Here is a 57,671-nt window from a genome sequence, read left to right on the forward strand (position 1 = left end):
CGTCGCTTAAGTACTACATCTTCGGCGTTTGAGCTGGCGTTTGAACTAGAAGGCGTAACCTTACCCATGAGCACATCTTCAAAAGCTTCAAGTGGTGTATCTACTTTTAACCGTAGTGCACAGTCCTGTGTATCTATGCTCAACAACTTGTCTCGGCAATTACCGTTATAGATACCGCCCATAGCTTTAATTTGCTTACGTGTACAGGTACAACGATAAGCTCGCTCTTGAGCAAGTAAATCATCTAGTATCGCTTGATAACGAGGATGTTGCTGACTTTGGTAAATGACATCGCCATCCCAATACAAACCATGGGCTTCTAGCGTGGTAAGAATGTCCTTGTCGACGCCCGCTATGCAGCGTGGTTCGTCGATGTCTTCCATGCGAAGCAACCACTTGCCGTTATGGCTTTTCGCGTCTAGGTAGCTGGCAACAGCAGTAACGAGTGAACCGAAATGTAATTGGCCGGAGGGTGAGGGAGCAAAGCGCCCTACATAGTGGTTATGCATAATTAAGGTTTAACAAAAAGCCCCATCTTTTTGGGATGAGGCTTTCTATATCAACATACTCGCGGTTATTAGCTTAACCTTGAAGTTGTTTTTCTTTGATTTCAGCCATGGTCTTACAGTCGATACACAAATCAGCTGTAGGACGTGCTTCTAAGCGACGGATACCAATTTCAATACCACAAGAATCGCAGAAGCCGAAATCGTCTTCTTCAATGCGCTTAAGCGTTTTTTCAATTTTCTTTATTAGCTTACGCTCACGGTCACGTGTACGTAACTCAAGGCTGAACTCTTCTTCTTGAGCTGCACGGTCTACAGGATCAGGGAAGTTTGCTGCTTCATCCTTCATGTGCGTTACCGTACGGTCAACCTCTTCACGAAGTTGATTGCGCCACGCTTTAAGCAATAGACGAAAATGCTCAAGTTGGGGCTCGCCCATATACTCTTCGTCAGCTTTTGGCTCGTACGGCTGCAAACCTGCCAGCGCTAATAGTCCTAGGGATTTTGTTTCTTTTCCTGTTGGCATCTGCCACATCTCCTACACTACGACATCCATCTTGTCCTGATTGGACCGATATCTATATCAGACTCGACAGCTTCAGGCAATCGATCGTGTCTATGTAATTATTATGCTGGTGTGTTGTTTCTAACATTTGCCAGATGTTTAATCATTTATACGACTGGCTACCAGCAAACGCATTAGTGCGTTCTACCACTAAAACAAGGCGCAAATATGAAGACGAAATGAAAAAAATCAACCTATTTTTTATAAAATCACAGGGAGTGATTGATTTAATAGGATTTTTTGTTCATCAATTATACAGCCTGCGGCAAGTACAGTTACGCCTGCATTAGCGGCAATCTGTACGCTTTCGGCATAAGTTGGATCAATATGCTTGGCAACTTGAACACTTTCAATAGCGGTATGTTGCACGCAGAATAACAAGCTGGTCTTTATACCGCCTTGTGCTAGGCGAGCCAGTTCCAAGCAGTGTTTTGCACCTCGCTGGGTTACCGCATCGGGAAAGTAGCCTTTATTATTTTCCGCTAAAGTGACGGATTTTACTTCCATGTATTCTGTAAGTTCTTGACGCTGCGCGTTTTCCCTTGTTAACGCGAAGTCGAATCGGCTGTTGGCAGTTGGCGGTGTTACTTCTGCTTTCCAACCGCCGATATCGGAAAATTCACCTAGCACCTTGTTATCTAGTGCTTCTGCCACCAACTTATTAGCATTGTGTGTGTTAATGCCGATGAAGTGACCATCAAACGTTTGGGCTAGTTCCCATGTATACTTAAGCTTTCGCTTTGGGTTTGTCGACTCACTTAAGAAAACCGTGTACCCCGGTTCAGCGCAGCCGGTCATTGCACCTGTATTTGGACAATGAGCAGTAACGATTGAACCGTCGTCTAGCTCGACGTCGGCAAGAAACCGCTTGTACCTTTTAATCAAGGTGCCACGTAGTAACGAAGGTGAAAACTTCATGTATCGCCTTTTTTATGAAAATTAGGTTCACCGCGTAGACGCTCCCTGCCAGTACTCGTGTGCTATGGCATAGGGTTTATAGGGAACGCACAACATGTTCGCGGTATGCAGGAAAAAGAGAGTAACAAAGATTTGAGCAAGCGCAAAAAGCGCTTATCGAAAATATAACGATGTATAAGGAATAAAATGCGATGGCAGAATTTACCGTAAGCCTTTCAACCAATAGTGCTGAAGCTGTATGGGGCGAAAGCGCTAAGCTTTCTTTCACTGAATCAGGCGCAGTTATTCACCTGCCAGATGACAAGCTTAACGAGCGATTAATTCAGCAAGCAGCGAGAAAGTTAGATGGTCTAGGGTTGCCTGCCGTTGCGCTTAAGGGTAGTTGGCATAAAGAGCAACAGTGGGCTTTTGCACTTAGCTTTACACGTGCACTTAAGCCTGCCTCTATCCAATGGGCGGATACGGCTGACAAAGCCGCCTTAGAGCAGGAGTATGCGGCATTATTATTTACCCGACAGCTGGTAAACGAAACGCCTGAAGACCTTAGCCCTGAAACCCTAGCGACACGTGCTGCGCAGTGGCTTAAATCGCTGGGTGGAGACAAAGTCTCTTATTCAATGACAGTAGGTGAAGACCTTAAAGAACAAGGCTGGATAGGTATTTATAACGTAGGTCGTGGTAGTGAACGCCCGCCTGCAATGCTGGTCCTTGATTACAATCCTACAGGCAACGCAGATGCTCCCGTCGATGCCGTGCTAGTAGGGAAAGGTATCACGTTCGACAGCGGCGGTTACAGCATTAAATCTAGCGAAGGCATGCTAGACATGAAATGTGACATGGGTGGCGCAGCGACTGTTACAGGTGCATTAGGGCTATCTATTTCTCAAGGCAGCGAAAAGCGTATTCAGCTTATTTTGTGCTGTGCAGAAAACCTAATTAGCGGTCACGCTTATAAGTTGGGTGATGTACTTACCTACAAAAATGGGGTAACCGTTGAAGTTGTTAATACCGATGCTGAAGGACGTTTAGTATTGGCTGATGGTTTGATGGCCGCCACGGAAACTGGCGCACCGCTTATTATCGATGCAGCAACGTTAACCGGTGCAGCAGTGGTTGCCTTGGGCTCTGATTATCATGGCGTATTCTCGCTGGATGATAATGCGCGTGATCAAATGCTTAAAGCCGCAAAAGCAGAAAATGAACGCTTTTGGCCATTACCCCTTGAAGGCTTTCACGCAGACCGTTGCCCTTCAGCGTTTGCTGATACGGCAAATAGCCGACCGATGAAAGGTGGTGGTGGCGGTGGTGCGTCAAACGCTGCGGGCTTCTTATCGCGCTTTGTTAAGCCTGAAGGCTGGGTGCATTTAGATTTGGCTGCGGCCTATCACGGTGGTGCAACCGCTGAAATGCCGGTAGGTGCTACAGCAAAAGGCATTCGTTCAATTGCCAGAATGCTGAAAGATTTCACTGCATAAATAAAAAAACAGGGGGGCTTCACAGGGTGTCGCCCCTTTTCGTTAACTAGATCCCGCCCAAGCGTTCAGCTAGTTTCTTATAACGTTCAACGTCACCGCTATCAAAAAGTGGGTTACCGTCGGTATCTTTGTCTTTTGATACTAAAAGGCTTTCGCGCTCTAGACGCTCTACGCGTACTTCTTGCACACCCAGAAATGCCGCCACTTCTTTTACCGTCATCAAACTCATTACAATTTTTCCTATTGTGGTTGTTTTTGTTAGGTTTTAACCAGGCCTCTACTTTGGTCAAGGCTGTGTGATCTTGTCATTACATCAGAAGCGCTTTGTACAAGACATTACCTAAAAGGCGAACAAAAAAATAAACATCCAGCTATGTTGAGCGTGCCTTTCTACGCATTGCATAAACCAAAGGCTAGATAAGGTCATCGTTGCTCCGCCTGTTACATACTGCTTCCTATTGTTTTAGTTAAGCCCATTTTTGTTATTTTTCGAGTCTTTTTTACCGATTCTTTTAATGTTCGCCAATGATAGGCACGTGCTTTTTATTTAAAAAATCGGCGTTAGATAGATATAAAGTGCAGCAGTCGGGTGTTAAAAGGTGTTTTTTACTCACTCTGCTTGGTTTACCATTGCGCGCCATAACCACCTATCTGCATGAATCTTGAGTTATACTTTACGATTCACGCTATAAATTGGGCTTACGCTCTCAACCGGAGACAATAAAAAAATGGATACCTGGTCCGCTGCCGTTATGCTTTTTTTGATCATGGATCCGCTCGGTAATCTGCCGGTTTTTATGTCGGTACTTAAATCCATTGAACCTAAAAGACGTCAATTTATTCTTATACGAGAACTATTGTTTGCGCTTGGTATTTTATTCTTATTTCTGTTCAGCGGTCAGTCGGTACTCAATTTTTTAAATGTAGAGCAAGAAACTGTAAGTATTGCCGGTGGCATTATTCTATTTCTTATCGCGCTTAAGATGATATTTCCGTCGTCTGGCAACCCAAGTGGTCTTGCTGTGGGTGAAGAGCCTTTCTTGGTGCCTCTTGCTATTCCTATGATCGCAGGTCCATCGACGTTAGCTGCGTTAATTCTACTTGCTAATCAAGCACCGGATAGAATGGTGGATTGGTCACTAGCGCTTGCTGCTTCTTGGTCGATTAGCGCTGTCATCTTATTATTTTCAAACGTATTTCATAAAATTTTAGGGGAACGTGGCCTAGTTGCGATGGAGCGATTAATGGGTATGATCCTCGTTATGATCGCTATCCAAATGTTGTTAGATGGCGTTACCAAATATTTCATGCATGCCACTGGAGCCCTTTAAATGGCAAAGCAAAAACTTAATACCTTTGGGCGTGTTCGCGCCTTGGAAGGCTGGAAAGCCGTTGCATTCGGCGCTGCGTTACTTGAACGTATGTTGCCTAACTACACGCTGTTTTGTGAGCTTACAGAAAGTGGTGATGCGAATGCCTTACGCAACTGCTTAAACTTGGTCTGGGAGACACTTAAGTCTCCTAAAAGTAAATTTAATATTGCGGTACAGCTTGAAAAAGTAGAAGTTGCCACCCCGGATACCAGCGAACACGATAACTATGGCGTGTACCCTGCTATTGATGCAGCCATCGGATTAGCTGGCCTACTTAATCTAATAGCAGGTGACGATCCCCAAGGCGCTGTGGTAATCAGCAAACTATCTCAAGGTAGCGTTGAAGCTTATTTATTAGAAAGCGAAGAAGCTGATGATGAGACCGTGAAAGGTCATCCACTTATGGAATTTGAAGTAGAGGTACAAAACGAACTGCTCGATTACGTTGAGCAGGCTAAGTATCCTGCAAAGGCAGCAGACGAAATGAAAGCCCTCGCGCTGGAAGCGGGTATCTCAAACATAGGCCTTGAACTTTAAAGTAGCTAGGCCGTGCACTCTAGGTAAGTTCACGGCTTTGCGCTACGCTAAGCGTACGTTCTATTAGCTCACTTCTATTAACATGTAGCGCAGTGCGCTGGTGTGTTTTTCCTTAATAACTTGCCAGTGGGTAGGTAACGTTGGTGTTGTGAGCGTACTCTCATGCTCTAAGTAAACTACGCTGCCGCTTTGCACTAGGTTATTTTCTGCAAGCGATATAAGCGAAGGTGCTACTAAATCTTTGCCGAACGGCGGATCAACGAATACTACATCGTAGGGTGATCCGTTGAGCCCCTTCAAGATGTTTAGCGCATTACCTTTATGGACATTGGCTGAACTTACTTTAAGTAAAGAAAGGTTACTTTCTAGCTGCGAAGCAGCCTGATTATCTAATTCAATAAAATCGCAATGCGCTGCATAGCGCGATAATGCTTCTAAGCCCAGTCCACCTGAGCCCGCAAATACATCTAGACAGCGTGCGTCGTTAACATAAGGCATTAGCCAGTTAAATAAGGTCTCTTTATTCCTGTCGGTAGTGGGCCTTAACCCTTCTGCGTTCAATACAGGTAGCTTTCTACCGCGCCATTGACCACCAATAATACGTATTTGACCCGTGCTATTTGCACGTTGGGCTCTTCCATTTTTTGGTGAATGAGGTTTTTTTGCAGAAGATGGTGCCCGAGTAGGGCGAGAAACTCGCTTCATAGTGGCTGACAATGGTATCATGCGTTCATACATTAGGCGGCAAGTGTAGCCGAAATTGCTAAGAATTTATAAGGATTTGTCCTAACGATGTCGAAACTTTTTGGCTGGTTCAGTAAGAACAAAAAAGCAGAGAAACAAAAAGCCCAAGCGGAAGAAGAAGCTCGCTTAAAGGCAGAGGCTGAAGCACAGGCTAAAGCCCAAGCGGAAGAAGAAGCTCGCTTAAAGGCAGAAGCCGAAGCGCAGACGAAAGCGCAAGCGGAAGAAGAGGCTCGCGCAAAGGCAGAAGCCGAAGCGCAGGCGAAAGCGCAAGCGGAAGAAGAGGCTCGCGCAAAGGCAGAAGCCGAAGCACAGGCGAAAGCGCAAGCGGAAGAAGAGGCTCGCGCAAAGGCAGAAGCCGAAGCACAGGCGAAAGCCCAAGCTGAAGAAGAGGCTCGCGTAAAGGCGGAAGCTGAAGCACAGGCGAAAGTCCAAGCGGAAGAAGAGGCTCGCGTAAAGGCGGAAGCTGAAGCACAGGCGAAAGTCCAAGCGGAAGAAGAGGCTCGCGCGAAAGCAGAAGCCGAAGCACAGGCGAAAGCGCAAGCGGAAGAAGAGGCTCGCGTAAAGGCGGAAGCTGAAGCACAGGCGAAAGTCCAAGCGGAAGAAGAGGCTCGCGCGAAAGCAGAAGCCGAAGCACAGGCTAAAGCCCAAGCGGAAGAAGAGGCGCGCACAAAGGCAGAAGCTGAAGCACAGGCTAAAGCCCAAGCGGAAGAAGAGGCTCGCCTACAGGCAGAAGCTGAAGCACAGGCCAAAGCCCAAGCGGAAGAAGAGGCGCGCGCAAAGGCAGAAGCTGAAGCACAGGCCAAAGCCCAAGCGGAAGAAGAGGCTCGCGTAAAGGCAGAAGCCGAAGCACAGGCTAAAGCGCAAGCGGAAGAAAAGCCAAAAGAGAAAAAGTCGCTATTCGCACGCTTAAAAGCAAGCCTATCTCGCACAAAAGAGAATTTGGGCAGCGGCATCGTTAGCCTATTTAAAGGCAAAACCATTGACGATGAGCTGTACGAGGATCTTGAAACACAGCTTTTAGTGGCCGACGTGGGCATGGATACCACTCAGAAAATTATTGACCACTTGACTGATAGTGCGTCTCGTAAAGATCTTAAAGACGCGGAAGCCTTGCTGGAGATCATGAAGCAGCAAATGTCGGGCATGTTGTCTCAAGTGAATCAGCCTCTTTCTGAAGTCATGAAAGCGCACGATTCAAGTGAAGGCCCGTTTGTTATCCTAATGGTTGGCGTAAATGGTGTAGGTAAAACCACCACTATTGGTAAGTTGGCTAAGCAGTTCCAGCAAGAAGGTAAGAAAGTGATGCTTGCTGCGGGTGATACCTTCAGAGCGGCGGCGGTTGAACAGCTTCAAGTATGGGGCGAACGCAATGACATTCCCGTTATCGCACAGCACACAGGCGCGGACAGTGCCTCGGTACTTTACGATGCGCTAGAAGCGGCCAAATCGCGGGGCACAGATATTCTTATTGCTGACACCGCAGGGCGTTTGCAAAACAAGAACAACTTGATGGAAGAGCTTAAGAAAGTGGTTCGTGTAATGAAAAAGATTAACCCGAACGCGCCTCACGAAGTCATGCTTACATTAGACGCTGGAACTGGGCAAAACGCTATTAGCCAAGCTAAGTTATTTAACGAAGCCGTAGGCTTAACGGGTATTACCCTTACCAAATTAGACGGTACGGCAAAAGGCGGTGTTATATTCTCTATTGCCGATAAGTTTAAAATTCCTATAAGGTATATAGGTGTTGGCGAAAGTATCGATGATTTACGCCAGTTCGACGGACAAGAATTTATTGATGCGTTGTTTAGCGAAATGGACACACCTGAAAGCTAAAACCAGCAAAGCGGTAGGGAAAAATAATGATAAAGTTTGAGCAGGTAAGCAAAACCTATCCGGGCGGACAACGTGCGCTTAGTAAGGTTAATTTTCATATTGCCCCGGGTGAAATGGCCTTTTTAACAGGGCACTCGGGTGCAGGAAAAAGTACGCTACTTAAACTTATCAGCCTAATGGAGCGCCCTACAGTAGGGCGCGTTCTTATTAATGGCCACGACCTTAACGCTATTACCCGTCGAGATATTGCATATATACGCCGCGATATCGGCATGATCTTCCAAAGTCACCAGCTGTTAATGGATAAATCGGTTTTTGACAACGTGGCGTTACCTCTTGTCATTGAAGGGTACACCCATAAAGAAATTCGCAAGCGTGTAGAAGCCGCCCTTGAAATGGTGGGGCTTAGAGACAAAGCCCGTTGCTTACCCATTACGTTATCTGGTGGTGAGCAACAACGGGTGGGTATTGCGCGAGCAGTGGTAAATAAACCTCCCTTACTGCTAGCCGATGAGCCAACCGGTAACCTCGACCCCAAACTTTCAATGGAAATTATCCGCTTGTTCGAAGATTTTAACCAAGCGGGAGTATCGGTGCTTATAGCAACTCACGACTTAGGGTTAATCGCTCGTATGCGCTATCGTACGCTCACTCTTAAAAACGGACAAATGATTACTGATGGTTTAACCGACGATATAGATGGTGCGAGCTCAGGTAATGGCGAAGGAGAGTGGTCGTGAGCATTTTATTTAAAGGACGCGCCCAAGGCGCATCTTCAGCAAAAGTAGGCATGGTACAAACTATTATCATGTTCTTTGTTAGCCATGTGAGACAAGCCTTGTCTAGCCTTGGTGAGCTTTGGCGGCAGCCCCTAGCCTCGTTAATGACAATTGGCGTACTGGGTTTGAGTATAACGTTGCCAAGTACGCTTTATATCATGGTAAAAAACACAGAGAAAATTACCGCGGGCTGGGACCAGGCATCAGAAATTTCTCTTTTTCTCAAGCCTAATATCAATGCTGCAAGCTCACAACAGCTGGTCGCAAGACTGAATACTTGGTCTGAAATAGACAGTGTGGTTTACATTCCTGCCGATGATGCGCTCAAGGAATTTCAGCACTTATCTGGATTAGGCGATGCCATCGCGTATCTGGAGAAAAACCCACTTCCGGATGTTGTATTAGTTACCCCTAATGAAAAGCATGCTTCACCCACTGCAGCTAAAGCGCTGCTAGACAAGCTGCGCCAGCAGCGCGAGGTAGACATCGGAAAGCTCGATATTGAGTGGTTAGAGCGCTTGTACGCAATTATTGATATCGCAAGAGACTTAGTTACTTTAATTGGGTTGCTCTTGTTTATTGCTGTAGTGCTTATTATTGGTAACACTATCCGACTGAATATACTCAACAAATACGACGAAATTGTAGTAATGAAGCTGGTGGGTGCTACCGATGCGTTTATTCACCGTCCTTTTTTATACACAGGTTTTTGGTATGGCTTACTAGGCGGATTAATGGCGTGGTTTGCCGTAATTATTATTTTGTGGTGGATGGATAGCAGCATAACCACATTTGCTGCTATGTATCAGAAAGATTTTAATATTACTGGGCTGACTGGTTCAGCATTGCTAACCATGCTAGGGCTTTCAGTACTATTAGGCTTGCTCGGGTCCCTAATATCAGTGCAACGTCACGTAAAAGAGATTGAGCCTAAATAATTAAGCAGTAGCGCGCGGGTAGTGTGCAGAAATTGCACTGCGTACACCGTTGCCCCACGTAATAGCTTGGTTGTACAGCATGTGTAATTGCTTTTGGTCAATGTTCAGCAACTTTGCTTGCTTGATTACGTTCATCCAAAGTGCACTCTCGAAGGCGCGCACTAACGTCATGTAGTTGTTCATTTCCAGGTTTTTGCCCAACAAGGCATCGTTCACCTCTTCAGACAGCGGAAGCTGTTTCACAATGTCTGTCATAGACTGGTCGAGTAAACCTTCAAGTAACGAAAATAGCCCAACTAAGAAAGATATGGGCGGGTTATTCTTAATGCCCCTGCGCTCGGCCAGTAAATCAAAAAACTTGGCGCGTACAAGCGACATATGAATGATTTCTAGGGGCTTTTCATCGCCTAAATTAGTCAGGCTTAATAACGCGATAAATTTCTTAATTTCAACTTCACCCATGTAATTCAGGGCATGCTTCAACGATGTAATTTTGTAACGCTTATTGATGGTTGGGTTATTAATAAACTTTAGCAATAAGAAACTAAGCGTGGCGTCGCGTTCAATAATTTGGGTAATGCGCTCAACATCAAAGCTAGTACTTGAGCTCTCTCCCATCAAATCTACGATATTCATTTTAGAGGCTGGAAGCTGCTTAAGTATGCGCGCTTCAGGCTGTGAAAAGAAATAGCCTTGGAAGAAATCAAAGCCTAAGTCTACACAAGTAGAGAAGTTATCTTGGGTATCGACCTGCTCAGCAACAAGTTTCACGTTAGCATCATGATAGCGGGGGATGTGCTTTTCGATGGTTTCAAAGCGAGTTTTAGTGACATCTACTTTTACTATGTCGATAAGAGGGAAGACATCATGGGTTGCGCCTACCATCATAGGGTCGTCGATGGCGAGCTTAAAGCCAAGCTGTTTGATGTGTTGGCACGCTTCATACAGACCGTTAGTGTTATCGGTAGGGTTGGCAAGTTCAACAACGACCGACTCTGGATTGAGCGAAGTTGGAAAGCGCGAAATTATGGTATCAGATGAGAAAGTGATAAAGGATGTTTTCTCGCCGCTTATATCGTCAAGCCCAAGTGGATGAAAATGTTCAGAAATATACTTAGCTTTTTGGTCGCTATGTTCTGGGTATGCGCCTGATTTACCATCCCTGAACAAGAGTTCATAGGCAAATACGTTTTTGCTTTTGTCTAAAATAGGCTGGCGAGCTATGAACGCAAACATAAACTAATCCTGAGGCAACATGGTTTGACGAGGTTTTTATTGGTATCAAATGGGCTTAGAAAAAATTAAGCCCACACCCTAGTCTATGATATGTAGGTATAATCTAACAACAAATCAATGATTATTTTAAAAACCTATTCTTTTATTGAGCTCGTTAGTCATCTTTCAATGCTGAGTTATGAATGTGTTTTGCCCACTTTATTGCTTCATTGTAGTAGCTGTGTAATAGGCTTTGTTTCATTTCATATTTTGCCGCAAATTGTTTAACACCAGCCCATTTAGCTCGCTCAAAATATTGTACAAGCGTCAAGCAGTTACGCAGCATACCGGGAGTACCGCAAAGCGCGTCCTTAACATCATCACTGATTGGTACCTTGCTTACCAAATCATCAATACGTTGCTCCATCATGGCGTCAAGCAAAGACAATAGCCCAGTAAGGAAGCCTTTCAGTGGATTGTCAGACGTCTCAAGTTGGGTAAACACTAACTCACAAAATTTCGCACGAACCAGCGCCATCTGCATCAATTCGGTGGGTTGACCATCGCTTAAATTGGCAAGAGCAAGTAAAGATATAAATTTCTTCACTTCTACTTCACCCATAAAGGTTAGCGCGTGCTTAAGTGACGTTATCTTATGGCGCTTATTTACCATCGGGTTATTGATAAAGCGCAGCAGCAGGTAGGTAAGCGATGGATCTCTTTCAATAATCTTATTCACATCATCGAAATTAAGCTTAGGTTGGCTGCTTAAGGTGAGCAGCTCCATCATAGTTAAGCTGCTTGGCCCCAACTTCCTATGCCTAACAATTTCTGGCTTAGCTAGGAAATAGCCTTGGAAGTAATCAAAGCCCATGTCTTTGAATTTATGAAATTCTTCATAGGTTTCAATCTTTTCAGCTACAAGCTTAATGTTGTTTGATTTAAAACGCGCTACCAGGCCGGGTATCTTATCGTGAGAAATTTCGGTGATATCAATTTTTACCACACTGGTAAATGGAATGAAGGCTTCCCATTTACCTTTCATGTCGTAATCATCTAGGGCAATTGGGTAACCCAATCCTCGAATATGTTTACACGCCGCAACTAATGCGTCATCCACCTCTACGGTTTCGACGATTTCAATTACAACTTTGTCAGCATCTAACGACGTGGGAAAGCGAAACATTAGCGTATCTCGATGAAAATTGATGAACGCTTTTTTGTCTCCGGTAATTTCTTCAATGCCCAAGCTTAAGTGAGTAGAGGTGAGAATTTTCGAGGTGGCCTCATCGGGGGGGATATCCGGAAAGCAATTTTCCTCGCCCACGCGAAAAAGCAGTTCGTAAGCGTAAACCTCTCGATTTACATCAAATATGGGTTGTCTAGCGACGTAAGCAAACATCGAGTTCCTCTTTGCTTTACTTGCCTTACTCCTTCCTTAAGTATTTCCCTTCCAGTTTTTTATTATTGTTGTCTGGAAAATGCCATGCAGCGGTCGTAGTGCAAAATCGATTAATACAATCTAATATTTTCAATTTCCGAACAGAAAAGCAAGGTTTAAAATACTAATATCACAAGGGTATGGCCGTACTGTGAAAGTTTGAAAAGCGTTAAGGGGGCTGATTGTTAATATTTAGGTTCGCGCCGATGTAGGTAGCGCACAAACGTTAGAATTCATACCAGTGAGATTAGCTTTTAACTCTTGCTATGTAATTAAAGTATAATAGTGGTGTGGTTAAATGACCAACCCAACTACCACTAAGTGCAGGCCAGTCATTGAACGGGTGTGGCGTTAGCGGAGTATGAAGTCAAAAGAGCTAGCGCTCCTATGGAATGGCGAGAGGTTTTGACCGAGAGAGAGCTAAATGGATAGTTTTTTCTTAAGTTGAACTTTTTTTCTTATTTTAGGTCTTGATATTGTAGAAATAGTCACTATACCTACATATTGGTTAGACTTCATATCTTAATTAGGTCTCGCGCAGCTTCAGTTACTTTGCTAATATGAAGCGGCAATAAATGAGGTGAACAATGAGCAACAATTTGCAATCTATGGCCCTGTCAGTGCCACACAGCGGTAGCATTGAAGGCTACATCCAAGCTGTAAGCAGCATTGATATGCTTAGCGCTGAGGAAGAGCGCGAGTTGGCAGTGCGCCTTCGCGAAGACGAAGACTTACAAGCCGCTCGTAAGCTAGTAATGTCACACCTTCGTTTTGTAGTGCACATTGCAAAATCTTACTCAGGCTATGGCTTACCACAAGCCGACTTAATTCAAGAAGGTAACATTGGTCTGATGAAAGCCGTCAAACGTTTCGACCCTACAGTGGGCGTACGTTTGGTTTCTTTCGCGGTACATTGGATCAAAGCAGAAATTCACGAGTTTGTACTTAAAAACTGGAGAATAGTTAAAGTTGCGACAACTAAAGCGCAGCGTAAACTGTTTTTTAACCTTCGTAAGGCGAAAAAGCGTCTTGGTTGGTTTACCCATGCTGAAGTGCAAACGGTGGCGGACGAATTGGGCGTGAGTACAAAAGAGGTGCTTCAGATGGAAGCGCGTATGAGTTCTCAAGACCAAGCGTTCGACTTAACTGCGGATGAAGATGAAACAGGCAATTTCGCACCAGTCCAATATTTAGAAGATAAATCTTCAGATGTTGAAACTGACGTGATTAACAATGACTGGGATACAGCAGCGAGCAAGCGTTTGTATTCAGCAATTAAAACGCTAGATGAGCGTAGCCAAGACATTATCGAAACCCGTTGGTTAGCAGACAACAAGATTACGCTGCAAGATTTAGCTGATAAGTATCAGGTATCTGCAGAACGTGTTCGTCAAATCGAAAAGAACGCGATGAAAAAACTTCAAGCTGCTATGGTCGCGTAGTACACGCAAAACATAGCTTATACAAAAGCTTAACGTTGAAAAAAGCGCCTTAAAGGCGCTTTTTTTATGTGTAGTGACCCATCCTAAATAGCGTTGACACTTTTCAAACTTAATTTGGAGAGTACCTCTCAATTCACAGTTGAAGCTGTCATGTATGTATCGATATGTTGGGAATTACATGTAAGCAACTAGGCGTTAAACCCTAATGCTACTCTTCTTCGTTTTTTGAAGGGGGAAGAACGTAGAAGACACCCTCAAATTCCGCTACCGGTGTATCGCCGTCTAAAATAGCCACGCTCAATTCAAAACGTGCTTTGTTGTCGCTTTCAAGGGGCTTGAACTTACCCGATAGGGTTTCAATATTACAGATGGCCCTTGGCTTCATAGTGATAGGTTTATGGTAGTGGATATCACCATCGCCCAATACAATATCACCGTCTAAACCACGCTCTTTAAGCTGCAAGTAAATCATACCCCAGCCGGTCAGTGTAGCTAAAGAAAAAATACTGCCCGCAAACATGGTGCCGTGAATATTAATATTTTTATTCAGTGAGGCGCGGGTTTCCAGAGTACGCCCAGTATACTGGTATAGTTTTATACCCATGTGCTCAGTAATAGGTATGGTCTCTGACCATGTTTCCTGCAGCGATTTACACCATTTAGGGTGTAGTATTAAGGAATTGTTTTCGGTGAATTTCTTAACCATTTGCTGGCGTTTAAGCATGCCTAGTTCATTAGGGGCTTCACGCTCAATCTCAAAACCGCAGGCACTAAAAAAGTCGATAGATATTTCGCGGCTATTTGTCACTGCGCGCTCAGCACCCAAGTCTTTGGCAACGTTTTCCAGCGCTGCCATTATCATCTGACCTAAGCCTTTACGTTGATGGTCTTGGTGTACTGCGATATGTCGAATTTGTGCTTCCTCAGCAGTGTTCAAATGAACACGGCCACAGGCTACAATTTCGTTCTTACGGTTGGTAATAATCCGATGCTCGGCGACCTGTTCATATTCGTCTTTTTCAGAGCCAGGAGGGAAATTCCATGGTTGGCGCAAGTGCTCCCATCGAAAATGAAAATAGGCTTCAAATTCGGCGTCGCTTTTAGGCGTAACTACCTTGTACACAATAAACCGACCTTCTTAAATGAATGAAGGAGTATTTAAACGTAAGAACCCATGAGGTACAAGTTTAATTATGTAAGCAGACTAGGAATGCCGAAGAAGTACACAGTCACCAGTAAATCGAAGGGCCCAATAGTTACGGACTAAACAGCAAGGAATGCCCGAATTGCTTTCGCATAGCTGGAAAAAGAAAGCTTTAGCCGCCTAGTGCAGCGAGACGCGCCCCTTTGAGCTCTTAGACACTAAACTGAAAAGTAACAGGCCCGTCATTAATAAGGCCAACCTGCATGTCTGCGCCGAACTCGCCTGTGGCTACTTTCATGCCTTTATTTTTAAGGGCCTGCACAAATTGTTCATAGATAGCTTGGCCATGCTCTGGGGATGCTCCGCGAGAGAAGCCTGGACGATTTCCTTTTTGAGTATCTGCAACAAGCGTGAACTGAGATACCACCAGTATTTCGCCATCGACTTGCTCAATATTTAAATTCATTTTGCCATCTTCGTCGCTAAACATGCGATACCGACAGAGTTTATTCGCAAGCTTCTCTATTTGCGCTTCGCTGTCTTCCTTTTCAACACCTAACAGCACCAACATGCCTTTGCCAATCTCACCAATAACGTTACCATCTACAGTTACATTAGCTTCTGATACCCGTTGGATAAGTCCTATCACTTAGATGACTCCTGAATAAAACGTGACATGTCGCGAGTAGCGCGGCAAAGGGCATAACCTATACTGGGTTCGGATGTGCTGTGCCCCGCATCTGGGATGATTTGTAACTGGCTCTGAGGCCATGCCTTGTGAAGTGCTTCAGCGGCTTCGGTTTTACAAATCATATCGTAGCGACCATGAACAATAGTGCCCGGAATATGACTTATTTTGTCAATGTTTTCAAGAATGTAGTTTTCATCTAAAAAGCATTTGTTAGAAAGGAAGTGGCACTCCAACGTTGCAAGGCAAGTGACCAGTTGCATGGGGTAATTGTCAGTGGAATCACCTACGCCGGGGGGTAAAGTAATGCGCGACAGTCGCTCTTCCCACTGATACCAGCGCTTTAAGGCTGCGTGACGCAGTACATCATTGCTAGAGCGTACCATAGCGCTATAAAAACTGCAGACTGCGCTTGAGGTCACCGGTGTAGGCACATCCTTGGTGAATTTGCGGTAGTACTCAGGAAATAACTGAGCAGCGCATCCATTTGGCGATAAAAACCAATCTCTGTCTTCTTGCCGGGCTAAAAATACGCCGCGAAGAATGAGACCTGTTACTCGCGGGGTATACTTGAGCGCATAAAGTAAGGCGAGCGTAGAGCCCCATGAGCCGCCGAATAGTAAAAATTTTGGTATAGAAAGGTGAGTTCGTAGTGCTTCTATATCTTCAACGTTAGACCAAGTGTCGTTGTTTAATGTATCGGCGAGTGGGGTAGAGCGGCCGCAACCACGTTGCTCATAACCTATAATGCGATACTTGTTGCTATCAAAAAAGCATTTGTAGTTAGGGGGTAAGCCTGCGCCAGGCCCGCCGTGAATAAAAAGCACGGGGATACCGTTTGGATTGCCACTTTGCTCGAAGTAAAGCGAATGCCCACTTCCCACTTCGATAAATCCGTTTTCATAGTAGGTAACATCGGGGTAAAGTCGTTTCATTTTGTTTCTGCGCGTTGTGTGAGTGCCTGTTTTAGTTTAGTTTATTGTTATACAAACGTTTGCGTGCTGACTGCTTCAACGCCGTTTTTGCTTTTAAATTAAGTAATAAACGTTAAGTCTATACTATAGAACAAGTGTCATTACGTGCTAGCTAATCATATTATAGTCATAAATGCGAGGATGTTTATATGGCAGGTCAAGGATCGGGCGGTAACGTAATCGCCGCAATTTGTAACTTCTTTATTCCTGGGTTAGGTCATCTGGTACAAGGAAGAATTTTAGGTGCATTGTTCTTTTTCATCACAGTAGGCGTATGTTATGCCTTAGCTGCAACTGTGGTACTAGCCATTGTCTTTTGGCCTTTAGGCGCCCTTTTGCATTTGATTTGTATTATAAGCGCAGCACGTTTTAGAGGTGGAGTAACCGCATGAAGTTAATTGCATCAGCATTTGTTGCTATGCTTGCCCTTAGCGGGTGCCAGTCTGCATATTACGCAGCATGGGAAAAGGTCGGCGTCGAAAAGCGCGATATCTTAGTTGACCGCGTTGAAAACGCAAAAGAATCACAGGAAGACGCACAAGAGCAGTTTAACTCTGCGTTAGAAGCATTCAGTGCTGCTGTTGAGTTCGATGGTGGAGAGCTAGAAGACGTTTACAATCGCTTAAATGGTCAGTACGAAGACAGCGTTGCTGCTTCAGAAGAAGTGAGTTCACGCATCGATAAAGTGGAAAGCGTTGCTGAAGCTTTATTTGATGAGTGGGCAGAAGAGCTTGAAAAGTATGAGAATGCGTCGTTGAAACGGGATAGCGCGGCGAAGCTTCGCGAAACCAAGCGTCGCTACTCTTCATTAATGACAGCAATGCGCAAAGCAGAAAGCAAAATGCCGCCAGTGTTAAGTGCACTTCAAGATAATGTGTTGTACCTGAAGCACAACTTAAATGCCAGCGCCATTGGCGCACTGCAGGGCGAACTTTCTACTATTGAAAACAATGTTGCTCAGCTTATCAGACAAATGAATTCAGCTATCGCTGAGTCTGACGCTTTTATATCTTCGATGAAAAACTAGCCGTTAGTTAGGCATTAATTATAAAGAAGGGAGCTTGTAGCTCCCTTCTTTCGTTTTATGCATTTTTTTGAAAGCCGAGGCGTAAGGTTAATCATAGTTACGCCCGACCATATTTAGGTACACTAATCCTTTGGAACTTTACGCGGCTCGTTCTCTGCTTTACGGTTTTCAAAAGCCTCGCCTAAACTGCACGTGAATTCTGCACCGAACAGCACAATTATCCACGACAAATACACCCATAAAAACAGAATAGGTACCACCGCAAGCGCGCCATAAATTAACTCGTATGAAGGAAAGTTCGTTACATACAATGCAAAGCCCGATTTAGTAATTTCAAAAGCTATGGTGGCAACAATTGCGCCTATGAATGCATGGCGGGCAAACACTCTTCTATTTGGCACTACCATGTACAAAATAGTGAATGCGAGCATGGCAGCACCGCTTGGCACAAGGCTGAGTAAGAAGGTTCCCAATCCAGGCGTGTACTCTTCGGTAAAAGCAGCAAGGCCAGTTAAATAGGAACTTACTACTACGCTAGAGCCAATAAGCATAGGCCCTAAAGTGATCACCATCCAATAGATAGCAAAAGTGTACACTATGGGTCTGTCACTTTGCGTGCGCCAAATTCTATTCAGGGTTTTATCTACGTTTGATATGAGCATTAGCGCTACGACCAGCAGTGACAAAATACCAATAGCGCTCATTTGCGAGGCGTTGCCAACAAAATCGGTCATGTATTTATGCACCACATCGCTGGCGGTAGGTACAAAGTTGCTGAAAACAAAATGCTCAAGTTTACTTCTTACTGAAGCGAAGGCAGGAAAGGCCGACATTATGGTAAAGGTCACCATAATAAAGGGTACTAAAGATAACAAAGTTACATAAGCCAAGTGCCCAGCAGAAATAGTAATATTGTCTTCTCTACAGCGCTTTATAAAGATGCTGAAGAGCTCTCTTAGTTGAGGGGTAACATTGTTATATAAGGTTTTAACCTTGTCTAAATCCACTCGACTTCTCCTGGCGATACCCTCTGGCAGATAAACAGCGTGATCTTTTGATGGGAGACCTTACGGTATCAATAGTTCAATTCATATTGCAGCAAATGGTAACTGGCGTAGGCGTCAGTGGCAAAAGGTTAATGCAATCTTTATACAACAAAGGCGCATGAATGCGCCTTTAGTCATCTAACTGTATAACTTTGTTAACGCTATACGAAATCAGTCGCCGGAGCGTACACCTAGCATGTGGCAGATAGCATAGCTTAACTCACTGCGATTTAAGGTATAAAAGTGGAAGTGCTTCACCCCTTCTTTTGCAAGAACTTTCACTTGGTCCATGGCAATGTTAGCGCCTATTAGGTTACGAGTGGCTTGATCATCTGCATCAAGACCGTCGAACATTTTATGTAACCAGCCCGGAACGTGCACGTCTGTAAAGCCAGCAAATCTTACTAACGTTTGGTAGTTAGTCACAGGTAAAATGCCTGGAACTATGTCTAAGTCTACACCTGCGGCGGCTGCACGGTCTCTAAATCGCAGGTAAACACTGGTGTCGAAAAAAAACTGGGTTATCGCTTCGGAAGCGCCAGCTTCTGCTTTGCGTTTAAGGTTTAGCAAGTCGAACTGCGCATTTGGCGCTTCAGGGTGTTTTTCCGGGTAGGCGGCAACTGAAATGTCAAAATCGGCAACGTCTTTTAGTAAGGCAACTAAGTCAGAGGCATACATCTCTGTTTTGTCTACCCCTTTGGGCAGGTCGCCACGTAGGGCGACAATACGGCGAATACCAGAATCCCAGTAGTCTTTTGCAATTTGTGTAAGCTCATCGCGACTAGCGTCAACACAGGTTAAGTGAGGAACTGCCGCCACACCAGTTTGCTGTTGAATCCGTTTTACCACATCGTGGGTTCTGTCACGCTCACCGCTATTGGCGCCGTAAGTAACTGACATGTAGCTGGGCTTTAACGGTGCTAGGCGCTCAACCGACTTCCACAGGGTTTGCTCCATGGCTTCCGTTTTAGGCGGAAAGAATTCAAAAGATACATCAATATCACGCAGTTCCGACAGGGACTGGTTTAATGCATCGATACCTTGTGCGTAAGAAACCATGGTTTATACTCTCAAAAATGTTATCTTATAGACGTTTAGACGTCTAAATTAAAGAATATATGTCTAGACGTCAAGAAGTTTACACTGCTCAATTGACCTTTTCGTGAACTTGTTTAGAATTTCTCTTCATAATATAAAAAGAGTAGACCGAGTTAGTACAATGGCGGAATGGAACGGTAAATATATTCACCCCTACGCAGAGCATGGGAAAAAGAGCGAACAGGTAAAGAAAGTCACTGTCTCTATACCTATTAACGTGCTTAAAGCACTTACTGATGAGCGTACCCGCCGCCAAATCAATAATTTGCGTCACGCCACTAATTCGGAACTGTTGTGCGAAGCTTTTTTACACGCGTTTACCGGGCAACCTTTGCCTAACGACGATGACCTGCGTAAAGACAATCCTAATCGCGTGCCGGCTGAAGCTAGGCGCATTATGGAAGAAATGGGCATTGATCCAAGCTTCGAAAATGATGTGTCTGAAGACGACTGATATCTAGCATTAAAGAGAAACGGCGCTGTGTTGTAAGGCTTTGCTAGTTGATAGCCTACAACACAGCGCCGTTTTTTATGTACTTGTATTCTTTAAGCGCACTTTTTAGCAAATATTGGTTGAGCGTTAACCCAAACATTTTAAGCCTTGTGCGCCAGAACTTTATTCTTCTGGGCTTTCAGGTACTCGTGCAACACCAGACTCAATAGCCGCCTTAGATACGGCGGTAGCTATACGCTCGCACAGACGTGGGTCCATAGGTTTAGGAATAATATACTCCTTACCAAATGTCAGACTATCGCTTTTACTCGCTGCCAATACTTCCTGTGGTACAGGTTCTTTCGTAATAGCACGAAGAGCTTCTACTGCCGCTACTTTCATCTCATCATTAATGGCTGTAGCGCGAACATCTAAAGCACCGCGGAAAATAAACGGAAAGCACAGCACATTGTTTACCTGATTAGGATAGTCTGAGCGGCCAGTAGCCATAATCAGGTCTTTACGCACTTCGTGAGCAAGTTCAGGCTTTATCTCAGGATCTGGGTTAGAACATGCAAATACAATTGGGTTTTCAGCCATCAAAGAAAGCGCTTCTGGCGGTAAAACATCAGGGCCTGATACGCCAACAAAGATATCTGCGCCTTCCATTACATCTTCAAGGGTGCGCTTATCAGTATTGTTAGCAAACAGCTTCTTGTGCTCAGTTAAATCTTCACGACGAGTGTGGATAACGCCTTTTCTATCTAACATGTAGATACGCTCACGCTGGGCACCACACTTAATCAGTAGCTCCATACAGGCAACCGCTGCTGCTCCGGCACCCATGCAAACAATTTTAGCGTTCTCTATATTTTTGCCCTGAATTTCTAAAGCGTTAAGCATACCTGCGGCGGTTACAATAGCGGTACCGTGTTGATCATCATGGAATACTGGGATTTTACAGCGCTTAATGAGTTCTTGCTCAATTTCAAAGCACTCCGGCGCTTTGATATCTTCTAGGTTAATACCACCAAACGTATCAGCAATATTGGCTACAGTATTAATGAACTCTTCGGTCGTACGATGCTTTACTTCAATATCAATGGCATCTAGACCAGCAAAGCGTTTAAACAGAAGAGCTTTACCTTCCATTACTGGCTTTGAAGCTAATGGGCCTAAATTACCTAAGCCTAAAATCGCAGTTCCGTTACTGATAACAGCGACCAAGTTACCTTTGCCCGTATACTTGTAAGCGTTATCTGCATCCTCGGCGATTTCTCTCACCGGCTCGGCAACGCCCGGGCTGTAGGCAAGAGCAAGGTCGTCGACGCTATCGGCTGGCTTAGATAGCTCTACGCGAATTTTTCCAGGTGTGGGTTTGGCGTGATAGTCGAGTGCGCGTTGTCTAAAATCTGACATGTAAAAAGGTATCCTTAGATGTAGGGTTCATCGGTATTTTTGTTCACGCTCTGTAGCTATTTTATTATCGTTGTAGTTATAGATAGATAAACATAAGCGCGTTACAACTAACTAATGACAAAAGTTATTATAAATAGTTGTTAGCACTAGTGTGGTACGTTGGAAACTGCAGACCTAGCGTTAACTCTTCCTGATTTCCCTAACATATCGCTGTTGATATAGGTCTAACATTTAGACCTGAATTTATATCCAAAAGCGCCACAAGCCTTAGCAGTTAAGCATTATTCATAAAATTAATGCTCACTATCAAGGTGCCGATCGCAACTCTAACACAGCCAATCACTGTGTACATATCTGATCAGAATTCTCAATTACCAATGTAGGGTAGGCATACTAATTAGACCAGTAAAATAAGTCTATAATTGTCATTCATAAAATCTATTTTGAAGTCTCATTTCATTTTGAAGGTGTATTATAGGCGCGGGTGCTAAGATGGCTAAGATGCTTATCGATTTATATTCGAAAAAACAGTATTGGATAATATTTCACAAAGATAGACCTCTTTATTTTCACTATTGTTTTTCTGATAAAATACGATAAATGGCCTCTCAAACTCGTTTTGAAGACAAAGAATATGACAGAGAAAAAACTAATCGCAGTGCTAACAGATGTGTGTGAAAACGTAAAATCTGACGATAATGGATTCGTATGGCTTACGCATTTAGGACCTTGGAAAGCGCCGAAAGTTATTGCCGTATTTAATACGGAGCAAGAGAAGCAGCAAGCATTGATTAACGGTTGGGATATGGACTTCATAAACCAGGTGAATATAGCCCTAGAATCGATAAAGTCTATTCCAGCTGGAATTTATTTCGACAGTGAGGAAGCGTGTGAAAAACAAAGTAGAGGGGACTGGGATAAACACTTGTCAGGAGTCGAAAAACTTCATTAATTATAATGAGTGTTTTGATCTCAAGTGTAAGCGATATTGATATGATCAATTAGCTTTGATTAGAGGCGCTTGCATAAGTGGAAGCTATTCAATGTTAGTTTACTAACGTGAATAGTTATCTCTGGACAATAAAAAAGCGCCATGAAGGCGCTTTTTTCGAACTCGATATCAGGCTTACTTTTTGCCCAATGCACCGAAACGCTTCTTGAAGCGATCAACACGACCACCAGTATCAACGTTACGTTGCTTACCAGTGTAGAATGGGTGACATGAAGAACATACGTCTAGGTTAATATCTTTACCAAGCGTAGAACGAATCTTCATTACGTTACCACATGAGCAAGTAGCTGTGATTTCTTCGTATTTAGGGTGGATATCTTGTTTCATTGGGTTACCTCAAATAATAAGGCCGTATCGCTATACAACCCGAAGTCGCACACCATACGTTACTTAGTTCAAATGATAAGTCGTTCAAAGAACAACCCATCGCAAAAAGAGCGGCGCATAATATAGGATGGATGTGGCATGATCAAGTGGTTTTTGCCCAATTGTTAAACAAAGCAGCTTGGCAAGAAGGCTACCCAAGAGAGCTAAACAAAAAACATTCCTTTTATGCTTTAACGTAAAGTATGTTTAAATATTTGTCTTTCAAGGCTAGGCCCATTAGCGTCAATAGTAAAATTGTGCGCTATAGCAAAATGTGTAGCTAACTGTTAGCAGCGCAAACTGCTGTAATATATGGGTCTGCAAGTAGCTTCAGTATTATTAGTTTCAATATAAGAAGCTTAGTAAGCGCATTACGCGCTGTAACAGCCATCAAGTAAGGTAGAACGTTCGCAATGGCCTTTATCCAAGTTGCCGTGCCAGTGCCACTGCGCCAACTTTTCACATATACCCACGACAACGCACTCAGTGCGGGTGTAAGAGCGGTTGTGCCTTTTGGCCCCCGCAAACTGGTGGGTGTGGTCGTTGAAACCCTCCAAAAACCTGAAAGTGAAATTGACAACGTCGACAAGTTAAAAGCTATCGAGTCGGTACTTGACGATAGCCCCATTATAGATGATGTGTTGCTGAAAATGGCACAGTGGCTGTGGCAGTATTATCACCATGCGCCGGGTGAAGTACTGCACGCCATGTTGCCTGTTTTATTACGCAAGGGCGAGTCGGCCGCGCCCACACCACAAGACATGTTAATGCTTACCGAAGAAGGTATGCAAACGGCTGCAGACACGTTATCGCGGGCGCCTAAGCAACAAGCTTGCTTTGCTGCACTGGCTGGCGGAGCGTTATTAGCGTCGCAAGCACGAAAACAGTATGGTGCACCTGCGGTCAAAGCGTTGGTCGATAAGTCACTGGCCAGTATAGAAGAAGTCGCACCTGAATTTAAGCCAGGCAGTTGGCTTTCCTCGTTATCGCTTTCTGAAAAGCCAATTCCAGACACTGAACAGTCAGTTGCCATTGCTGCGCTTAATCGTCAGCAAGGCAGCTTCGCGGTAAGTTTGCTTGAAGGGGTTACCGGTAGCGGTAAAACGGAAGTCTATCTTCAGGCCATTGAACCCTTACTGCGTGAAGGTAAACAGGTGCTAATCTTGGTGCCAGAAATTGGGCTTACACCTCAGACGGTGTCTCGTTTTGAGAAGCGCTTTGGCATTGCGGTGGGCGTTTTGCATTCTCAGATTTCTGATAAAGAACGTTTACATGTTTGGCAGCGTGCAAAAGCCGGTGAACTCGGCATTATCATTGGTACTCGTTCGGCTATTTTCACGCCGCTGCATAACCCCGGCATGTTGATTGTGGATGAAGAGCACGACGAGTCGTTTAAGCAGCAGGATGGGCTGCGCTACAACGCTCGTGATTTAGCTGCCATGCGTGCCAAGCAGCATAAGATTCCTCTTTTACTTGGCAGCGCCACGCCCGCGCTTGAAACACTTAATAATGCGTTAAGCGGTCGCTATGCCCATTTGCAATTAACCAAGCGAGCGGGAGGTGCGAAAAGCACCCATCAGCATGTGTTGGACGCGCGCGACCAACCTATTCATTACGGCATTTCACAAGGCCTGCTAACGATAATGCGCCAGCATATTAGTGCGGGGAATCAAGTTTTGGTGTTTGTAAATCGAAGAGGTTATGCGCCAGCGCTGCTGTGCCATCACTGTGGTGAGACCGTAATGTGTAAGCGCTGTGACCGACCTTATACCGTACATAAAGCGCAAAACCGTTTACAGTGTCATCACTGCGGCGGTATGCGTTCAATGCCTTCAAACTGCGAGGCTTGCCATCACAATGAATTAGTTACGGCAGGTACGGGGACCGAGCAAGTGGAGCAAGGGCTAGCAAGCTTATTTCCCGGCGTTAAACAGGTAAGAATAGACAGCGATACTGTGCGGGGTAAAGACAAGCTTCACCAAACCCTTGATGCTATTAATCGCCAAGAGTACCAGCTGCTGGTAGGTACACAGATACTGTCAAAAGGTCACCATTTCCCTCATGTAACATTAGTTGCTGTGCTAGATTGTGATGGTGCCCTTTTTAGTGCCGATTTTAGAGCGCCAGAAAAGCTCGCTCAGCTTGTTACTCAGCTTGCTGGAAGAGCCGGACGCGCCAGCAAACCTGGTGAAATGTGGCTTCAAACCCACAATCCTCATCACCCTTTGCTACAAGATTTAGTGCACAATGGCTATGGGCATTTCGCGCGACACGCTTTAATGGAGCGTAAGGCAGCAGGGTTACCCCCTTTTATTAGCCAGTTTGTTATTCGCGCAGAGGCTACCGATAGCAGTTTGGCTTATCGCTTCCTACAGGAAAGTAAGCAGGTGTTTAATCAACAACACGCCATTGATATAAACGGACCGTTTCCTTGTTTAATTGAAAAGCGGCAAGGCCGGTTTCGGTTTATGCTGGTATGCAGCCATGAAAAGCGTGCGCCGCTTCATAACGCGCTGCGTTTGGCGCTGCCATTTTTACAGGCGTTACCACAGGCTATGAAGGTAAGGTGGTCGATAGATATCGATCCTACCGATTTCAGTTAGCTTGTTGGGTAGCAATACGTTAAAATTTTAACAAGATTGAAGAGGCTGAAACACCAGCCCTTCTAATAGACTTGGTATATGACGTTTTCTTACGCATACAAACAACGATAACAAGTAGGAATATTGCCGACTATGGCTCAACGCGATTATGTCTCTCGTGGACGCTCCCCTCAAAAAAAGAAGCCCGCTGGTAAAGGCAGAAAGCCGGCCACAAATACGCGATCAAACGCACAAGCTAACGCCCCAGTTTCTGGGAAGCTTCCTATCGTGCGTCTTATAGGCATTTTCGCTTTAGTGATTGGCTTCGGTGTATTTTTATGGTCGATAAAAGACAATGTAGAAGACGACGTAGATACTCAAGCTTCACGACCTGTTGCCCCGACAGAAGAGTCTTTACCTGAGCTGCCTGAAGAAGAGTGGGAGTACATTAAGACCCTGCCAGGGTATGAAGTAGAAGTTGAAGTAAGAGAGCAGGAAAAGTCTGACAAACGCTATCTTATGCAGTGCGCCTCATTTAGAACCCGCGCCCAAGCTGAAGAGATGAAAGCTAAAATTGCATTTCAGGGTTTAGAAGCTCTTATCAGACACAGCACCGGCAGCAATGGCGATTGGTTCCGCGTTATTCTTGGCCCATATGAATCTAAGCGCGATGCGGAAAAAGCCAAGCATAGTCTGCGTAAAGTGAACATTGCCACATGCCAAATTTGGTACTGGAATTTGTAGCAGTTCATTGTAGGTGACACTTAATGCGCTGCATAGCGCGTAGCGGAAGTATGTATTTACAAGGAAGTATCAATGGGTTTTGCCATCACCGAACAACCAGATTACGCCGCTTATAGCATAGAAGAGCTTGAAGACGTTCTGGAAAATATCGATAAGCAGGCCTTTCCAGAGCGCTATCAGGCAGCGAAGAACGAGCTCGATTCTAGGCGAGCTACGCTGCCATTTGATGATGATGCGGATAGCGCCCTTCAAGACGATCACATTTCTCGACCCAAATGGTCTGAACTACACCTGATCACACGCATATCGAACATTACCTTTTTGGTACTTATCGGCGCTTTGTTTGTAACGGTTTTCACCAATTTTATCGTGATCAATGCTTGGCTAGACAATTCGAATTGGGCCATTGCTCTTCTCACTGTTGTTTATAGCGCCTTTTATTACCTCACTATTTTCGTTGATAAGCGACACGCACAGTTTGTGACTAAAGATTTGCGTGGGAAAATGACGTTATTTGGTATGCCGCTATTAGCCTTTTTCTTATGTTTTAGTTTTGTTGATGTGGCATTGCCCTACACAATTCATTTAGCGTCCGACAAACAAGAGATAGAACGAAAATTTGCTTATGAAAAAGGAAGTGGCTCTAAGCGCTGTCGACATCCCCTTTTGCTAAAAGAGAGCGGGACTTTGTCCGATGGGCGCTTATGCTTAGGGGAAAGCGAGCACAAACGCTTACCGAACAAAGGGTGGGTGTATGTAAAAGGTTATGAAAGTGGCTTAGGTTTTGACATTGAAGGCTATCGATTTCGCTAAGCCCATATAGCAAGCACCTCTGAGGGCACATTCTTTTGTCTTACCCTTGAAATTAAAATGCCTTCCCCCACTTAATTGTTATTGAATTTGAACGCTGCTGCCTTTGTTAGATGAAAAACGCAGCAGCGCCCAGCTAAACGGGGAATTAACGTGACAACGATTGTATCTGTACGACGTGGGAATCAAGTGGTAATGGCCGGTGACGGACAGGTATCACTGGGCAACACCGTAATGAAAGGGAATGCGCGCAAGGTGCGCCGTTTGTACCACGACAAAATTCTAGCGGGCTTTGCGGGCGGCACGGCCGACGCATTTACGCTATTTGAGCGTTTTGAAGCTAAGCTTGAAGCGCATCAAGGTCATTTAACCAAGGCGGCGGTTGAACTTGCCAAAGACTGGCGGACCGACAGGGCGTTACGCAAACTTGAAGCCCTGCTTGCTGTAGCCGACGAAACCGCGTCATTTATCATTACCGGTAACGGGGATGTAGTGCAGCCAGAGCAAGATCTTATCGCTATTGGTTCTGGCGGTAACTACGCACAAGCGGCTGCTACCGCACTTTTAGCTAATACCGAGCTAAGCGCAAAAGAAATTGCTGAAAAATCGCTGACCATTGCCGGTGATATTTGCGTATTCACTAACCATAGCCAAACGGTTGATGTACTAGATTACTAAGTAATAGCGAACGCTGTTATTGGCTTGTTGTCGCTCGTTTGCGTAGCAAGTACAACAAGTATTGTTAGAAAAGGGTTTATTCATGTCTGAGATGACACCAAGAGAAATTGTTCACGAGTTAGACCGACACATTATCGGTCAACAAGATGCCAAGCGCGCTGTATCTATTGCACTTAGAAACCGCTGGCGTCGTATGCAGCTTGAGCCTGAGCTGCGCCAAGAAGTTACCCCAAAAAATATTTTGATGATTGGTCCAACGGGGGTGGGTAAAACTGAAATTGCTCGCCGTTTAGCAAAGCTTGCTAACGCACCTTTCATTAAAGTTGAGGCGACAAAGTTCACCGAAGTGGGCTATGTGGGTAAAGAAGTTGAGACCATCATTCGTGATCTTGCCGACATTGCGGTAAAAATGACGAAAGAAAACGAAATGAAGAAAGTGAAATTCCGCGCGGAAGAAGCAGCGGAAGAGCGCATTTTAGATGTTTTACTTCCTCCTCCAGAAGATGCGTGGGGCAACAAAGAAGACGTTGAAGATCGCGGCACACGCCAAGCATTTCGCAAGAAGCTACGTCAGGGCGATTTAGACGACAAAGAAATTGAAATTGACGTAGCACTTCCACAGATGGGCGTAGAAATCATGGCGCCTCCTGGTATGGAAGAAATGACTAATCAGCTTCAAGGCATGTTCCAAAACTTGTCGGGTTCGCAAAAGAAAAAGAAGAAGCTGAAAATTAAAGAAGCGTTCAAACTGCTTATTGAAGAAGAGGCAGCACGCCTTGTAAATCAAGAAGATTTGAAAGAAAAAGCCATCGAGTCAGTAGAGCAGCACGGTATTGTGTTCGTAGACGAAATCGACAAAATTTGTAAGCGTGAAGGCAATACGTCAGGCGATGTCTCTCGAGAAGGCGTGCAGCGTGACCTGCTTCCACTTGTAGAAGGTTCTACGGTGTCGACAAAACACGGCATGGTTAAAACCGACCATATCTTGTTTATTGCTTCAGGTGCATTCCAAATGAGCAAGCCGTCGGATCTTATCCCAGAGCTTCAGGGTCGACTACCAATTCGTGTTGAGCTTGCTGCGCTGAAAGTGGGCGACTTTAAACGTATTCTTACCGAGCCAAACGCATCATTAACTCAGCAGTATGTTGCGTTAATGAAAACGGAAGGAGTTGATATCAGTTTCGACGATTCTGGCATTCAGCGTATAGCCGAGGCAGCGTGGCAGGTGAATGAGCGCACTGAAAATATTGGCGCGCGTCGCTTGCATACAGTGCTTGAGCGCCTTATGGAAGATATCTCGTTTGATGCTTCAGAGAAAAGTGGTGAGTCGTTCGTGATTGATGCAGACTACGTTAATAGCCACCTAGAAACCTTGGTAGATAACGAAGACCTGTCGCGTTTCATCCTTTAAATAAATGCTAAATAGAGGCCTCTTCCTGTAGTTGGTTTATCCAATTAAAGGGGAGGCTTCATAATTTTTTGGCTAACCAAGTCGACAATTTGTAAATCAGAAATTTTATATTGAAGAGTGCCATCGGTGGGGAATGCCCGCGTGCCTATATATTTCTAACCTATAAATAACTATGAGCTTCTTAGCTAAAGGAAAATAAGCAGGCGGTTTAAAGAGGGAGTAATTCATCTTTGGCTGCTTTTAAAAGATCCGCCCATTCTTTTGGTGGGTGACCAGACTTCACCATCTTTTCAAAAACTTTATAAGCATCTGTTTTACTTCCATAAGCTCGTTTGTTTTTCTCGTCATTTACCCATGCATATACAATAACCTTTGACTCAAGGTGGAATCGAAAAAACAGTCTATACTGTTGAAAAAACTTTGCTCTAAACCAGTGCTTATTGTCATCGCCCAATGTATTTCCTTGGCGGAAACTTGCGTGAGTAGGATCATGGGGGATGAGTTCAAAGGCCAGTCTTTGGATAGCCGCTAAACGCTTAGTAACATTTTTCTTTTTGTAATTTTGCGGATCTTTTTCCCGTAGAGTTTCAACCTCCCCTTTAAGACTGAGATACTGCTCTTTAAATAATGGATGAGCATAAAGTGTCCAACCGTTTACGACCATTGGTATCGCTTTTTGCAAACTTACTCATCCTCATCCAATAAAGGAGCGTCTAGGTCAACTTCGACACCTTGAATCAATTCACTAACGCTCTCACGCATGCTCGTAGATAACGGTTCTAGCTTCTCTGGGTGAGCCTGGATATCACGAGCTATAAACGTCAAAAACTCGCCAATTACAGGGTCGTTTTGTTGTGTTTCTGCACGCGATATAACTACGCTACCGTCAGCTTGAATGGCATACTTAATTTTGTCTTTTTTACTTAAACGTAATGCCTGACGAACAGAACTAGGTACTGTAGTTTGGAATCGTTCAGTAAGTGTTGATTCAGTTTCTAAAGCAGCGCGTGTCATAACAACCTCTAAAATATATAAACTAGGTTACTCCAAATTTTAGTACGGCATTAAAGGTAATGCAAATGCATTACCTTGCTGCATTAGGTCATAAAATATTTCGGCTACTAATGTATAGACGAAGTGCATAATGTACTCCCACCTAAGCTCTTTGACTTTTATAGCCTGACCTAACCGGAAAGCGTTAGGCACTTAAAAATAATCTAACGCTAATATTTAAAAAGCAGTGTCACCAATTTATCTGTTATATCTAGACCGGTATCATTTTCTACTTTTAAAAAGTAGGGGCTGGGATTTGCCTCTAGAAAAAAGTACTTTCCCTTCGCACATCTGCGCCAGTCGATTGCGCACCAATGCATGTCTAATGCTCGGCAAATTTTAATGGCCAGACGCTGAATCTCTTTTGGGATAATAGTCATAGATACGCTGGCATTGTCGTCGTTTCTATAATCCAGTTCGCTTGAGTCGATTTGTACGCTTAGCACATCATCCCCTAGTACATAGCTACGTACATTTTCGCCGGCAATGTATTTTTGGAAGGTCACAGGGCGCTGATTTAAAAGTGTATTTAGGAGCGGGCGCATATTAGGTTGTTTATTTACAAATTGTACCGTGCGACCGCCGCGCACGGGCTTATAAACAACATCACGCATGTTGTTGCAAAACTGAGAGGCGACTTCGGGGGCATTGCCTACGAAGGTGTAGGGTATGTGTGCACCCAACTTGCCTGCAACCCGTGATTGATAAGGCTTACATTGGTGGCTTCTCACTGCGTCAATAGAATTCACCCATTTGATGTCGCTATAGCTGAACCAACATAGTAATGTACTCGCCCGTTCTTGCTCGGTCCAAGTTGCATCAGCTAACAGTTTAGGTGGCTTATTGTTAAGCTCTTCTGTCTTAATCTGATTATTCACAGCGTGATTGGGTCGATTATTCTCACCTGATGCTGTCAACGAAGCTCTCGGCAAGTATTCATGCCAGTAGGCCGCTTTGGTGTTCGAAAAAGTCACTCTGGGTTGGTCACATAGTGTCGGTGAATTGAAATGGACTAATCCGTCGTCAAAATCAGGGTCATAGCTAATACTCCAAGCTGAACCGAACTGTTGCGTATTAGCGATATAAAAAGGGGTAGCTGTTTGACTAAGCGCCTTCGCTACGTGTTGAATTTGTGGGTCTTGCTCACTTCCTAAAAGTGCAACGTGCATTCGCGCTCCTTGCTAGCGGGTTATGGGTGAAGAGTATTGTTTTTAAAAAGCGCAACATATGGACAGTTCGTAAACGTTGGCTATCCATATGCTGACGCTAAGGGGGTTAAAGCTATGACAAAATATCTGGTAGTTTGCCGCCGCCTTCACCAATAGCCATGGTGATATAACCGGTTCTTTGGGGGCAGGGCCAACTACCGGTGAGGTATCGCTTAAACGAACGCGTAGACCGCCGGATACTTCAAACAGTTGCGCTTCCGCTAAAGCAACGGGCTCGGTGCTTGCTGGTGGGTTTAGATTTGGTTGGTTGTGATTTAGTTGATGGTGTTTCATAAAGTACGCTCCTTGTAGTGGCGTGTTGAGTGAAGAAGTGAAATCGCTTAAAGCGAAACCACTTCTCGGTAAAGGGTTCGAAAGCAGCAGGCGATAAGTGCTGAACGGCTACTGATATTGAGTTTTTTATAAATGTTGGCGCAGTGAAACTTAACGGTTCGCTCGCTGATAAATAGCTCCGAGGCGATCACTTTGTTAGAGCGGCCTTCCATTATTTTGTGTACTACCTGTAGCTCACGTTTCGACAAACAGTCCATGGGAATAACGGCGCCACGAGCGGTTATGCCACTTGCATCTATTTGCATGCGCTCAGCAGCTGTCATCAAAACTGCGGGTTCTCTTACTTCATGGTTTTTCATAGGGTTTCTCCGTGTTTACCAGATGTTGCGCTTCCTGTTACTTCAGAGGGAGAGCATGGTTGTAATGTGCCTTGTTCTAGGCGATAAACTTTGTCTGCCATGGCGATAGATTGGGGGCGGTGAGCCACAATAATTCGGGTCATATTCAGGGATTTGAGGTGATGATTTATCTGAGCTTCATTGGCCATATCTAGATGGCTGCTCGCTTCGTCTAAGAACAAAATGTCAGGCTCTTGATATAGTGCTCTTGCTAAAAGCAGGCGCTGCTTTTGCCCACCGCTCAAACTGCTACCCATATCGCCTACTAGCGAATGATATTGCATAGGCATGTGCATAATGTCGTGATGGATACAGGCTAGTTGTGCTACATAAACCATCTTCTTGAGGTTCGGGGCTTCTTCAAAACAACAGATATTTTGGCCTATAGTGCCGCTTAAGCAGGCGTCCTCTTGAAGCACAGAAGCGATGACAGGATTTACAGTACTAGGGTGCTCTATGCTGCCTTGTGAAGCTGGATAAAGGCCCATTAAGCACTTAAGCAAAGTGCTTTTCCCACAGCCGCTGCCACCTGTAATGGCTACGATTTCACCGGTTTTTACTGAAAGTGTTAGGTTTTTAAATACCCACTCACTATTTTCCCCATAGCGGTAGCTAAGTGACTTCACCCTAAGCGCGGTAGCATCTGTTAAAGCGCTACCGTCGAATGTGCTCCTTTCCAGCGAGTCAGCTTTGGGCTCGTTGGACAGGGGAGAGTTTGAGGTAAAAGCCGGACAATTAGGCGTATGTGTATGCTGTACGCCGAGCGAACGATCAGTGTTATATAGCGGCTGAACTTTAGTTTTTTGCTCTACTGGTGTAAGTAAAATATCGCTTAAACGGTTGAAATGAACGCCTAGCATATTAAGCTCAATAAGCTTATTAACTATACCGTCGATAGCGCCTACAAACCTTGTCTTATATGCCATAAAGGCCAGTAACATGCCTATTGAAAGGGTACCTTGCATGACAAGGTTCGCGCCAATATAAACAACGACTAGGTTTTCAACGCCAAATAGAAATTGGTTTGCCAGTGTGCTACCTATGTTAAATTTCCCTAAGGTGATGTCTTTGTTAAGCGTTGCAACTAGCTTGTTCTGCCATAGGCCATGGCGTTGTATCTCTTGCCCATACACGCGAATAGGTAAAATTGCCCGCACACTTTCCATAAAGTGGCTCTGTTCAGTAGCGGCCAGGGCAATGCGCTCAGTGGTATGCCTTTTAATGAATGGTAGAAGTCCCAGACGAATGGCCAGATAGATAAGCATTATCACCACGACCACTAAAGTAAGCTTGAAGGAATATAAACTCATCACGGCCAAGGTAACGATTGCCATTATTCCATCTAGCATCGCGGTAACGACCCCAGTGGTTAGAAACTCTCGAATGCTAGCCAGTGAACCAAAGCGGGATACCACATCACCAATATGGCGTTTATCAAAATAGTCTAAGGGAAGGGCTAAAAGATGTTTAAATACAGATGCAGACATCTGTAGCTGTAGGCGGGATGAAACGGACAAGATAACGAACTTTCTTATACCGCTTGTAAAGGTTTCTATAACTAATAATAGAGCAAAACCAATAGCGAGAGCTTTGAGCAAAGCTTCGTTGTTGTAGATTAATACATCGTCTACCACTGTTTGCATGTAGTAGGGTGCAGCAAGGGCAAAAATCTGCAGCACTACTGATAAGGCGAAAAGGGTTAGTAGGTTACGTTTAAAGCCAATGGCGCGGGAGAAAAACTGAGTAAGCCCAAGTTGAGGCGCAGACTTTTTGGGGCTAAATGTGTCACTTGGTGAGACCTCAAGCGCAATCCCCGTAACGTACTTTGAGGCTTCTTCAAAATTGAGCTTTCTTTTACCTAGGGCGGGGTCATGAACGAAAATATGCTTCCCTCTCACTTTTGTCAAAACAACAAAGTGGTTCATATCCCAATGCAAAATGGCTGGGCAAGATAACTGCGCAAGATGCTCCATTTCTATCTTTACCGCTCGGGTTTGAAAGCCCAGGTCACTGGCAATTCGCATTACGTCTTTTAAGGTCGTTCCTCGTAATGACACGGATATGCTTTGACGCAAAGTATTAAGGTCGCGCTTATCGGAGTAGTACTGTGCAATCATTGCCATACAAGCAAGTCCGCATTCAGCCGCTTCGCTTTGCAGAATAACCGGTACCCTGCTTGTTGTATGAAACAGTTGTGCCGAAAGAGGGTGTGTTAAACTCATCATGATTACAGCTTCCCTTTAATGCTATAAAGCGGTTCCATTAACCATTCCATAAGCGTGCGTTGACTTAATTGAACATCTGCCGAAAATGTCATGCCTGCTTTCAATGAAATACTGCTGCCGTAAGCCAATACTTCGTTTGTATCTAAGGTGGCAGTAACCAAGTAGGCTGGCTCGCTAATTGAAATAGGTGCATCGGCAAGTTCTCCCGGTAAAACAAGCGACGAAGAAATATTAACTATCTCGCCAAACTGCACACCAAACTTTTGATAAGGGAAGGCGTCATATCGTATGTGTAGGGTTTGGCCTTCTTGTAAAAATCCTGCTGAGCGCACGGGTACTGCGATTCGCGCTTGAATGTCAGCATTTTGAGGGAGTAGAGTGAGTAGAGGGCGAGCGCTGTCAACGGTATATCCCGTCTTTACATGAAGGCCTGATATCACGCCGCTGCGAGGTGCATAAATTATCTCTTCAGCATTACTTTTGTGACTCACAATTTGTTGGGTGAGATCGCTATAAGTATTCTCTATATTTGCCAGCTCGTTGGCTTGTTGCTCAGGCAAGGTTGCGAGTTCATGATTTATTGCTGCTATGTTGGCTTGCTCGCTATTCCAATCCTTTTTTGCTAAAGCTAGTTTCTGCTCTGCATTTAAGCGATTAAGCGAATGGGTTTCAACGTCGGCACGGCTAATATGTCCCTGCTTAAGTAAGGTTTGTGCTTTTTCCCATTGTTTAGATGCTAGAAGCCACTGTGATTGGGTTAGAGCAATAATGTCTTTCAACGTTTCTGAGGTATGTTTAGCCTGGGAAAGCTGCTCTTCCAAGCGCTGCTGCTGGGCTAGGTGCAAAGTGCGCAGGCGCTTAATACTTTGGTGAGTTCGGTTTTGTTTCGATTCTAGTTCGGCAAGTAACTGGGTACTGACTCTATGGCCTAATGCATCCTCGCTGCTGTAGCTGATTTTTATTAGCGGTGCGCCCTTTTCGACTAATTGACCTTCACTGACTATAACGTCGAGCACTTTTCCTCGCCTTGCGTCTGAATAAAGCTTGAAAACACCATGGCTGGGTTCTAGCCATCCAGTTACCGAAGCTTTTCGCGCATAGCTTTCCATGTTCAGGTAAGCAGCAACCGCCACAATCCACACGACAAGCAGCCCTGCTATTGCTGAATAGGCTGGTTTAGGGGTCATTAAAAAGCTCCCCTCAACGGCATTTGATTGCTCATCAATAACTTCTTTTCTAAACAACCCTGTTCTCATCTTCATCCCTATATAATTGGCTACTTGCGCTTGGGGTCCTGTTAAAGCAACCCTTTTTCTAAGTGCTAGTTTGCACATAAAGAGTATCTGGCTGCCGCTTCCATATCGGCGGTTAATCCTTGGCATCGTAATCCGTGACGCCTCCGTTTTGTTACTACCAGATACCTTGTGGTCAACGTTACTGCGGTGACGGTGTTTACTTTAGGCGGAGTGAGAACTTGATGAATGGTGCTTAAGGTCTATTTTTCTGTAGCATGCAGCCTCATTGGGCTTGGCGCATTTTTGAAAGCGCTTGGCCTAAATTTGAAAGTTGATATTGCGCAAGAAAAGGCGAAGAAATATAAAGAAGTCATAGAAGTGTATAAAGAATGTGCTATAAAAAACAAAGAAATATGAAAATAATACGGTAAGAATACGTAGAAGGACGCCACATGTTTGTACCCAGCATACTTTTGAAGCAACTTTACACGCGAGCAAGCCTTACTAAGACAAATAAAGGCTTATCTTTTTCGCTAAAAAACAGATTAAAAGACGCGACAATCAAGGAAGTAAAGTGGATATCGCTAGATGGAGAAAAGATTCCCGAAGACAAAATTTCACTACAACTCACGCCTGACTCCTGCATTTCTGTAAATGCATTAAATAAGTCGGACGGCGAGCCGTTTGGATTGCGTCAAACTATTACCGTGCACTTGGATATTGATGAAGCACCTTGCCCTGAAAAACGAAAATTGGGTATTTGCTTTTCGGCATCACCTTTTGGAAAGCTTAAATTTGAAGTAGAAGATAATATTACGGCGCCAGGTCAACGCAGTGCTTTTATTCCCCGTGACGATATGGACGACTATGGCGAAAGCATTATAAAAACACGCCAAGAATATTTTGAAAGCGCTACAGGCAAGAAAATTGACCACGTAGGTAAGTACTCAATCGACCCGCAAGCGCTTAAAGGCAATATCGAGCATTTCATTGGCGTGGCGCAGGTTCCTATCGGTATTGCTGGGCCGTTGACTATAAACGGCGAACACGCTCAAGGTGATTTTGTAGTACCACTAGCGACTACTGAAGGCACATTGGTAGCGTCGTACAACCGCGGTATGAAGCTACTTAACATGAGTGGTGGCGTAACGGCAACAGTAGTTGATGATGCCATGCAGCGCGCGCCGGTATTTATCTTTGAAAATGCGCGAGGTGCCAGAGATTTCGTTAAATGGATTAAAGCAAACTTCGAAAAGATTAAAGAAGAAGCTGAAGCGACCTCAAGCGTGGCTAAGCTAACCTATATCGATCACTTTCTGTCTAACAAATTTGCGTTTTTACGGTTTAACTTTAAAACCGGTGATGCTGCAGGTCAGAACATGGTGGGGCGAGCAACTTTTGCGGCTTGTGGGTGGATACTCGACCATTACGAGGGAATAGAGAACTTCTATCTTGAATCTAACTTTGCTACCGACAAAAAAGCCTCTCAAATAAACATTATGCGTACCCGTGGTAAACGGGTGACAGCTGAAGCCACTATTAAACGAGAGCATTTGTTAGAAGTAATGCGTGTTGACCCGAAGCAAATCGATTATCACGGCCGTGTGGCTGGAGTAGGGTCTTTCTTATCTGGTGTGAATAACACCGGTCTTCATTCGCCAAACGGTATTACCGCTATGTTTATAGCAACAGGGCAAGACGTAGCCAACGTATCTGAATCGTCAGCGGCCATGATGTATTCCGAACTTACCGACGATGGCGACTTATATGTGTCTATCACCATACCATCGCTTATTGTGGCTACCTATGGCGGTGGTACTGGTATTGGTACCCAGCGAGAGTGCTTGGAACTGTTAGACTGCTACGGGCGAGATCGCGTGTATAAATTTGCAGAAATCGTGGCGTCGGTTGTGCTGGCCGGTGAGATATCGCTAGCGTCAGCCATTAGTTCGTCAGACTGGGTGTCGTCACACGAACAGTATGGGCGTAACCGGTAGCAAGTAAATTTAACTAACGGAAAGTAAAAAGAGGCTTCACATTATGTGAAGCCTCTTTTGTTTAGCGGTTCATTTACTAATGCTCCCAATGATAGTGGTGCGCTTTCGCTTCCACTTCATCAGCCGTTTGTTGCGGCATAAAGGTCGCATTGTCTTGTTCAAAGAAGAACGGTTTACGTTTTTTCTTACTGCCTACTTCGTTCATGGTGGCCGACTCGTATACGCGTCCATTTAGTACAGTGTATTCTACGAATTCACTCTTTCTAATGTCGCTAAGCACATCGCCATCAATCACAACTAGGTCAGCAAGCTTACCTTTTTCGATACTGCCAAGATCTTTGCCCATACCTAGGTGTTTCGCGCCATCAATAGTACCACCGCGTAGCGCTTCCCAAGGCGTGAAGCCGCCTTGTTCCATGATCCACAGCTCCCAGTGCGCAGCTAAGCCTTCGCGCTGGCCGTGAGCGCCAATATGTACACTGACCCCATTATCTCGAAGCTCTTTGGCGTAGCTTGCTACGTTTTGATGGTTGTACTGATTTTCCGGTGCAGTAGGTCTTCGAATAGCGCGTCTATCTAGAATGGTTGACGGGGTATAGCGAAGAAGACGCGGGTTCTTCCACACTTCAGTTTTGTCGTACCAGTACTCTTCACCCATCATGCCGCCGTACGACACAACAAAGGTCGGCGTATAGCCAAACTCTGTGGCTTTCCATAGTTGAGTGACGTCGCTGTAGCCTTTTTCCACAGGAATGCTGTGCTCAAGACCCGTATGACCATCTACCAGCATGGTCAGATTCTGTTGAAGCTTACCGCCCCCTTCAGGCACAACCATCATCTCTTGATTTTTTGCTGCCCACAGCACTTGCTGGCGCTGATCGCGACGGGGCTGGTTGTAGCTTTTCACTGAAATAGCACCGGCTTCTTTCAAGCGCTCTACGTGGAAATAGGCATCTTCATAATTATTGATAATCGCTTTGTAACCTAGTCCTTCTGCACCGTATAAAATCGTGCCGGTGGAGTAGATACGTGGCGCAACAATATCGCCTTTACGCTGTAATTCTGCCGCAGCAAAAATTTCTGTCGTGTCGTTTGAAGGGTCATGAATGGTCGTAACACCGAATGACACATTCGAGTACTGACTCCAGTTTTGCTGAGGAATAATCTCATTGCGGCCCTGCGAGCCGTGAGCGTGCGCATCAACAAGCCCTGGGATAATGGTTTTACCCGTTGTGTCTATTTGCATTGCATCATCAGGAATGGTCACATCGCCACGTTTACCCACTGCTTCAATGCGGTTGTCTTTAATCAGCACAACGCCATCTTCAATCACCTCTTGGGTGTTGTCGGCATCGCGCATGGTTACCACTTTACCGCCAACCAAGGCTTTGTAGCCAGAAGGCTTGTCAGCTTTAGTGGTAAACGACAAGTTCATACCTTCAGCTACCGGCTCAGGCAAGGTTTCCGCAGCGCCATCAACAAAGGCAAAGGCTTCATCAAGTGAACGGCTAAATAGCGTAGGGCCGTTAAACCAGCTAAGGGTTTTATTGTCAGGCGACCACGTTAAGTATTCACCTGCACGGCTTGAAAGCTGCGTTACCGGCAGTGAGGTCATGTTCGGGCCTATGGTGATGCGCTTTCCATTTTCGACAAACGGCGCCACATACGTTTTGAACTGGTAAACAAACGCAACCCATTTCTTATCGTGTGAAAGTTTGTACTCACTTACCTTATCGGCACCGTAAAGGTGAGTTCGCTTGTCGTTACCCTTAAGATTAACGCTTGAAAGCTGGGTTTCGTAGTAAGCTTCGCCACCCGCTGATTCGGTGAAATACACTCGGTCGTCGTTACCCGCGAAATGCGCGTTGTAGCCGCCTTCAGAGACTTTTTCTACGGTGTCTTCTTCAAGGTCTGCTACGTAAATTCCAGGCTCAACCGAGTATTTGGGGTCTAGTAAGTAGCCGCCCGTAAACTTGCGGAAGACGACTTTCTCGCCATCGGCAGAGAACGACGGCTCAATGTAGTGACCTGGCTGCTGGGTAATAACCTTTCCTTTCCCGCCACGAGCAGAAACCACGCGAACGGTGCCTAGGTCTTGGTCATTCCATGTCGTATAAACAATCGACTTTCCGTCGTTTGAAAAGCGCGGATAGTATTCGTCATGGTCGTTTTGTTTCGTTAAACGCTTAATTTTGCCAGATTTAACATCGCGCACATAAAGTTTACCTAACGCTTGGAAGAGTACGGATTTACCGTTGGGCGACATTTGAGACCAGCGGATCATGCGAACGTCAAATTCATCAGGTGCGACATCTACGTCAAAGCGTAACGCATCGGCAAATTTCACCGTGCCTTCAACGGTCACGTCCATGGTGCTGGTGGTTTTATCTTTCACGTTGATAGTGTGGAACTTACCGCCCGTCCAATATACGATTTCGCTGCTGTCTGGCATCCAGTCAAAGTAGGCAAAGTAACCTTCCGAACCAAAGCCTTCCTGCATATCTCGCTCTAGTTCTAACGTCAGTGGTGTTTCTACACCTGTCTTGATGTCCTTAATGAAAAGCGCAGTTCTATCTTTAACGCGACGCACAAAAGCGATGTATTTACCGTCAGGTGAAGGCGTAGGAACCACAGCGCCGCCCGTACCGCTAATATAGCGGCTCTCTTCGCCGGTTTCGCGGTCGTAGCGAGTGATAGCAAAAATGCCTTCTAACGGGTCGCGGTTATATTCAAAACGAGCGCCAGGAACGGTATTTTCGGTAAAGTAAATATACTTGCCGTCATGAGAGAATACAGGGTCAGCAATGTTTTGTTGGTCGCGCTTCCCGCTGTTACGAGCTTTAATTTGTAGGCCGTCACCACCTGACTTGTGATACATCCAAATCTCGCCCGCAGGAATACTACGGCTAGACATGATGCCTTTGGTTACCACTAGGTATTCGCCGTCTGGGCTCCATTTAGGAGAGTGGATAAGATTGCTTTTCTCTTTGGTTACCTGACGAAGGTTACTGCCGTCAATGTCCATAACCCATACGTTGCTTAACCCATCTTTATCCGAGATAAATGCGATCTGTTTACCGTCTGGAGAAATTGAAGGGTGAATATTCCATGCGAAGTCTTGGGTCAGCGGGGTCGCATCGCCACCACTCATGCTCACTTTGTACAAGTCGCCCAGCATGTCAAAAACCATAAACTCGCCGTTTGGTGCAACGTCTAAGCTAGACCAGGTGGTTTCGTTTGTTCTGATAGTGACTTCGTTTAATGCATAAGGTGGGTTGCTGACTTCCCACTTTTCGACTTCGGATTCTGTTTTTTCACTGTCGTTTTGGGCGTATAAAGTAGGTGCAACGCCCAAGCCCAGGGCGCTTACTAGCGTGATGGCCAGTAAACTTTTCTTTGTCGTTATCATAATTGTGTTTCCAACCGCTTGTAATTTATTTTCTGTCTACATCAGAGTACATGACTTAACATGAAGATACGTACTCTTGAATTGTAAAACTAAGGTTAATCTTACTGCAAAGTAGGATAGATTCATTTAGCTAATGCGATTGTGGGTATAAAATTAACGTTCAACGAATGCACCATCACTTTCAGTGATGCTTGTCTATTACAGCAATAGTCGCTAATTTCGTAACAAGCTATTAACAACGAAATGTGTGGATATAATCGTGAGCGACGCTGAACAACAATTGCATTATTCTACTTGTACGCTTTGTGAAGCAATGTGTGGCATTGAAGTAGCGACGAAAGGCCGTCAAATATTGTCAATAAAAGGGGATAAAAATAACCCCTTTAGCCAAGGTCATATTTGCCCGAAAGCCAGTGCGCTCAAAGACTTATATGATGATCCTGACCGTTTAAAGCGCCCTGTAAAAAGGGTAAGACTTGAAGGAGGAGACAGCGCCTGGGAAGACTGCACCTGGGAAGAGATTTCGTGGGATGAAGCCTTCGACCTAGTTGCTAATAACTTGCACCGCATTCAACAGACCCACGGTAATAATGCGGTAGGTGTGTATTTAGGAAATCCTAATGCGCACAATATGGGCTCAATATTATTCGGACCGTATTTCTATCGTGCCCTCAAGTCGCACAACCGCTACTCCGCTACCTCCGTTGACCAGTTGCCACATCATATTGTTAGTCGACGACTTTTTGGTCATATCTCCCAAATTCCCATTCCTGACATTGATCACACGCAGCACTTTATGATCATCGGCGGAAACCCACTGGCCTCAAATGGCAGCATTATGACCGTACCAAACGTGAAAAAGCGTTTAAAGGGCATTCAAAAACGTGGGGGGAAGGTCGTCGTTATCGACCCTAAACGCAGCGAAACTGCCGATATTAGCTGTGAACATCACTTTATTCGTCCAGGCAGTGACGCGCTGTTACTGCTAGCTATGCTGCATGTATTGTTTGAAAAGCAGTTATACAAGGCGGATGAAATTTTACCTTATGCCGAGGATATAAAAGCGGTCGAAAATTACGTTCGCGATTATTCACCACAAAAGGTGAGCGAGCTTACCGGTATTACAGCTTCACAAATCACTCAGCTTGTTTTGGATTTCTGCAATGCCGAGTCTGCAGTTTGCTATGGCAGGATGGGGGCTAGCGTACAAGCCTTTGGCACGTTAACCCAATACCTTATCATGCTGTTTAACATGCTCACCGGAAACCTAGATAAGCGCGGTGGCATGATGTTCACCCAGCCGGCCGCTGACGTACTGCCAGTTTCAGGTAGGGGCAGTATGGGTGGATTTACCTCTCGCGTAAGAGGGCTTCCGTCATTTGCTGGTGAGTATCCGGTGGCGTGTTTAGCCGAGGAAATCTTAACCCCGGGAGAAGGACAAATTAAGGCCATGGTAATTGGTGCAGGTAATCCAGTGGTCACTACGCCAAATGCAGAACAGCTTGATAAAGCATTTTCTCAACTCGATTTTATGGTTGCGGTGGATTTTTACGTTACCGAAACCTCCCGACATGCAGATGTGATCCTTCCTCCGGTAACCGCGCTAGAACGCGACCACTACGACATTGTTTTTCATAACTTCGCCGTGCGAAATTTCGCTAAGTACTCGGAAGCGGTGGTGGACATTGACGAAGACCAGCTTACCGACTGGCAAATATACTTGTCTTTGGCAGAAAGGCTCGATGCGCTAAATGGGAAAAATACGGATCACTATGCCGCGCTTTGGGGCAAGCAGCCTAAAGGTGTGGTCGACGATTTGTTGCAAGCAGGTCTTTATGGTCGAGCTGCAAGTAAAAAAGAAGCCACCGATGCTAACTTAAGCGAAAGTTCAACTGCTATTCCGGTAGGTGGGTTGTCAATTGACACGCTTAAAGCACACCCACACGGGATTGACTTAGGGCCGCTACAGCCGTCTTTGCCTCATGCCTTGTTTCACGAAGATAAGAAGATCCACTTGGACTTTGATTACTTTATGGCTGACTTGGGTAGGGTAAATACGCATTTCTTTGAGAAGGGAGAAAATTCTCCTTCCCGTCCGCTGGTGTTAATAGGGCGCCGGCATATTAAAACCAATAATTCTTGGTTGCACAACAGCCTCCGTATGGTGAAAGGCAACAACCGCTGTACTCTCCAGCTTCACCCTGATGACGGCGTCAAATACGGCATTGCCGACGGTGATGAAGTATGCGTGAAATCGCGAGTGGGCCAGCTAACTATAGAGGCTGAAATCACAGATGCAATTATGCCAGGTGTGGTGTCCATCCCGCATGGATGGGGGCACAATAAAAAAGGTATTAAACTGTCTGTGGCAAGTCAGCATCCTGGTGTGAACACCAACATTCTTACAGACGATTTGCAGGTAGACGAACTGTCTGGCAATGCGGCACTCAATGGCGTACCCGTTGAATTAGAAAAAGTAAGCTAAGTACATAAAAAAGCGGCATTTACTTGCTAGTAAATGCCGCTTTTTGTGAGAAAACACTCATTTAAGCGCGTATTCCTAGGTCATAGTAACAAACTCTTCACCGCTGGTAGGGTGAATGGCCACACAGGCATCAAAGTCAGCTTTAGTCGCGCCCATTTTTATGGCAACAGCAAAACCCTGCAGAATTTCATCCATGCCGTGACCAATACCGTGTAGACCTACTACTTTTTCATCTTTACCTGCACACACTAACTTCATCTTGGTCATTTGACGATGGCGGGTTACCGCCGTGTACATAGACGCAAAGCTAGAGCTGTACACTTTAATATTGTCCTCGCCGTATTCTTCAATAGCTTCTGGCTCTGTTAGGCCAATAGTGCCAATAGGTGGGTGACTAAAGACCACGGTTGGAATAAGCGAGTAATCCATGTGAGCGTCTTTTTGCCCATTGAATAAGCGTTCGCTAAGTAAGCGACCCGCTTTAATTGCTACTGGAGTAAGCTCTGCCTCACCGGTAATATCACCTACTGCGTACACGTTTTTGGCAGTGGTGTTTTGGTACTTATCTACTTTGACCGTACCGTCATCACTTAACTCAACATCAGTATTTTCTATATCAATTTTGTCGGTAGACGGCTTACGGCCAATTGCCCAAATTAAGCAGTCAGCTTTAAGCACTTCACCATTGGTTAAATGTACTGATAATTCGCCATCGTCAGCTTTTTCTACTTTCTCTACGCTGGCATGGTCATGCAGTTTGCAGCCTTCAGCGTGGATCATATCCACCAAGGTCTCATGAATGATGGGATCAAAATTTCTAAGCGGTGCGTGTTTTCGAACCACTAGGTGCGATTCTGTGCCAAGGGCATGAAGTACGCCAGCTAACTCGACGCCAATGTATCCAGCACCAACCACAACAGCACGCTTAGGCTGCTCTTTTAATGCAAAGAAACCATCAGAATCAATGCCGTACTCGGCGCCTTCAATATCCGGAATTACTGGGTGACCGCCTACAGCAATCGTAATATGGTCAGCCGTATACTTTTCGCCGTTTACTTCTACTGTATTGTTATCGATGAATTTTGCGAAACCGCGAATAAGTGTTACATCGTTTGCAGTAAGTACGCGGTCATAAGAGGCATGGATACGCTCAATGTAGGCTTGGCGGCTGGCAATAAGGCTGTCCCAACTAAAGTGATTTACCGACAAATCGAACCCGTATTCAGGCGCGTAGCGGTGAACAGCTTCAGCAATTTGGGCTCCGTACCACATGGCTTTTTTAGGTACGCAGCCTACGTTTACGCAAGTGCCGCCAATATCTTTCGCTTCAATGATGGCGGCTTTCTTTCCGTGTTTAGCTGCACGGTTTGCAGATGCGATACCACCGCTGCCACCGCCAATACAAATATAATCAAAATGTGTCATTCAAAAAGCCTTCTTTATCGGTTTTACGATCGTGAACACAAGCATAAACGCTTAAACACGTTCGCACAGCAAATCATTTTTAAACGGTTCTGTTTATAAGATTAATTAAAAGACCGAGGTTTGCCTAATAGTGTTTCAATTAGTTAGTCAATGGGGACAATGCAGACTAAATAAAAGGGCGTGGCGCAACCCGCCTTAATTTATGTTGCGCCAGCCCCATTTAAGCTCAATGCCTTCAGAACTTACTCACTTATAGTAGCAGAAAGCTCTTCTGGTTCTATTTGAATACTGAACGCTTTTCCACGCTCTTCTTCAAATTGCACGAGTTTTTGAATGGTGGCATCACTAAAAATATGACCTTCAGGAAGGATAAGGATGTGACTATCGTTATACAAATTTTGGGCGAGGACCATGCCTGCTTTAAGCTGTGAAGCCTTCAATGATGTCGAAAGTAGCTTTGACGTAGTCACATCTTCTGCTTCGAGTAAAAGGTCCAAAAACTCGCCATCATAGCGGGTATTTCGGTGCTTTTTCATTTCTAATTTGGCATCGCGGGGGCTCATTTCAACACCACTCATTCTGCCTGTAACTAAACGCCAGTAGTCTCGGGCTATTGCTAAAATACGCGCCCCTGCGGGAATTTCTTTAGCAACTTTGTTATACAAACCAGAGCCATTGTAGTGCTCGAATTGAAACTCGATAATATCTGAAACTTGATGCAGTTCGTGAGCCGGCGCAAGGATCAGTGCAGCCTGTTTGGTTTGCGATAAATAATTTTGTTGCTGCTGATATTTAAGCTTTGAAAACGGCGCTTTAAAATCTTCGGTTTCAAGCCCTAATAGCCCAAGCTCACATATGAGACCTGCGTAGCGAACTTGTTTTATTTCGTCTTTCTCCAAACGTGCAATACGCGCAAGCTTTGAAGACAGCTCACTTACCTCAATGGCAAATTTCCCGTTAATGTTCGGGTTAATGCTAATCACGTTGAACAGCACTTGCTCCATGGCAATATTGTGCTTTTCAATTTTGTTAAGTGCAGCTTTAATTTGACGAGTACGCTTTTGGACCACTTGTTCTAGCGATGCATTCACATCTCTGAGCTTTCTATTCTGAAGGCGTGTAAGTTTTTGAAGACGCGTATTTTCAGCTTTTAATTTAACTCGCTCTAACCCTTCCTCAACTACTGCTTTTAATTCTTCGTTATCCCATGGCTTTTGAAGGTAGCGATGAATTTTTCCCTGGTTGACTGCTTTAATCGTGGATTCGATATCAGCATAGCCGGTAAGTACTACTCTAAATGTATCGGGATAATTAATAGCCACCTGTTCAAGAAGCTCAGCGCCAGACATTTGAGGCATCTTCATATCTGAGATCACAACGTGGACTTCGTTGTTGCTCATCAACTCCAGTGCCTTAGCACCGCTATCAGCAAGCAGCAGTGTAATATCCATAGTGAAGAGCGCACGTTTAATTGCACGAAGAATATTAGGTTCGTCGTCGACAAATAGGACGGTATAGGTTGTAGCTTGTTCAGTAGGCTCTGTCATAAAAATTATCCTTATACGCGACGTAACAACTATCACACGCAATGGCATGTTTTAACACTATTACTTTATGCATTATCAGCGTTACCATTACTTTGTAAGTCTTTGGATACGGGGTTGATAGGGAGCGCTAGCGTAAAGGTACTGCCGTCTCCTTCCGTGCTGGTGGCAGATAATGACCCACCGTGTTCTTGCGCGATACCAAATGAAATTGAAAGACCTAACCCCGTCCCTTGCCCTTCTGGCTTGGTCGTGAAGAAAGGATTAAACAGTTTATCAAGGTGACTAGGCGGAATACCGCAGCCTGAATCCTCTACCCGCAATTCTACAAACTCGCCAACCGTGCACGTTGTGATAATTATCTTTCCGTTTTTGCCGGTGGCTTCTATAGCTTGTCCGGCGTTAATGAGCAGGTTGGTAATAACTTGAGATATTTTACCAACGTTCATTTCTACATCCGGGATCCTTCCTAAATGGGTTTCTACCGTACAGATATATTTCAGTTGATTGTTAACCATCGCCAAAGTAGTACGTACACAATCATTAATATTGTGTTTTTGCATTTGATCGCTATCAACCCGTGAAAACAATTTAAGCCCTTTAACTATTTCAGCCACGCGCAGCAAGCCTTCGCGAGAGTCACTCAGTAAATCTGAAATGTCTTCGTTTATAAAGGCCATATCTTGTTTATCTAGCAATTTCTCTAGTTCAATCAGTGATGCTGCCCGTTTGTTTTCATCTTTCTCGCCTATAACAACTTGAATTTGAGAAAAGATCATTTGATAAGTAGCAACGTATTCACTAAGTGTTGAAATATTACTGCTTACAAAACCGACGGGGTTATTAATTTCATGGGCAACGCCAGCGGCAAGCTGGCCTACTGATGCCATCTTTTCTGCCTGAAGAAGTTGAACTTGGGCTTCTTTTAAGTCTTTGTTTGTTTCTTCTAGCTGGTAATTTTTTTGATTGAGTAGAGACGTTCTGTCTTGCACTTTTTCTTCAAGAAGCGTGTTTAACTCTTTAAGCTCATCCTGCGCACGCTGACGTTGTTCGTGTTCCTCTTTTAACCGCTCTACAAGTTGATTAAATGCTTCAGCAAGCTCGCTTAACTCATCTTTGCCTCTAACTGGAACAAACACTTCTCTGTAATTATTGTACTTAACTGCCTCGCCAAGGTGTTTAGCACCCTGCAAAAGCTGCTGAAGCTGAGACATTAAAAACGAACCAAGTAAATATGAGCACAAGCCAACTAGAACGAACTCCATCAAAGCGAGCGTTACGGTCCAGTTTCTCACTCTTGAGACCGACTCAGTTACAGAAGCGATGTTTAATCCAATTTCTACATAGCCGTAAACAGTGTCGTTGACCATGATTGGTGCGCGGGTATCGTATACCCCATCGTCAGCTGCTGACACCGACAAGTCTGCTTCAAAAGGGCGGCTAAGCGCGTCCTCACTGCCTTTCTCTACAAACACATTGCCAAGTTTATCTTTTACCTTCACGTAGGCAATATTCGGGTTAGTGAGAATTTCAGATACATCTGCGTCAAGAGAAGCTAAGTCATAACTTAAAAAAGCATTTTTTGTTGTAGAAACGAAAAGCGCAACAGTGGTGTCCGCAGACTTTTTGATGTTGCTGTCAACCAGATCGTTTAATAATTGGAACACGGTCACAATTAGCACCAGCAGCAAGAGCGCTGCGATGCTAGCAATGCCGGTTATTGTTTTAAATCGTAACGACAGCTTCATCTGCTCGTTTCTCATAGGTGTGGTCTAGAAAGCGATGCAATACCCAGCTCTCTAACGTCATTCCAATCGCTGTCGTTAGATTCAACAAATTCACTCAACCCAATTTTGCGAAGAATTGATGACTTACTACTGTCATTAGATAATGCAATCAATGCATTAAGAATAGCTTGTCTATCTGCTAACGCCATTTTGGGGTGGGTGGCTATAGCGTGTGGCGTGTAACCTTTGCTTTCCCAAAGCACTCGTAAATCACTTTTCACTGCCTCGGGTGAGATGTTTAGCGTTCGATGAATGCCTCCACCTGCTTTAAAGAAATCGCGCTGAACCGACAAGTACACTGAATCGTGCGAATTTACATAACGCGGAATGAATGCAACATTGTTATTGCGCAGGTGGGCGCTGGTAATAATAGTGGCCGCAAACGCCGCGGGCGCTGGGAAGGCTATTTCGGCACCATTTAGATCATCAATTGATTGAATAGTACTGTCTTGATGAACCACGATTAATCCGCGAATTTTTTTGTCACGTTGTCTAGCAAGAGAACGATAGCCTGCAGATTCGTTAAAAACTACAAAGTGATAGGGGTTCATGTAGGCAATGTCGTAAAGCCCAGCAGTCAAGTTTGCTTCGAAAGTGGGAATATCTTTAGTTGTCTTAAACTCGATTGCAAGCCCAGTATAATTACTCACGTAATCAATAAGCGGTTGCCACCGTTCAGCCAAAGTTTTGGCTGACTGCTGTGGAACGACGGCGAAAGTTAGCGTTTTTGCGTTAGAAGAGAGCGTAACAACAGTAAGACATAGAGCTGTTATAATGATCATTGCTAGCCGCGACATAGTGCACACCCTCTCATCAAAATTACATCGACATGAATTGTTCTAAGACATTCGTTAAATCATGGTTTGAGAAAGGCTTTTGAAGCGTGGCATCAGCGCCTATTTCTAGCGCACGCTCAAGACTGATATCGTCTAGGGCAGAGATAACAATAATTTTTAAATCTTTGTGCTTGTTTTGCTCTCGAGTGAATTCAATAACACTGTAGCCATCCATGCCTGGCATACTCAGGTCGAGGGTCATCACTTTAGGTTCGTACTGACTTAACATGATCCCTGCTTGGAACCCGCCAGTCGCAATGTATGAATCGAACCCTGCACGACGAGCCACACGCTGTATTGATTTCGCTACCGGCATCTCGTCATCAACAATTAGAACAGATGGCGAAGCAATGCCTTTGAGTGCGTCAGGAATAGGCATGTCGTGGCGTTCAAGAAATTCTATGAAGTCCTCAACAAGAATACGATTGTTACCACGCCCAGGAAGCTTAAAGCCTTTAAGCTTCCCGCTTTCAATCCATCGAATTACAGTGCGAAGGTTCACATCGCAATACGACGCTATTTCGCCAGAGGTTAAGGTTTTCATATCTAAGCCTTGTAGATTTATTACACAGAATTATAGCTGCTGTATCACAAGGAGACAAAGTAGACAAAAGGATGAAATGTGACATTTGTGACAAGTGCTTCGTGAGGTCACAAGTTGCTAACCACCTTATTTATATTTATTTGAGGAACGCTTCAAGCACACTAACCTCAACAAATCTTCGTGATCCTTACTTTCAAACTAGAAGTAACTTCAAGATAGGTCAACCGCGGCTTAAACAATGGCTTGCTTTTAGTCAACGAAACCCCATCATTATTCTATCAACGTGTTAAGAGTGAAAAAGATTATGACAACCCCAGCAATCGAGATGGTAGACGGCCTACCAATTTTTTCTGCTATTGAGCCTGCCTCTATAAAGCCAGCTATCGAAAAAGCCATTGAAGCTTGTAAAAGTGAAATAGAAGAAGTGGTAGCGTCGAATGATTACTCTTACAAGAATTTAGTATTACGCCTTGAAGAGGTAGACGACCGCTTAAGCAAAATGTTCTCCCCTGTGTCTCATATGAACAGTGTAGTAAGCAGCGATGAGTTGCGAGAGGCGCATGATGCGTGTTTGCCGCTTTTATCTGAATATGGGACTTGGGTAGGTCAGCACGAGGGCCTTTATAATGCTTATGCTTCACTAAAAGCGTCTGACGAGTTTGAAACCCTGAGCGAAGAACAACAGAAAGTCATTGAGAACGCGGTACGCGACTTTACGCTCTCAGGTGTTGCCTTGCCTGCACAACAAAAGAAACGTTTTGCAGAAATTCAGGCAAAGCTTAGTGAGTTATCGTCAACCTTCTCAAACAATGTGATGGACGCCACCATGGGCTGGACCAAACACGTTACCGATGAATCTGAGCTTGCAGGTATGCCAGAGTCAGCTTTAGAAGCGGCAGCGCAAGCTGCGCACCAAAAAGACTTACAGGGATGGTTATTCACCCTGGATATTCCGTCTTATTTACCCGTTATGCTTTACGCGGATAATCGTGAACTTCGCGAAGAAATGTATCGAGCTTATTCAACCAAAGCATCTGACCAAGGGCCAAATGCTGGTAAGTGGGATAACACCGACATTATTAAAGAGACCTTAACGCTGCGCACAGAGCTGGCTGAATTGTTAGGGTTCGCTAGCTATGCGGAGCGTTCACTGGCTACCAAGATGGCAGACTCTACCGATCAAGTAATAGGTTTCTTACGCGACTTGGCGGCTAAGTCTAAACCTCAGGCGGAAAAAGAGCTTGAAGAAGTAAGAACGTACGCCAAAGACAAACATGGTGTTACCGAATTAGCAGCATGGGATTTACCGTATTACAGCGAAAAGTTGAAGCAAGAAAAGTACACTATTTCTGATGAAATGCTGCGCCCTTATTTCCCTGAAGACAAAGTGCTATCAGGTCTTTTTGAAGTAGTGCATCGCTTATATGGTTTGAAGATTATTGAGCAGCCAGGCATCGACACCTGGCATAAAGATGTACGTTATTTCACTATAACCGACGATGCCGACGCATTGCGTGGTAGCTTTTACTTAGATCTTTACGCCCGTGCTAAAAAACGTGGCGGGGCATGGATGGATGAATGCCGAGTACGACGTGAAATGATAGACGGTGAGCTACAGCTGCCGGTTGCGTATCTGACCTGTAACTTCAATGCCCCTGTCGGCGATAAGCCTGCGCTGTTTACGCACGATGAAGTCGTCACCCTTTTCCATGAGTTTGGTCATGGAATCCATCACATGCTTACAAAAATGAGCGTGGCTGGCGTATCTGGCATTAACGGTGTGCCATGGGATGCTGTTGAACTACCAAGTCAGTTCTTAGAGAACTGGTGTTGGGAAGAAGACGCCCTTAATTTTATTTCTGGTCATTATGAGACCGGAGAGCCGCTTCCAGCTGATTTGCTCGACCGCATGCTTGCGGCTCGTGATTATCAATCTGCTATGCAGATGGTTCGTCAACTTGAATTCAGTCTATTTGATTTCTTACTGCACAGTGAAAAGGGCAGTGAAGTAGACGTGCAGGGTACCTTGGACAAAGTGCGCGAAGAAGTTGCCGTAGTTATTCCGCCATCGTTCAATCGCTTCCAAAATGGTTTTGGACACATTTTTGCAGGTGGATATGCAGCGGGCTATTACAGCTATAAGTGGGCTGAAGTCCTTTCTGCAGATGCCTACAGTAAATTTGAAGAAGATGGCATCTTCAATCGCGATACGGGCAAAGCGTTCTTAGAAAACATTTTAGAAATGGGCGGCAGCAAGCCTCCTATGGATTTGTTTGTTGCCTTTAGAGGGCGCGAGCCGAAGGTTGACGCTTTGCTTCGTCATAGCGGTATAAAGGGCTAGGCATACATGAAAGAGTCGAAGTTAGAGTCTTTCCAATCTATCTACCGCCGTGCGTGCGAGCGCAAAGGCGGTGAAAGGGGGCTTGAGGCAATGCTTCAAGCCCCGCTTTCTAAAGCGCAAATTGAAGCCATTAGTGATGATCGCTTTTTAGCGGCAATGACTAAGCAAGTTTTTAAATCTGGCTTTGTATGGCGAGTCATCGAGCAAAAATGGCCAGATTTTGAAACCGTATTTTTCGGTTTCAACGTGGATAAAGTGTTGCTGATGCCAGATGAAATGCTAGAACAAAAAGCGTCGGATAAGCGCATTGTTCGCAACTATAAAAAAGTGATGACTGTGCGAGATAACGCCATGATGATTAAAAACGTGGCTATGGAGCACGGTAGCTTTGGCAAGTTTGTCGCCAGCTTTGATAAAGACAACATCACTGAACTATGGGCATTTTTGAAAAAGCGCGGCGCGCGATTAGGTGGCAATACAGGCCCCTACATGCTCCGCGCATTGGGTATTGATACGTTCTTGTTCTCTCGTGACGTTGAAGATTACTTGCGCAAAAACGACATTATAGATGGCGGGTTAACATCGAAAAAGTCGCTGTCTGCAGCAAATTCAGCATTTGCCCAATGGCATAAAGAAAGTGGCCGTTCGCTGCAAGAAATCAGTGCCATTGTGGCATTTAGCTGGGGCACGAATAATCTTACCGCTTAATACAGGTTAGCGTTGTTTAGAGCCTCCTAATGTTTTTAGTAAACAGGTATGTGCCTCGCAGGTTCACGCAAAGAGCAAGCTAACGGTTTGCTTTTCAAGCTAAGGCAGACAGGCATAAAGCTTTTGCTTCAGCACACAATCCTATACACTTCGGCATTAATAACAATATTCAAATTACAGGACTGTCATGAGCGACAATCAAACTCCCGCTACGCAAGCAGACTCTGCAATCGACAATGCTAACGAGCATACGACACACTTCGGTTTTAAGCAGGTAGATAAAGGGCAGAAAGCCTCTTTGGTTGCTAATGTTTTTGACTCTGTTGCTGCGAAGTACGACGTAATGAACGACTTTATGTCAATGGGAGTACATCGTTTATGGAAGCGATTTACCATTGACTGCAGCGGTGTGCGTGCGGGTAATAAAGTACTGGATATTGCAGGTGGTACTGGCGATTTAACAGCTAAGTTTTCGCGTTTGGTGGGCCCTACAGGACGCGTAACCTTAGCTGATATTAACTTGTCTATGCTTAAGGTGGGGCGTGATAAATTGCGCGATCGGGGTTTGGTTAGCAATATTGATTATGTACAAGCCGACGCAGAAGCGCTGCCGTTTCCTGACAACCATTTCGATGTGGTGACCATGGCATTTGGTCTTCGAAATGTGACGGAAAAGCAAAACGCGCTAAATTCTATTTTTCGTGTGTTAAAACCCGGTGGTCGCTTACTGGTTTTAGAGTTTTCTAAGCCTACGTCAGAGCAGCTAAGTAAGCTTTACGACATGTATTCTTTCCACATCTTGCCGAAAATGGGGCAGCTGGTGGCGAATGATGCAGAAAGCTACCAATATCTTGCTGAAAGTATTCGCATGCACCCTGATCAAGAAACATTAAAAGGCATGTTTGAACAGGCTGGCTTTGAACAATGTGATTACCAGAATCTAACCGGCGGTATTGTGGCTCTGCATAGAGGCTACAAGTTTTAATGCCTACTTCAGCGCTTGTTACCGCTACGGTTGAATCGGCTCTAAACAAACTGCTGTCTTTAGATGAAGACAGCGAGAAAAGATTAAAAGTCCTTAACGGTGCGAGACTTACCGCGTTTATTTCGCCGCTGCCTTACGGTATAACCTTGTCTTTTTCTGACCGAGTGGACGTACTCAGCGAGCAAGGCTCGTTTGAAGACGCCGTCGCGTCCCTTGGGCCGAAAGACTGTTGTATTAAAACGTCGCTACAGACCTTGCCTGAGTTAAAAGAAACCAGCCAGCTGACCCGCCTTATTCAACAAAAAGCACTCTTTTTAGAAGGGGAGCTGAACGTTGCCCAGCAAGTCAGCGCTTTGTTCCAGCAGCTCGACATCGACGTTGAAGAGTTGATTGCTCAAAAGACCAATGACGTTATCGCACACCAAACCGTGAAAACGGTAAAAATAGTGCATGAAAAATCGATGACGGCGCTAGCGTCTATGGCGAAAGTCTTCGGCAATGCCGTAGTAGAAGAAAAACAGCTAGCTGCACATAAGCTTGCGGTAATGCACTTTAGTGATGAAGTGAATGCGCTTCGCGACAGGGCAGAAAGTGCCGATGCGCGACTGCGCCGTTTAGAAGAAAAATTTAAGTAAGATTGAGAGAAACAGGCTCATAAATGCGTATTGTTAGGTTATACCGAATTAACAAGGTATTGTTGGAACACGGTTTAGATGAACTTATTCCAGCGAAGTGGTTACCCTGGTACGCGCGAATTATGCGCCATGCCATTTTTTGGGTGCGCAATAAGCATAAAGGGAAATCTCCTGGGGAGCGCATTACTCTTGCATTGCAAAACCTTGGTCCAGTCTTTATCAAGTTTGGTCAAATGCTTTCTACACGCCGCGACCTGCTTCCCCCAGCTATTGCTAATGAGCTTGCCCGCTTACAAGACAAAGTACCACCTTTCTCGTCAGACGCTGCGCAAGACATCATCAAGCAGGCGCTAGGGCTGTCTAATTTAAATGAGTTGTTTAGCGAATTTGAAACCGCGCCACTCGCGTCGGCCTCTATTGCGCAAGTTCACGCAGCAAAGTTAAAGCACAATAACGAAGATGTTGTAGTAAAGGTATTAAGGCCGGATATTCGCGATACCATAGTGGCGGATATGGAGCTTTTATTTAGCCTAGCAAATGTCCTACAGCGTTGGTTGCCAGACGGCAAGCGTTTACGCCCTGTAGAAGTGGTAGTGGAATACCGCAAAACCATTGTAGATGAGCTTGATCTGCTCCGTGAGTCAGCTAACGGTATCCAGCTAGGACGTAATTTTGAGGGCTCAGACGCCTTATACGTACCTAAGATTTACAGCGACTACTGTCGCAGTAATGTATTGGTTATGGAGCGTATTTACGGCTTACCTATTTCCAATATCGATGCTTTGTTAACCCAAAACACCAACATGAAAAAGTTAGCAGAGCGCGGGGTTGAAGTTTTCTTTACCCAAGTATTCCGGGATAGCTTTTTCCATGCTGATATGCATCCGGGCAACATTTTTGTATCTACGGAACATCCTGAAAACCCCAAATACATCGCCATCGATTTTGGCATTGTTGGTACGCTTAATCGCGAAGATAAGCGCTATTTGGCCGAAAACTTTATCGCCTTTTTCAACCGCGACTATCGCAAAGTGGCGCAACTTCACGCCGACTCAGGTTGGGTGCCGCAAGATACCAACATTGATGAGTTCGAAATGGCCATTCGCACAGTATGCGAACCGATATTTCAAAAGCCTTTGGCAGAAATATCCTTTGGTAACGTACTGCTACAGCTATTTAACACGGCACGACGTTTCAATATGGTGGTACAGCCGCAATTGGTGTTACTGCAAAAAACCTTGCTGTATATCGAAGGTTTAGGTCGTCAGCTTTACCCCCAGCTCGATTTATGGAAAACCGCCAAGCCGTTCCTCGAAAACTGGATGAAGGAACAAATTGGTTTTACGGCTATGATGGGGAAAGTAAAAGACAACTTGCCTTTCTGGTCTGAAAAACTCCCTGAAATGCCAGACCTGCTTTACGACAGTTTACAGCAAATGAAGCGCTTGCCATTGCAACAGCAGAGGGCACATTTGGCACTGATTCAAGAGCAGAAGAAAACAACTCAGACCACTCACTTAAGCCTAGTAGGTGCAACCTTTGTACTGATGTCAGCAATATTGCCAATTTATGACTTATCTTGGTATTTCCCTGCAAGTACGGGAGTAATCGGCGCAATTTGTTGGTATTTAGCGTGGCGAAAAGGGCTGTGATTTTTGTTACGCTGCGGTGAAATATTTATGAAATCCGTAGTTAATTAATTAATTTGTATAGTAATCGTCCCGAAGAGTGTTATAGTGGATACGGCTCTAAGCCAAAGTCTTTAAATAGACGCGATTTTGTATTATTTGCTATATGTTAAACCACTCGAGTTACCCGGTAATTTGTTGTAAGTTGTTTGTCCATTCGTAAGTAAGACCCAATACTCCGCCAATTTAAAGACTCTAAAGAACTTTGTTACACGCGCTTATGCGCAATTTAATACGATATTTGAGGTCTATACGACATGTCTAAAGTTACAGGCACAGTTAAGTGGTTCAACGCTGATAAAGGTTACGGTTTCCTAACTCAAGATAACGGCGGCAAGGACGTTTTCGTTCATTTCCGTGCGATCATCTCTGACGGTTACAAAACGCTTCCAGAAGGTCAGCGAGTAGAATTTGAAGTTGAAGAAGGTCAAAAAGGTCTTCAAGCTGCTAACGTGCAAGCTATCTAAGAATTCAAAAACGGCGGTCATTTGACCGCCGTTTTTCTTTCTATTGTCTGCATTTCCCACGCTCACGCTAAATGCTTGACTAGGGTTTTAGTGCATAACATTTTTAGTCTATAACGCTTTTGGTATAACTCACTTTTAACGAATAGCGCTTTTCTTCAATTGCCAGTCTTCAGCGTAACTATCGTTACCGTTTCTTGTTTACACCGCACCAGATCACATAAGCACTCGTTCACCCCAATAATTTTGATGCTCGCAGCATATTCCTAATATCAGTACGCCACAGTATTGCGTAGTCATGGTGTTTAATGCTTTACTCGATATAACGATGAATACGCTTTCAGGGAGTGCTTTATGCGCATCACATCAATTATTCGGACCACACTGGCTGCTTTACTACTTCTTCTTTGTTCAAACTCTACTTATGCTGCCCAAGCAGATGGACTAGTCGTTGGCGAGAATGTTTTGGCAACAGTGCTCAGTACCGAAATTCGAGCAGTAGACGTAATGCCCAGTGAAGAAAAGCGTCAAAGCATGAAGGACCAGGCGAAAGATTCCTACGCCGAAGTGCTCGAATATGTCACACGTGTAAACGCGTCTAACAAGATTTTCGAACTAGTGTTAGAGGATTACGCTAAGGAAAGAGGTATTGCTCTTGATCAAGCGCTAGTAAATAAGTTTATCGATAAGTTTAAGAGTCAGGTATCTAGCGAAACTTCATCTAAACCTATCGAAGAAATAGCGGTTAAGCAGGTAATGCAATTCCAAGCTGAAAAAACCATGTTCGAAGAGTTTGGTGGTCGTGTTGTTTTTCGACAGTCTAACCCGCAAATGCCTATCGATGGTTACAACAAACTCCTCTCTCGCTATCGTGATGCGGGTAAGCTTGACATAGTGGATGAAGACCTACGCGAAGCGTTTTGGGATTTATTTAAACCTCCCTATCAGTATGAAATTGCCACTGAAAACGTCGATTTTTCAAAGCCTTGGTGGCTTTAATTAAAGTATGAGTAACAAAACAAATATACAACTGAAAGTGTTGGGGAGAAGGGCTAGGTTTTGCTATGGCTAATGAAAAAATGAGCGTTATAGACGCAATAGATAAAGCCATTTTGGCCATGCTTCAGAATAATGCTGATACGCCTGTTGCAGAAATCGCCGAGCAAGTCGGGCTAACGGTCACTCCCTGCTGGCGACGCATTCAAAAGC

Annotated in this window: 53 protein-coding genes (2 of these 53 only partly in view); 26 read left to right on the forward strand and 27 right to left on the reverse strand. The window is 44.8% G+C overall.

All coding sequences use genetic code 11. From position 1 onward, the window contains the following. The 3 genes from gluQRS to sfsA all read right to left on the reverse strand — a co-directional run. Nucleotides 1-509, reverse strand: partial view of a tRNA glutamyl-Q(34) synthetase GluQRS gene (gene gluQRS, locus ACXACS_RS03830; RefSeq protein ID WP_474804276.1) — the 5' portion only. The gene continues 415 nt to the left of window position 1, outside the view; the window shows 509 of its 924 coding nt (coding positions 1-509); the start codon lies at nt 507-509; its stop codon lies off the left edge, out of view. Nucleotides 510-582: 73 nt separating this feature from the next. After that, nucleotides 583-1,032, reverse strand: coding sequence for an RNA polymerase-binding protein DksA (dksA, locus tag ACXACS_RS03835; RefSeq protein WP_012519849.1), 450 nt, complete (start codon nt 1,030-1,032; stop codon nt 583-585). Nucleotides 1,033-1,272: 240 nt separating this feature from the next. Further along, entirely contained in the window at nt 1,273-1,989 is a 717-nt protein-coding gene (gene sfsA, locus ACXACS_RS03840; protein WP_269918532.1) for a DNA/RNA nuclease SfsA, read from the reverse strand. 191 nt (nt 1,990-2,180) lie between these two features. Here sfsA and pepB point away from each other — a divergent pair, with 191 nt between their 5' ends. After that, nucleotides 2,181-3,464, forward strand: a complete 1,284-nt coding sequence (gene pepB, locus ACXACS_RS03845; RefSeq protein ID WP_474804281.1) for an aminopeptidase PepB — start codon at nt 2,181-2,183, stop codon at nt 3,462-3,464. A 46-nt stretch (nt 3,465-3,510) separates the two neighbouring features. On the opposite strand, the gene ACXACS_RS03850 is transcribed toward pepB, so the two are convergent. Beyond that, nucleotides 3,511-3,693, reverse strand: a complete 183-nt coding sequence (locus ACXACS_RS03850) for a helix-turn-helix domain-containing protein (RefSeq protein WP_118491748.1) — start codon at nt 3,691-3,693, stop codon at nt 3,511-3,513. 499 nt (nt 3,694-4,192) lie between these two features. Here ACXACS_RS03850 and ACXACS_RS03855 point away from each other — a divergent pair, with 499 nt between their 5' ends. Together ACXACS_RS03855 and ACXACS_RS03860 are read left to right on the forward strand one after the other, a co-directional pair. Next, nucleotides 4,193-4,795 (forward strand): YhgN family NAAT transporter, encoded by a 603-nt coding sequence (locus ACXACS_RS03855; RefSeq protein ID WP_118491750.1) that lies wholly within the window; start codon nt 4,193-4,195, stop codon nt 4,793-4,795. Then, nucleotides 4,796-5,374, forward strand: coding sequence for a YjaG family protein (locus ACXACS_RS03860; RefSeq protein WP_118491752.1), 579 nt, complete (start codon nt 4,796-4,798; stop codon nt 5,372-5,374). Between the two features lie 63 nt (nt 5,375-5,437). Here ACXACS_RS03860 and rsmD read toward each other — a convergent pair whose 3' ends face one another. Further along, nucleotides 5,438-6,100: a 16S rRNA (guanine(966)-N(2))-methyltransferase RsmD gene (rsmD, locus tag ACXACS_RS03865; RefSeq protein WP_474804286.1), complete on the reverse strand. Its 663-nt coding sequence runs from the start codon at nt 6,098-6,100 to the stop codon at nt 5,438-5,440. A 66-nt stretch (nt 6,101-6,166) separates the two neighbouring features. Here rsmD and ftsY point away from each other — a divergent pair, with 66 nt between their 5' ends. Genes ftsY through ftsX form a run of 3 tightly spaced genes read left to right on the forward strand, consistent with a single transcriptional unit; the run spans nt 6,167 to nt 9,671 of the window. Then, nucleotides 6,167-7,954 (forward strand): signal recognition particle-docking protein FtsY, encoded by a 1,788-nt coding sequence (ftsY, locus tag ACXACS_RS03870; protein ID WP_474804289.1) that lies wholly within the window; start codon nt 6,167-6,169, stop codon nt 7,952-7,954. Nucleotides 7,955-7,980: 26 nt separating this feature from the next. Beyond that, on the forward strand, nt 7,981-8,694 hold the full coding sequence (gene ftsE, locus ACXACS_RS03875) for a cell division ATP-binding protein FtsE (protein WP_474804292.1): 714 nt from the start codon (nt 7,981-7,983) through the stop codon (nt 8,692-8,694). After that, nucleotides 8,691-9,671, forward strand: coding sequence for a permease-like cell division protein FtsX (gene ftsX / locus ACXACS_RS03880; protein WP_474804295.1), 981 nt, complete (start codon nt 8,691-8,693; stop codon nt 9,669-9,671). The genes ftsE and ftsX overlap by 4 nt, the downstream gene beginning before the upstream one ends. Here ftsX and ACXACS_RS03885 read toward each other — a convergent pair whose 3' ends face one another. Continuing rightward, nucleotides 9,672-10,907, reverse strand: coding sequence for an EAL and HDOD domain-containing protein (locus ACXACS_RS03885; protein WP_474804298.1), 1,236 nt, complete (start codon nt 10,905-10,907; stop codon nt 9,672-9,674). It lies immediately after the preceding gene. 154 nt (nt 10,908-11,061) lie between these two features. After that, nucleotides 11,062-12,288, reverse strand: a complete 1,227-nt coding sequence (locus ACXACS_RS03890; protein ID WP_474804300.1) for an EAL and HDOD domain-containing protein — start codon at nt 12,286-12,288, stop codon at nt 11,062-11,064. A 626-nt stretch (nt 12,289-12,914) separates the two neighbouring features. On the opposite strand from ACXACS_RS03890, the gene rpoH reads away from it, so the two are divergent. Further along, entirely contained in the window at nt 12,915-13,769 is an 855-nt protein-coding gene (rpoH, locus tag ACXACS_RS03895) for an RNA polymerase sigma factor RpoH (RefSeq protein WP_179984771.1), read from the forward strand. Nucleotides 13,770-13,977: 208 nt separating this feature from the next. Here rpoH and ACXACS_RS03900 read toward each other — a convergent pair whose 3' ends face one another. The 3 genes from ACXACS_RS03900 to pip form a co-directional block, all read right to left on the reverse strand. Further along, nucleotides 13,978-14,892: a bifunctional GNAT family N-acetyltransferase/hotdog fold thioesterase gene (locus ACXACS_RS03900; RefSeq protein WP_474804303.1), complete on the reverse strand. Its 915-nt coding sequence runs from the start codon at nt 14,890-14,892 to the stop codon at nt 13,978-13,980. Between the two features lie 232 nt (nt 14,893-15,124). Further along, the gene (gene dtd / locus ACXACS_RS03905; RefSeq protein WP_474804305.1) at nt 15,125-15,562 is read right to left on the reverse strand and encodes a D-aminoacyl-tRNA deacylase; all 438 of its coding nucleotides are present in this window, start codon (nt 15,560-15,562) and stop codon (nt 15,125-15,127) included. Further along, nucleotides 15,559-16,536, reverse strand: coding sequence for a prolyl aminopeptidase (pip, locus tag ACXACS_RS03910; RefSeq protein ID WP_474804307.1), 978 nt, complete (start codon nt 16,534-16,536; stop codon nt 15,559-15,561). Before pip ends, dtd begins: the two co-directional genes overlap by 4 nt. A 188-nt stretch (nt 16,537-16,724) precedes the next feature. On the opposite strand from pip, the gene ACXACS_RS03915 reads away from it, so the two are divergent. Both ACXACS_RS03915 and ACXACS_RS03920 read left to right on the forward strand, forming a co-directional pair. Beyond that, nucleotides 16,725-16,967, forward strand: a complete 243-nt coding sequence (locus ACXACS_RS03915) for a hypothetical protein (RefSeq protein WP_025257569.1) — start codon at nt 16,725-16,727, stop codon at nt 16,965-16,967. Next, entirely contained in the window at nt 16,964-17,602 is a 639-nt protein-coding gene (locus ACXACS_RS03920) for a DUF2959 domain-containing protein (RefSeq protein ID WP_474804309.1), read from the forward strand. The genes ACXACS_RS03915 and ACXACS_RS03920 overlap by 4 nt, the downstream gene beginning before the upstream one ends. Nucleotides 17,603-17,724: 122 nt before the next feature. Here ACXACS_RS03920 and ACXACS_RS03925 read toward each other — a convergent pair whose 3' ends face one another. Together ACXACS_RS03925 and metF are read right to left on the reverse strand one after the other, a co-directional pair. Beyond that, nucleotides 17,725-18,609 (reverse strand): virulence factor BrkB family protein, encoded by an 885-nt coding sequence (locus ACXACS_RS03925; RefSeq protein ID WP_474804311.1) that lies wholly within the window; start codon nt 18,607-18,609, stop codon nt 17,725-17,727. Nucleotides 18,610-18,819: 210 nt separating this feature from the next. Next, nucleotides 18,820-19,707, reverse strand: coding sequence for a methylenetetrahydrofolate reductase (metF, locus tag ACXACS_RS03930; protein WP_474804313.1), 888 nt, complete (start codon nt 19,705-19,707; stop codon nt 18,820-18,822). Nucleotides 19,708-19,867: 160 nt separating this feature from the next. Between metF and metJ the strand changes: the two genes are divergently transcribed. Next, on the forward strand, nt 19,868-20,200 hold the full coding sequence (metJ, locus tag ACXACS_RS03935; RefSeq protein WP_014950979.1) for a met regulon transcriptional regulator MetJ: 333 nt from the start codon (nt 19,868-19,870) through the stop codon (nt 20,198-20,200). A 162-nt stretch (nt 20,201-20,362) separates the two neighbouring features. Here metJ and ACXACS_RS03940 read toward each other — a convergent pair whose 3' ends face one another. Continuing rightward, nucleotides 20,363-21,598 (reverse strand): malic enzyme-like NAD(P)-binding protein, encoded by a 1,236-nt coding sequence (locus ACXACS_RS03940; protein WP_474804316.1) that lies wholly within the window; start codon nt 21,596-21,598, stop codon nt 20,363-20,365. A gap of 634 nt (nt 21,599-22,232) precedes the next feature. Between ACXACS_RS03940 and ACXACS_RS03945 the strand changes: the two genes are divergently transcribed. Beyond that, nucleotides 22,233-22,550, forward strand: coding sequence for a hypothetical protein (locus tag ACXACS_RS03945; protein ID WP_474804318.1), 318 nt, complete (start codon nt 22,233-22,235; stop codon nt 22,548-22,550). A gap of 174 nt (nt 22,551-22,724) precedes the next feature. Here ACXACS_RS03945 and rpmE read toward each other — a convergent pair whose 3' ends face one another. Next, nucleotides 22,725-22,937 carry a 50S ribosomal protein L31 gene (rpmE, locus tag ACXACS_RS03950; protein ID WP_012519872.1) on the reverse strand — a complete coding sequence of 71 codons (213 nt, stop codon included), beginning with the start codon at nt 22,935-22,937 and terminating at the stop codon, nt 22,725-22,727. Nucleotides 22,938-23,389: 452 nt separating this feature from the next. On the opposite strand from rpmE, the gene priA reads away from it, so the two are divergent. From priA to hslU, 5 genes are all read left to right on the forward strand, one after another. Then, complete coding sequence (gene priA, locus ACXACS_RS03955; RefSeq protein WP_474804321.1) at nt 23,390-25,579, forward strand: primosomal protein N'; 2,190 nt, start codon at nt 23,390-23,392, stop codon at nt 25,577-25,579. Between the two features lie 132 nt (nt 25,580-25,711). Further along, complete coding sequence (locus tag ACXACS_RS03960; RefSeq protein ID WP_474804324.1) at nt 25,712-26,302, forward strand: SPOR domain-containing protein; 591 nt, start codon at nt 25,712-25,714, stop codon at nt 26,300-26,302. Between the two features lie 72 nt (nt 26,303-26,374). Next, nucleotides 26,375-27,115 carry a hypothetical protein gene (locus ACXACS_RS03965; RefSeq protein ID WP_474804327.1) on the forward strand — a complete coding sequence of 247 codons (741 nt, stop codon included), beginning with the start codon at nt 26,375-26,377 and terminating at the stop codon, nt 27,113-27,115. A gap of 150 nt (nt 27,116-27,265) precedes the next feature. Next, nucleotides 27,266-27,790 carry an ATP-dependent protease subunit HslV gene (hslV, locus tag ACXACS_RS03970; RefSeq protein ID WP_474804330.1) on the forward strand — a complete coding sequence of 175 codons (525 nt, stop codon included), beginning with the start codon at nt 27,266-27,268 and terminating at the stop codon, nt 27,788-27,790. Between the two features lie 82 nt (nt 27,791-27,872). Beyond that, nucleotides 27,873-29,201: an HslU--HslV peptidase ATPase subunit gene (gene hslU, locus ACXACS_RS03975; protein ID WP_118491788.1), complete on the forward strand. Its 1,329-nt coding sequence runs from the start codon at nt 27,873-27,875 to the stop codon at nt 29,199-29,201. A gap of 208 nt (nt 29,202-29,409) precedes the next feature. Here the strand turns inward: hslU and ACXACS_RS03980 are convergent, their stop codons facing one another. From ACXACS_RS03980 to ACXACS_RS04010, 7 genes are all read right to left on the reverse strand, one after another. Continuing rightward, complete coding sequence (locus ACXACS_RS03980; protein ID WP_474809206.1) at nt 29,410-29,865, reverse strand: type II toxin-antitoxin system YhaV family toxin; 456 nt, start codon at nt 29,863-29,865, stop codon at nt 29,410-29,412. 20 nt (nt 29,866-29,885) lie between these two features. After that, complete coding sequence (locus tag ACXACS_RS03985) at nt 29,886-30,215, reverse strand: type II toxin-antitoxin system PrlF family antitoxin (RefSeq protein WP_474804333.1); 330 nt, start codon at nt 30,213-30,215, stop codon at nt 29,886-29,888. A 209-nt stretch (nt 30,216-30,424) separates the two neighbouring features. Further along, nucleotides 30,425-31,423: an ATP-grasp domain-containing protein gene (locus tag ACXACS_RS03990; protein WP_474804336.1), complete on the reverse strand. Its 999-nt coding sequence runs from the start codon at nt 31,421-31,423 to the stop codon at nt 30,425-30,427. A 42-nt stretch (nt 31,424-31,465) separates the two neighbouring features. Next, nucleotides 31,466-31,756: a hypothetical protein gene (locus ACXACS_RS03995; RefSeq protein ID WP_474804338.1), complete on the reverse strand. Its 291-nt coding sequence runs from the start codon at nt 31,754-31,756 to the stop codon at nt 31,466-31,468. Between the two features lie 47 nt (nt 31,757-31,803). Next, entirely contained in the window at nt 31,804-32,115 is a 312-nt protein-coding gene (locus ACXACS_RS04000; protein ID WP_474804341.1) for a helix-turn-helix domain-containing protein, read from the reverse strand. Then, nucleotides 32,112-34,379 (reverse strand): peptidase domain-containing ABC transporter, encoded by a 2,268-nt coding sequence (locus ACXACS_RS04005; protein ID WP_474804344.1) that lies wholly within the window; start codon nt 34,377-34,379, stop codon nt 32,112-32,114. Before ACXACS_RS04005 ends, ACXACS_RS04000 begins: the two co-directional genes overlap by 4 nt. Before the next feature lie 2 nt (nt 34,380-34,381). Then, nucleotides 34,382-35,635, reverse strand: a complete 1,254-nt coding sequence (locus ACXACS_RS04010; RefSeq protein ID WP_474804347.1) for an HlyD family secretion protein — start codon at nt 35,633-35,635, stop codon at nt 34,382-34,384. 431 nt (nt 35,636-36,066) lie between these two features. Here ACXACS_RS04010 and ACXACS_RS04015 point away from each other — a divergent pair, with 431 nt between their 5' ends. Next, nucleotides 36,067-37,611 (forward strand): hydroxymethylglutaryl-CoA reductase, encoded by a 1,545-nt coding sequence (locus ACXACS_RS04015; RefSeq protein ID WP_474804350.1) that lies wholly within the window; start codon nt 36,067-36,069, stop codon nt 37,609-37,611. Nucleotides 37,612-37,687: 76 nt separating this feature from the next. Here the strand turns inward: ACXACS_RS04015 and ACXACS_RS04020 are convergent, their stop codons facing one another. Then, entirely contained in the window at nt 37,688-41,020 is a 3,333-nt protein-coding gene (locus ACXACS_RS04020) for an amidohydrolase family protein (protein ID WP_474804353.1), read from the reverse strand. A 259-nt stretch (nt 41,021-41,279) separates the two neighbouring features. Between ACXACS_RS04020 and ACXACS_RS04025 the strand changes: the two genes are divergently transcribed. Then, the gene (locus tag ACXACS_RS04025; RefSeq protein WP_474804356.1) at nt 41,280-43,505 is read left to right on the forward strand and encodes a molybdopterin oxidoreductase family protein; all 2,226 of its coding nucleotides are present in this window, start codon (nt 41,280-41,282) and stop codon (nt 43,503-43,505) included. 75 nt (nt 43,506-43,580) lie between these two features. Here ACXACS_RS04025 and gorA read toward each other — a convergent pair whose 3' ends face one another. The 5 genes from gorA to ACXACS_RS04050 form a co-directional block, all read right to left on the reverse strand. Next, a complete protein-coding gene (gene gorA, locus ACXACS_RS04030; RefSeq protein WP_474804359.1) occupies nt 43,581-44,930 on the reverse strand; it encodes a glutathione-disulfide reductase in 1,350 nt (449 codons plus the stop codon). Between the two features lie 242 nt (nt 44,931-45,172). Next, nucleotides 45,173-46,477: a response regulator c-di-GMP phosphodiesterase, NosR family gene (gene nosR, locus ACXACS_RS04035; protein WP_474804362.1), complete on the reverse strand. Its 1,305-nt coding sequence runs from the start codon at nt 46,475-46,477 to the stop codon at nt 45,173-45,175. 65 nt (nt 46,478-46,542) lie between these two features. Next, a complete protein-coding gene (locus ACXACS_RS04040) occupies nt 46,543-48,222 on the reverse strand; it encodes a sensor histidine kinase (RefSeq protein ID WP_474809208.1) in 1,680 nt (559 codons plus the stop codon). 11 nt (nt 48,223-48,233) lie between these two features. After that, complete coding sequence (locus ACXACS_RS04045; RefSeq protein WP_474804365.1) at nt 48,234-49,058, reverse strand: phosphate/phosphite/phosphonate ABC transporter substrate-binding protein; 825 nt, start codon at nt 49,056-49,058, stop codon at nt 48,234-48,236. Between the two features lie 22 nt (nt 49,059-49,080). Next, nucleotides 49,081-49,641: a response regulator gene (locus ACXACS_RS04050; RefSeq protein WP_179984746.1), complete on the reverse strand. Its 561-nt coding sequence runs from the start codon at nt 49,639-49,641 to the stop codon at nt 49,081-49,083. Between the two features lie 304 nt (nt 49,642-49,945). Between ACXACS_RS04050 and prlC the strand changes: the two genes are divergently transcribed. From prlC to ACXACS_RS04090, 8 genes are all read left to right on the forward strand, one after another. After that, nucleotides 49,946-51,982, forward strand: coding sequence for an oligopeptidase A (prlC, locus tag ACXACS_RS04055; RefSeq protein ID WP_474804369.1), 2,037 nt, complete (start codon nt 49,946-49,948; stop codon nt 51,980-51,982). A gap of 6 nt (nt 51,983-51,988) precedes the next feature. After that, entirely contained in the window at nt 51,989-52,690 is a 702-nt protein-coding gene (locus tag ACXACS_RS04060; RefSeq protein ID WP_474804372.1) for a DNA-3-methyladenine glycosylase I, read from the forward strand. 187 nt (nt 52,691-52,877) lie between these two features. Continuing rightward, on the forward strand, nt 52,878-53,675 hold the full coding sequence (ubiE, locus tag ACXACS_RS04065) for a bifunctional demethylmenaquinone methyltransferase/2-methoxy-6-polyprenyl-1,4-benzoquinol methylase UbiE (RefSeq protein WP_118491819.1): 798 nt from the start codon (nt 52,878-52,880) through the stop codon (nt 53,673-53,675). Next, the gene (locus tag ACXACS_RS04070; protein ID WP_474804375.1) at nt 53,675-54,310 is read left to right on the forward strand and encodes a ubiquinone biosynthesis accessory factor UbiJ; all 636 of its coding nucleotides are present in this window, start codon (nt 53,675-53,677) and stop codon (nt 54,308-54,310) included. The genes ubiE and ACXACS_RS04070 overlap by 1 nt, the downstream gene beginning before the upstream one ends. Nucleotides 54,311-54,333: 23 nt before the next feature. Continuing rightward, a complete protein-coding gene (gene ubiB, locus ACXACS_RS04075) occupies nt 54,334-55,962 on the forward strand; it encodes a ubiquinone biosynthesis regulatory protein kinase UbiB (protein WP_474804376.1) in 1,629 nt (542 codons plus the stop codon). Nucleotides 55,963-56,255: 293 nt separating this feature from the next. After that, nucleotides 56,256-56,465 carry a transcription antiterminator/RNA stability regulator CspE gene (cspE, locus tag ACXACS_RS04080; RefSeq protein WP_012519905.1) on the forward strand — a complete coding sequence of 70 codons (210 nt, stop codon included), beginning with the start codon at nt 56,256-56,258 and terminating at the stop codon, nt 56,463-56,465. A 351-nt stretch (nt 56,466-56,816) separates the two neighbouring features. After that, nucleotides 56,817-57,461, forward strand: a complete 645-nt coding sequence (locus ACXACS_RS04085; RefSeq protein ID WP_474804377.1) for a hypothetical protein — start codon at nt 56,817-56,819, stop codon at nt 57,459-57,461. Nucleotides 57,462-57,526: 65 nt separating this feature from the next. Beyond that, nucleotides 57,527-57,671, forward strand: the start of a protein-coding gene (locus ACXACS_RS04090) for an Lrp/AsnC family transcriptional regulator (RefSeq protein ID WP_474804379.1). 338 nt of this gene lie beyond the right edge of the window; the window shows 145 of its 483 coding nt (coding positions 1-145); it begins with the start codon at nt 57,527-57,529; the stop codon falls past the right edge of the window.

The organism is Alteromonas sp. AWM4_230 (assembly GCF_056158305.1).

What these genes read in the sequence shown, in the direction of transcription:
- dksA (WP_012519849.1), bottom strand. Translation starts at nt 1,032, where the DNA reads ATGCCAACAGGAAAAGAAACAAAATCCCTAGGACTATTAGCGCTGGCA.
- sfsA (WP_269918532.1), bottom strand. Translation starts at nt 1,989, where the DNA reads ATGAAGTTTTCACCTTCGTTACTACGTGGCACCTTGATTAAAAGGTAC.
- pepB (WP_474804281.1), top strand. Translation starts at nt 2,181, where the DNA reads ATGGCAGAATTTACCGTAAGCCTTTCAACCAATAGTGCTGAAGCTGTA.
- ACXACS_RS03850 (WP_118491748.1), bottom strand. Translation starts at nt 3,693, where the DNA reads ATGAGTTTGATGACGGTAAAAGAAGTGGCGGCATTTCTGGGTGTGCAA.
- ACXACS_RS03855 (WP_118491750.1), top strand. Translation starts at nt 4,193, where the DNA reads ATGGATACCTGGTCCGCTGCCGTTATGCTTTTTTTGATCATGGATCCG.
- ACXACS_RS03860 (WP_118491752.1), top strand. Translation starts at nt 4,796, where the DNA reads ATGGCAAAGCAAAAACTTAATACCTTTGGGCGTGTTCGCGCCTTGGAA.
- rsmD (WP_474804286.1), bottom strand. Translation starts at nt 6,100, where the DNA reads ATGATACCATTGTCAGCCACTATGAAGCGAGTTTCTCGCCCTACTCGG.
- ftsY (WP_474804289.1), top strand. Translation starts at nt 6,167, where the DNA reads ATGTCGAAACTTTTTGGCTGGTTCAGTAAGAACAAAAAAGCAGAGAAA.
- ftsE (WP_474804292.1), top strand. Translation starts at nt 7,981, where the DNA reads ATGATAAAGTTTGAGCAGGTAAGCAAAACCTATCCGGGCGGACAACGT.
- ACXACS_RS03885 (WP_474804298.1), bottom strand. Translation starts at nt 10,907, where the DNA reads ATGTTTGCGTTCATAGCTCGCCAGCCTATTTTAGACAAAAGCAAAAAC.
- ACXACS_RS03890 (WP_474804300.1), bottom strand. Translation starts at nt 12,288, where the DNA reads ATGTTTGCTTACGTCGCTAGACAACCCATATTTGATGTAAATCGAGAG.
- rpoH (WP_179984771.1), top strand. Translation starts at nt 12,915, where the DNA reads ATGAGCAACAATTTGCAATCTATGGCCCTGTCAGTGCCACACAGCGGT.
- pip (WP_474804307.1), bottom strand. Translation starts at nt 16,536, where the DNA reads ATGAAACGACTTTACCCCGATGTTACCTACTATGAAAACGGATTTATC.
- ACXACS_RS03915 (WP_025257569.1), top strand. Translation starts at nt 16,725, where the DNA reads ATGGCAGGTCAAGGATCGGGCGGTAACGTAATCGCCGCAATTTGTAAC.
- ACXACS_RS03920 (WP_474804309.1), top strand. Translation starts at nt 16,964, where the DNA reads ATGAAGTTAATTGCATCAGCATTTGTTGCTATGCTTGCCCTTAGCGGG.
- metF (WP_474804313.1), bottom strand. Translation starts at nt 19,707, where the DNA reads ATGGTTTCTTACGCACAAGGTATCGATGCATTAAACCAGTCCCTGTCG.
- metJ (WP_014950979.1), top strand. Translation starts at nt 19,868, where the DNA reads ATGGCGGAATGGAACGGTAAATATATTCACCCCTACGCAGAGCATGGG.
- ACXACS_RS03940 (WP_474804316.1), bottom strand. Translation starts at nt 21,598, where the DNA reads ATGTCAGATTTTAGACAACGCGCACTCGACTATCACGCCAAACCCACA.
- ACXACS_RS03945 (WP_474804318.1), top strand. Translation starts at nt 22,233, where the DNA reads ATGACAGAGAAAAAACTAATCGCAGTGCTAACAGATGTGTGTGAAAAC.
- rpmE (WP_012519872.1), bottom strand. Translation starts at nt 22,937, where the DNA reads ATGAAACAAGATATCCACCCTAAATACGAAGAAATCACAGCTACTTGC.
- priA (WP_474804321.1), top strand. Translation starts at nt 23,390, where the DNA reads ATGGCCTTTATCCAAGTTGCCGTGCCAGTGCCACTGCGCCAACTTTTC.
- ACXACS_RS03960 (WP_474804324.1), top strand. Translation starts at nt 25,712, where the DNA reads ATGGCTCAACGCGATTATGTCTCTCGTGGACGCTCCCCTCAAAAAAAG.
- ACXACS_RS03965 (WP_474804327.1), top strand. Translation starts at nt 26,375, where the DNA reads ATGGGTTTTGCCATCACCGAACAACCAGATTACGCCGCTTATAGCATA.
- hslU (WP_118491788.1), top strand. Translation starts at nt 27,873, where the DNA reads ATGTCTGAGATGACACCAAGAGAAATTGTTCACGAGTTAGACCGACAC.
- ACXACS_RS03980 (WP_474809206.1), bottom strand. Translation starts at nt 29,865, where the DNA reads ATGGTCGTAAACGGTTGGACACTTTATGCTCATCCATTATTTAAAGAG.
- ACXACS_RS03985 (WP_474804333.1), bottom strand. Translation starts at nt 30,215, where the DNA reads ATGACACGCGCTGCTTTAGAAACTGAATCAACACTTACTGAACGATTC.
- ACXACS_RS03990 (WP_474804336.1), bottom strand. Translation starts at nt 31,423, where the DNA reads ATGCACGTTGCACTTTTAGGAAGTGAGCAAGACCCACAAATTCAACAC.
- ACXACS_RS03995 (WP_474804338.1), bottom strand. Translation starts at nt 31,756, where the DNA reads ATGAAACACCATCAACTAAATCACAACCAACCAAATCTAAACCCACCA.
- ACXACS_RS04000 (WP_474804341.1), bottom strand. Translation starts at nt 32,115, where the DNA reads ATGAAAAACCATGAAGTAAGAGAACCCGCAGTTTTGATGACAGCTGCT.
- ACXACS_RS04005 (WP_474804344.1), bottom strand. Translation starts at nt 34,379, where the DNA reads ATGATGAGTTTAACACACCCTCTTTCGGCACAACTGTTTCATACAACA.
- ACXACS_RS04010 (WP_474804347.1), bottom strand. Translation starts at nt 35,635, where the DNA reads ATGAGAACAGGGTTGTTTAGAAAAGAAGTTATTGATGAGCAATCAAAT.
- ACXACS_RS04015 (WP_474804350.1), top strand. Translation starts at nt 36,067, where the DNA reads ATGTTTGTACCCAGCATACTTTTGAAGCAACTTTACACGCGAGCAAGC.
- ACXACS_RS04020 (WP_474804353.1), bottom strand. Translation starts at nt 41,020, where the DNA reads ATGATAACGACAAAGAAAAGTTTACTGGCCATCACGCTAGTAAGCGCC.
- gorA (WP_474804359.1), bottom strand. Translation starts at nt 44,930, where the DNA reads ATGACACATTTTGATTATATTTGTATTGGCGGTGGCAGCGGTGGTATC.
- nosR (WP_474804362.1), bottom strand. Translation starts at nt 46,477, where the DNA reads ATGACAGAGCCTACTGAACAAGCTACAACCTATACCGTCCTATTTGTC.
- ACXACS_RS04040 (WP_474809208.1), bottom strand. Translation starts at nt 48,222, where the DNA reads ATGAAGCTGTCGTTACGATTTAAAACAATAACCGGCATTGCTAGCATC.
- ACXACS_RS04045 (WP_474804365.1), bottom strand. Translation starts at nt 49,058, where the DNA reads ATGTCGCGGCTAGCAATGATCATTATAACAGCTCTATGTCTTACTGTT.
- ACXACS_RS04050 (WP_179984746.1), bottom strand. Translation starts at nt 49,641, where the DNA reads ATGAAAACCTTAACCTCTGGCGAAATAGCGTCGTATTGCGATGTGAAC.
- prlC (WP_474804369.1), top strand. Translation starts at nt 49,946, where the DNA reads ATGACAACCCCAGCAATCGAGATGGTAGACGGCCTACCAATTTTTTCT.
- ACXACS_RS04060 (WP_474804372.1), top strand. Translation starts at nt 51,989, where the DNA reads ATGAAAGAGTCGAAGTTAGAGTCTTTCCAATCTATCTACCGCCGTGCG.
- ubiE (WP_118491819.1), top strand. Translation starts at nt 52,878, where the DNA reads ATGAGCGACAATCAAACTCCCGCTACGCAAGCAGACTCTGCAATCGAC.
- ACXACS_RS04070 (WP_474804375.1), top strand. Translation starts at nt 53,675, where the DNA reads ATGCCTACTTCAGCGCTTGTTACCGCTACGGTTGAATCGGCTCTAAAC.
- ubiB (WP_474804376.1), top strand. Translation starts at nt 54,334, where the DNA reads ATGCGTATTGTTAGGTTATACCGAATTAACAAGGTATTGTTGGAACAC.
- cspE (WP_012519905.1), top strand. Translation starts at nt 56,256, where the DNA reads ATGTCTAAAGTTACAGGCACAGTTAAGTGGTTCAACGCTGATAAAGGT.
- ACXACS_RS04085 (WP_474804377.1), top strand. Translation starts at nt 56,817, where the DNA reads ATGCGCATCACATCAATTATTCGGACCACACTGGCTGCTTTACTACTT.